The 57,671-nt window shown below is 53.0% G+C and carries 50 protein-coding genes (2 of these 50 cut by a window edge); 34 read left to right on the top strand and 16 right to left on the bottom strand.

The window, feature by feature from the left end; genetic code table 11:
• Positions 1–722, top strand: partial view of a serine hydrolase domain-containing protein gene (locus ACMV8I_RS16170; protein WP_498866232.1) — the 3' portion only. It extends 445 nt beyond the left edge of the window; only the last 722 of its 1,167 coding nucleotides appear in the window; the start codon falls outside the window, past its left edge; the stop codon is at positions 720–722.
• A gap of 80 nt (positions 723–802) precedes the next feature.
• Here the strand turns inward: ACMV8I_RS16170 and olsF are convergent, their stop codons facing one another.
• Positions 803–2,503: a bifunctional ornithine lipid synthase OlsF gene (olsF, locus tag ACMV8I_RS16165; protein WP_498866231.1), complete on the bottom strand. Its 1,701-nt coding sequence runs from the start codon at positions 2,501–2,503 to the stop codon at positions 803–805.
• 505 nt (positions 2,504–3,008) lie between these two features.
• Here olsF and ACMV8I_RS16160 point away from each other — a divergent pair.
• Positions 3,009–4,265, top strand: a complete 1,257-nt coding sequence (locus tag ACMV8I_RS16160; RefSeq protein ID WP_498866230.1) for a GGDEF domain-containing protein — start codon at positions 3,009–3,011, stop codon at positions 4,263–4,265.
• Positions 4,266–4,381: 116 nt separating this feature from the next.
• Here the strand turns inward: ACMV8I_RS16160 and ACMV8I_RS16155 are convergent, their stop codons facing one another.
• The gene (locus ACMV8I_RS16155) at positions 4,382–4,885 is read right to left on the bottom strand and encodes a GNAT family N-acetyltransferase (RefSeq protein WP_498866229.1); all 504 of its coding nucleotides are present in this window, start codon (positions 4,883–4,885) and stop codon (positions 4,382–4,384) included.
• Between the two features lie 491 nt (positions 4,886–5,376).
• Here ACMV8I_RS16155 and ACMV8I_RS16150 point away from each other — a divergent pair, with 491 nt between their 5' ends.
• The 7 genes from ACMV8I_RS16150 to ACMV8I_RS16120 all read left to right on the top strand — a co-directional run bounded on the left by ACMV8I_RS16150 (position 5,377) and on the right by ACMV8I_RS16120 (position 12,671).
• Positions 5,377–6,072 (top strand): pirin family protein, encoded by a 696-nt coding sequence (locus ACMV8I_RS16150; RefSeq protein WP_498866228.1) that lies wholly within the window; start codon positions 5,377–5,379, stop codon positions 6,070–6,072.
• A gap of 272 nt (positions 6,073–6,344) precedes the next feature.
• Positions 6,345–6,668, top strand: a complete 324-nt coding sequence (locus tag ACMV8I_RS16145) for a PTS sugar transporter subunit IIB (RefSeq protein WP_498866227.1) — start codon at positions 6,345–6,347, stop codon at positions 6,666–6,668.
• A complete protein-coding gene (locus ACMV8I_RS16140; RefSeq protein WP_498866226.1) occupies positions 6,665–7,990 on the top strand; it encodes a PTS sugar transporter subunit IIC in 1,326 nt (441 codons plus the stop codon). Before ACMV8I_RS16145 ends, ACMV8I_RS16140 begins: the two co-directional genes overlap by 4 nt.
• A gap of 18 nt (positions 7,991–8,008) precedes the next feature.
• The gene (locus ACMV8I_RS16135) at positions 8,009–9,391 is read left to right on the top strand and encodes a glycoside hydrolase family 1 protein (protein WP_498866225.1); all 1,383 of its coding nucleotides are present in this window, start codon (positions 8,009–8,011) and stop codon (positions 9,389–9,391) included.
• 21 nt (positions 9,392–9,412) lie between these two features.
• Positions 9,413–10,333: a LacI family DNA-binding transcriptional regulator gene (locus ACMV8I_RS16130; RefSeq protein WP_498866224.1), complete on the top strand. Its 921-nt coding sequence runs from the start codon at positions 9,413–9,415 to the stop codon at positions 10,331–10,333.
• Between the two features lie 80 nt (positions 10,334–10,413).
• Positions 10,414–11,409 carry a gluconate operon transcriptional repressor GntR gene (gene gntR, locus ACMV8I_RS16125; RefSeq protein WP_498866223.1) on the top strand — a complete coding sequence of 332 codons (996 nt, stop codon included), beginning with the start codon at positions 10,414–10,416 and terminating at the stop codon, positions 11,407–11,409.
• Between the two features lie 542 nt (positions 11,410–11,951).
• A complete protein-coding gene (locus tag ACMV8I_RS16120; RefSeq protein ID WP_498866222.1) occupies positions 11,952–12,671 on the top strand; it encodes a GNAT family N-acetyltransferase in 720 nt (239 codons plus the stop codon).
• A gap of 115 nt (positions 12,672–12,786) precedes the next feature.
• Here the strand turns inward: ACMV8I_RS16120 and ACMV8I_RS16115 are convergent, their stop codons facing one another.
• The gene (locus tag ACMV8I_RS16115; protein WP_498866221.1) at positions 12,787–13,302 is read right to left on the bottom strand and encodes a gluconokinase; all 516 of its coding nucleotides are present in this window, start codon (positions 13,300–13,302) and stop codon (positions 12,787–12,789) included.
• A 245-nt stretch (positions 13,303–13,547) separates the two neighbouring features.
• Here ACMV8I_RS16115 and gntT point away from each other — a divergent pair, with 245 nt between their 5' ends.
• On the top strand, positions 13,548–14,864 hold the full coding sequence (gene gntT / locus ACMV8I_RS16110) for a gluconate transporter (protein WP_498866220.1): 1,317 nt from the start codon (positions 13,548–13,550) through the stop codon (positions 14,862–14,864).
• Positions 14,865–14,942: 78 nt separating this feature from the next.
• On the opposite strand, the gene ACMV8I_RS16105 is transcribed toward gntT, so the two are convergent.
• On the bottom strand, positions 14,943–15,536 hold the full coding sequence (locus ACMV8I_RS16105; RefSeq protein WP_497233374.1) for a YhgN family NAAT transporter: 594 nt from the start codon (positions 15,534–15,536) through the stop codon (positions 14,943–14,945).
• A gap of 205 nt (positions 15,537–15,741) precedes the next feature.
• On the opposite strand from ACMV8I_RS16105, the gene asd reads away from it, so the two are divergent.
• The 6 genes from asd to glgP all read left to right on the top strand — a co-directional run bounded on the left by asd (position 15,742) and on the right by glgP (position 26,825).
• The gene (asd, locus tag ACMV8I_RS16100; protein WP_498866219.1) at positions 15,742–16,845 is read left to right on the top strand and encodes an aspartate-semialdehyde dehydrogenase; all 1,104 of its coding nucleotides are present in this window, start codon (positions 15,742–15,744) and stop codon (positions 16,843–16,845) included.
• A 413-nt stretch (positions 16,846–17,258) separates the two neighbouring features.
• Entirely contained in the window at positions 17,259–19,445 is a 2,187-nt protein-coding gene (glgB, locus tag ACMV8I_RS16095; protein ID WP_498866218.1) for a 1,4-alpha-glucan branching protein GlgB, read from the top strand.
• On the top strand, positions 19,442–21,448 hold the full coding sequence (gene glgX / locus ACMV8I_RS16090) for a glycogen debranching protein GlgX (protein ID WP_498866217.1): 2,007 nt from the start codon (positions 19,442–19,444) through the stop codon (positions 21,446–21,448). The genes glgB and glgX overlap by 4 nt, the downstream gene beginning before the upstream one ends.
• A 51-nt stretch (positions 21,449–21,499) precedes the next feature.
• Positions 21,500–22,777, top strand: coding sequence for a glucose-1-phosphate adenylyltransferase (gene glgC / locus ACMV8I_RS16085; protein ID WP_498866216.1), 1,278 nt, complete (start codon positions 21,500–21,502; stop codon positions 22,775–22,777).
• A gap of 123 nt (positions 22,778–22,900) precedes the next feature.
• Positions 22,901–24,337, top strand: coding sequence for a glycogen synthase GlgA (gene glgA, locus ACMV8I_RS16080; RefSeq protein WP_498866215.1), 1,437 nt, complete (start codon positions 22,901–22,903; stop codon positions 24,335–24,337).
• 40 nt (positions 24,338–24,377) lie between these two features.
• Positions 24,378–26,825, top strand: a complete 2,448-nt coding sequence (gene glgP, locus ACMV8I_RS16075) for a glycogen phosphorylase (protein ID WP_498866214.1) — start codon at positions 24,378–24,380, stop codon at positions 26,823–26,825.
• A gap of 264 nt (positions 26,826–27,089) precedes the next feature.
• Here glgP and glpD read toward each other — a convergent pair whose 3' ends face one another.
• From glpD to ulaG, 7 genes are all read right to left on the bottom strand, one after another.
• On the bottom strand, positions 27,090–28,601 hold the full coding sequence (gene glpD / locus ACMV8I_RS16070; protein WP_498866213.1) for a glycerol-3-phosphate dehydrogenase: 1,512 nt from the start codon (positions 28,599–28,601) through the stop codon (positions 27,090–27,092).
• Between the two features lie 277 nt (positions 28,602–28,878).
• On the bottom strand, positions 28,879–29,637 hold the full coding sequence (locus tag ACMV8I_RS16065; RefSeq protein ID WP_498866212.1) for a DeoR/GlpR family transcriptional regulator: 759 nt from the start codon (positions 29,635–29,637) through the stop codon (positions 28,879–28,881).
• A gap of 9 nt (positions 29,638–29,646) precedes the next feature.
• On the bottom strand, positions 29,647–30,483 hold the full coding sequence (gene glpG, locus ACMV8I_RS16060) for a rhomboid family intramembrane serine protease GlpG (protein WP_498866211.1): 837 nt from the start codon (positions 30,481–30,483) through the stop codon (positions 29,647–29,649).
• Positions 30,484–30,803: 320 nt separating this feature from the next.
• On the bottom strand, positions 30,804–31,994 hold the full coding sequence (locus tag ACMV8I_RS16055; protein ID WP_498866210.1) for a trans-sulfuration enzyme family protein: 1,191 nt from the start codon (positions 31,992–31,994) through the stop codon (positions 30,804–30,806).
• Between the two features lie 161 nt (positions 31,995–32,155).
• Positions 32,156–32,476 (bottom strand): thiosulfate sulfurtransferase GlpE, encoded by a 321-nt coding sequence (gene glpE, locus ACMV8I_RS16050; RefSeq protein WP_498866209.1) that lies wholly within the window; start codon positions 32,474–32,476, stop codon positions 32,156–32,158.
• 96 nt (positions 32,477–32,572) lie between these two features.
• On the bottom strand, positions 32,573–33,328 hold the full coding sequence (gene ulaR, locus ACMV8I_RS16045; protein WP_498866208.1) for an HTH-type transcriptional regulator UlaR: 756 nt from the start codon (positions 33,326–33,328) through the stop codon (positions 32,573–32,575).
• A gap of 116 nt (positions 33,329–33,444) precedes the next feature.
• On the bottom strand, positions 33,445–34,509 hold the full coding sequence (ulaG, locus tag ACMV8I_RS16040) for an L-ascorbate 6-phosphate lactonase (protein ID WP_498866207.1): 1,065 nt from the start codon (positions 34,507–34,509) through the stop codon (positions 33,445–33,447).
• 408 nt (positions 34,510–34,917) lie between these two features.
• Between ulaG and ulaA the strand changes: the two genes are divergently transcribed.
• From ulaA to malQ, 8 genes are all read left to right on the top strand, one after another.
• A complete protein-coding gene (gene ulaA / locus ACMV8I_RS16035) occupies positions 34,918–36,321 on the top strand; it encodes a PTS ascorbate transporter subunit IIC (RefSeq protein WP_498866206.1) in 1,404 nt (467 codons plus the stop codon).
• A 14-nt stretch (positions 36,322–36,335) separates the two neighbouring features.
• Complete coding sequence (gene ulaB / locus ACMV8I_RS16030) at positions 36,336–36,644, top strand: PTS ascorbate transporter subunit IIB (protein WP_498866205.1); 309 nt, start codon at positions 36,336–36,338, stop codon at positions 36,642–36,644.
• Between the two features lie 10 nt (positions 36,645–36,654).
• Positions 36,655–37,125: a PTS ascorbate transporter subunit IIA gene (gene ulaC / locus ACMV8I_RS16025; protein WP_498866204.1), complete on the top strand. Its 471-nt coding sequence runs from the start codon at positions 36,655–36,657 to the stop codon at positions 37,123–37,125.
• 16 nt (positions 37,126–37,141) lie between these two features.
• Positions 37,142–37,798 (top strand): 3-keto-L-gulonate-6-phosphate decarboxylase UlaD, encoded by a 657-nt coding sequence (locus ACMV8I_RS16020; RefSeq protein WP_188474181.1) that lies wholly within the window; start codon positions 37,142–37,144, stop codon positions 37,796–37,798.
• 10 nt (positions 37,799–37,808) lie between these two features.
• Positions 37,809–38,672, top strand: a complete 864-nt coding sequence (locus ACMV8I_RS16015) for an L-ribulose-5-phosphate 3-epimerase (RefSeq protein WP_498866203.1) — start codon at positions 37,809–37,811, stop codon at positions 38,670–38,672.
• Positions 38,666–39,355: an L-ribulose-5-phosphate 4-epimerase gene (locus ACMV8I_RS16010; protein WP_498866202.1), complete on the top strand. Its 690-nt coding sequence runs from the start codon at positions 38,666–38,668 to the stop codon at positions 39,353–39,355. Before ACMV8I_RS16015 ends, ACMV8I_RS16010 begins: the two co-directional genes overlap by 7 nt.
• A 170-nt stretch (positions 39,356–39,525) precedes the next feature.
• Positions 39,526–41,946: a maltodextrin phosphorylase gene (gene malP / locus ACMV8I_RS16005; protein ID WP_498866201.1), complete on the top strand. Its 2,421-nt coding sequence runs from the start codon at positions 39,526–39,528 to the stop codon at positions 41,944–41,946.
• A gap of 8 nt (positions 41,947–41,954) precedes the next feature.
• Positions 41,955–44,030, top strand: coding sequence for a 4-alpha-glucanotransferase (gene malQ, locus ACMV8I_RS16000; RefSeq protein ID WP_498866200.1), 2,076 nt, complete (start codon positions 41,955–41,957; stop codon positions 44,028–44,030).
• A 900-nt stretch (positions 44,031–44,930) separates the two neighbouring features.
• Here malQ and nfuA read toward each other — a convergent pair.
• The gene (gene nfuA, locus ACMV8I_RS15995) at positions 44,931–45,506 is read right to left on the bottom strand and encodes a Fe-S biogenesis protein NfuA (RefSeq protein ID WP_498866199.1); all 576 of its coding nucleotides are present in this window, start codon (positions 45,504–45,506) and stop codon (positions 44,931–44,933) included.
• Between the two features lie 103 nt (positions 45,507–45,609).
• A complete protein-coding gene (gene gntX / locus ACMV8I_RS15990) occupies positions 45,610–46,302 on the bottom strand; it encodes a DNA utilization protein GntX (RefSeq protein WP_498866198.1) in 693 nt (230 codons plus the stop codon).
• A 45-nt stretch (positions 46,303–46,347) separates the two neighbouring features.
• Here gntX and bioH point away from each other — a divergent pair, with 45 nt between their 5' ends.
• From bioH to mdcH, 10 genes are all read left to right on the top strand, one after another.
• Entirely contained in the window at positions 46,348–47,118 is a 771-nt protein-coding gene (gene bioH / locus ACMV8I_RS15985; protein ID WP_498866197.1) for a pimeloyl-ACP methyl ester esterase BioH, read from the top strand.
• Between the two features lie 229 nt (positions 47,119–47,347).
• A complete protein-coding gene (locus ACMV8I_RS15980; RefSeq protein ID WP_498866196.1) occupies positions 47,348–47,614 on the top strand; it encodes a YdgH/BhsA/McbA-like domain containing protein in 267 nt (88 codons plus the stop codon).
• A 332-nt stretch (positions 47,615–47,946) separates the two neighbouring features.
• Complete coding sequence (mdcA, locus tag ACMV8I_RS15975) at positions 47,947–49,608, top strand: malonate decarboxylase subunit alpha (protein WP_498866195.1); 1,662 nt, start codon at positions 47,947–47,949, stop codon at positions 49,606–49,608.
• A gap of 5 nt (positions 49,609–49,613) precedes the next feature.
• The gene (locus ACMV8I_RS15970; RefSeq protein ID WP_498866253.1) at positions 49,614–50,471 is read left to right on the top strand and encodes a triphosphoribosyl-dephospho-CoA synthase; all 858 of its coding nucleotides are present in this window, start codon (positions 49,614–49,616) and stop codon (positions 50,469–50,471) included.
• Positions 50,472–50,513: 42 nt separating this feature from the next.
• Positions 50,514–50,816 (top strand): malonate decarboxylase subunit delta, encoded by a 303-nt coding sequence (locus ACMV8I_RS15965; protein ID WP_498866194.1) that lies wholly within the window; start codon positions 50,514–50,516, stop codon positions 50,814–50,816.
• On the top strand, positions 50,806–51,642 hold the full coding sequence (locus ACMV8I_RS15960; RefSeq protein WP_498866193.1) for a biotin-independent malonate decarboxylase subunit beta: 837 nt from the start codon (positions 50,806–50,808) through the stop codon (positions 51,640–51,642). The genes ACMV8I_RS15965 and ACMV8I_RS15960 overlap by 11 nt, the downstream gene beginning before the upstream one ends.
• Positions 51,639–52,454: a biotin-independent malonate decarboxylase subunit gamma gene (mdcE, locus tag ACMV8I_RS15955; protein ID WP_498866192.1), complete on the top strand. Its 816-nt coding sequence runs from the start codon at positions 51,639–51,641 to the stop codon at positions 52,452–52,454. Before ACMV8I_RS15960 ends, mdcE begins: the two co-directional genes overlap by 4 nt.
• 153 nt (positions 52,455–52,607) lie before the next feature.
• The gene (locus tag ACMV8I_RS15950) at positions 52,608–53,570 is read left to right on the top strand and encodes an AEC family transporter (RefSeq protein WP_498866191.1); all 963 of its coding nucleotides are present in this window, start codon (positions 52,608–52,610) and stop codon (positions 53,568–53,570) included.
• Positions 53,571–53,589: 19 nt separating this feature from the next.
• Positions 53,590–54,213 carry a malonate decarboxylase holo-ACP synthase gene (locus tag ACMV8I_RS15945; protein WP_498866190.1) on the top strand — a complete coding sequence of 208 codons (624 nt, stop codon included), beginning with the start codon at positions 53,590–53,592 and terminating at the stop codon, positions 54,211–54,213.
• A gap of 8 nt (positions 54,214–54,221) precedes the next feature.
• On the top strand, positions 54,222–55,160 hold the full coding sequence (gene mdcH, locus ACMV8I_RS15940) for a malonate decarboxylase subunit epsilon (RefSeq protein WP_498866189.1): 939 nt from the start codon (positions 54,222–54,224) through the stop codon (positions 55,158–55,160).
• Here the strand turns inward: mdcH and ACMV8I_RS15935 are convergent.
• The 3 genes in view from ACMV8I_RS15935 to feoB are tightly spaced (at most 36 nt apart) and all read right to left on the bottom strand, a layout consistent with a single transcriptional unit that may run on beyond the window.
• Positions 55,157–56,083 carry a LysR family transcriptional regulator gene (locus ACMV8I_RS15935; protein ID WP_498866188.1) on the bottom strand — a complete coding sequence of 309 codons (927 nt, stop codon included), beginning with the start codon at positions 56,081–56,083 and terminating at the stop codon, positions 55,157–55,159. The two genes, mdcH and ACMV8I_RS15935, sit on opposite strands and share 4 nt — an antisense overlap.
• Positions 56,084–56,119: 36 nt before the next feature.
• Complete coding sequence (locus ACMV8I_RS15930) at positions 56,120–56,359, bottom strand: FeoC-like transcriptional regulator (RefSeq protein ID WP_498866187.1); 240 nt, start codon at positions 56,357–56,359, stop codon at positions 56,120–56,122.
• A gap of 8 nt (positions 56,360–56,367) precedes the next feature.
• Positions 56,368–57,671, bottom strand: partial view of a Fe(2+) transporter permease subunit FeoB gene (feoB, locus tag ACMV8I_RS15925; RefSeq protein ID WP_498866186.1) — the 3' portion only. 1,015 nt of this gene lie beyond the right edge of the window; 1,304 of the gene's 2,319 nt are visible here — the last part of the coding sequence; its start codon lies beyond the right edge, outside the window — the gene reads right to left on this strand; the stop codon is at positions 56,368–56,370.

Here is a 57,671-nt window from a genome sequence, read left to right as displayed (position 1 = left end):
TGAATAAAGACATGTTGCAGAGCTTTCTCAAGTATTTGTATACCGGCGACAATTTCTATAATGTGCTGGACAGCGATTCTGTAGTGAATGATTTGTCCTCATTCCAAAGGCCGCAAAAACGGGTGCCTCTGTATTCTAATCTGGGCTATGCTCTTTTGGGTTATATCCTCAAGTTGAAAACGGGAGAAGACATCCAGCAGTTGTCTTATGACTTTATATTCAACTCGTTGAAAATGGGCAGTACCAGCTTTCATGGTCCAACGTTAAAAGCCTATCCTTATCGCGCGATTGGCCATGCGGGCGATCAGCCGAAGTTTATCCGTCGTGGGGATGTGGTTCCCGACTGGTATTTCACCAACAATATGGTCGCAGCCGCTAACCTGTATAGCAACGTTGATGATTTGATGAAATATCTGCGCGCTCATATTTCTGACTCACAAAGCAGCGATCTTAATTCGGCAATACGAGTCTCTGAAGAAATTTATTTCCAGAGAAAGATCGAAGCGGCTAATATCGCATGGGTTACAGACTATAAAGATAATCAAACCATAACTTATCAGGTTGGGTATATCGGCGGTTATTCCAGTTATATTGGTTTCGATAAAAAGCATAAAAATGCGGTTGTTGTATTGCAGAATTCATTCAACTGGAGCAACTATATCGGCCATGATTTGCTGCTGAAAATGGCCATGGCGGACGATTACCGCGGAACCTGCAATTAAAAAAGCTCAGCATGCTGAGCCTTTTCGGATAGATAGCGACGTTCAGGTTATCAGAACGCGCGGAGAAGCGCGGAAAGTCATCACTGGTGCACGCCAATATAGCGCTCAAACTTTGCCGCTTTTAACTGGTGAAGATCAACCAGTACCAGCCCGTCGATGCAATGATTGAACGCCGGATCGGAGCCGAAATCAATAAACTGTACGCCGCCGGTTTCGCAAAGTTCTGAATATTGTTTATAAAGTGGCGGAATGCTGCATCCTAAATTGCTTAATAGTCGCTTCAGGCGCTGCAAATCCTGCAGGTAATCATCACCGGAAAACTGTGCCAGCACGTCCGGCAGTGATGCCGGATAAGGGGTTCGGGATGTCGCAAGCGGCAGCGTGGGGGCGAAATAGATCCGGTAAAATGCGATCAGCAGGTCACGGGCGACCAGGGGTAAGCCACCTGAGATTGACACCGGCCCGAATAAATAGCGGGTTTGTGGATATTTCGCCAGATACGCGCCGATGCCTAACCACAGATAATCGAGCCCGCGTTTGCCCCAATAAGCGGGTTGAATAAAGCTGCGCCCCAGCTCAATACCCTGTGCCAGAATAGGGTCCATCTGATTTCCGTAATTGAACAAACTCTGGCTGTAAATACTCTCTAAACCTTTCTGATTAACGAGCCCTGCGGTAGGAATAAAACGGTATGCACCGACGATCTCTAAACCCTGCGGGTCCCATAACACCAGATGATAATACTCATCGTCGTAGCTATCTAGATCGCGGCGGCGTCCGCTGCCTTCCCCCACGGCGCGGAAGGCGATTTCGCGCAGGCGGCCAAGCTCGCGCAGCACGGGTACATAATCCTCACCATTGCGCCGGTACAAATAGATCAGTTTGCCGTCCGGCGTCTGGCCCAGTTTCTCGCTGCTTTCCAGCGCACGTTTCAGCACCGCGCGATCTTCGGCGCGGGCAATGGCCGACTCCGACTGAAATAATCCCTCTTTGCCCTGCCCAAGACGGTACACGTGGCGACGAAAACGTTCGGCCAGATCGTTGGCGTGGGTATGACCATCATGCCAACTGGCGTAAGGAACTCGCGCGCCAATCTGTAATTTCAGGCAGTTGCCGCGTTGGCGAAACATCTCGCGTACCAGTAATAGTGAGGAGAGTGGGCGGTAAATCAGCGAGCTTAGATAAAACAGTGCGCTGTTGGCACCGCTGATATGTACCGGCACAATCGGCGCACGGACTTTGGCTGCCATGCGGATAAATCCGGTATGCCAGCGACCATCGCGCACGCCTTTTGACGTCAGGCGTGACACTTCGCCAGCCGGAAAGACAATCAGCACGCCCTGGTTTTCCAGATGTTCCTGCATTGCCGACACCTGCGATCGCTGGGTGCGGCTGCCCATGTTGTCCACCGGAATCATCAGGCTGTTGAGCGACTCCACCCGCGATAACAGGCGGTTCGCGACTACTTTGACATCGGGGCGTACCGATGCGATGGCGTGCAGCAGCGCCAGCCCGTCCAGTGTACCAATAGGGTGGTTGGCTATTACGACTACCGGGCCATAACTGGGGATTTGTTCGAGGTCGCGCTCGGCCAGTTCGCAGCGAATATCGAAATATTCCAGCACCTGCTCTACCATGTCCATGCCTTTGAGATGGCGGTTTTGGTCCGCCAACTGATGAAATTCTTTTTCATGAAATAGGGTTTTTAACAGGTTGCGCTGCCAGGGAGGGGTAATACGCTGTGGGTCTAAATCCTGAAGTACGGTATCCATGCTGAACATAGGATGTCCTCCGGTTAAGTTACTCAGAACATAAGCAGCGCACATGACAGAGAAATTACAGGGAAATGACAGAACGTGGAAATAATCAGGATGCAATTTCCCACACCTTGTATTCACTTATAGATGAATAGGCTAATGCTTGATTTTATTACTGACGCGCGGGCGGTTCAGCTAAACTCGATTTGTTCGATAAAATGCTTAGTAATTTATAATTAAAGGCACTTTTCTTTTTACTTGATTAAATTTTATTAAATTGATGGCTGTGATAAAAAATTTAACTCTTCATTGAGTTAAGGAACTGATTAAGTATCAAATTTATTCATAACGTGAATTCCTAATAAGCCTCAAAAAATAGAGTTTTGCGAAATTGAGTCTGGTTTTTACCACGTTGATACACCTGAGTTGGCCTGGTAAGCCTTTCAGGCCTGTTTGGCGCAGAAAATTGGTTAATTAGCGTGAAATCGCTGTATGGTGTTTTTATGCTAAACAATGTTCTGGAGCGCCTATGCTGCAACTTCACCTCGACGCGTTGAATATTTTGAGCACTCCGGTTTGGGTTGTTTCGCCAAAGAACCAGCAAATCATTTTTGCCAATACGGCTGCAGAAAAACTGGCGGTCCACGGTCAGTTAGCGCAACTGCGGAATGGGAAGTTTTCAGCGCATGCCCAACTATCATTGGAGTCCTATTTACCTGCCCTACTTAAAGATGAGCAAATCGTCGAAATTTGGACCGTTGAACGGGAAGGCAACGTCTTCCCGCTGAGCTGCCATCTCTCGCTGATGCATTTCGACAAGCAGGAAACGACGATTATTTTCGAAGGGATTAATGCCTTCGGCATAGCGCTTCCGGTAGCCAGTCCGTGCCAGAACACGGGGTCTGCCATGCCGAATTGCCACGATGAGCGTGGTTTTTATGAGCGTCTGTTTCATACCAATACCGCACCAATACTGCTTATCGACCCGGCGGCAGAAGGGCGGATCGTATATGCCAATCTGGCCGCTTCGCATTTTTATGGCTACTCGCGCGAAGAGATGTGCCTTAAACATACCTGGGAAATCAATGTTATGGGCCGTGATGTCCTGCCAATCATGTATGAGATTGCCCGGCTTCCCGGCGGACACAAACCCCTTAATTTTATTCATAAACTGGCTGACGGTAATCTCCGTCACGTACAGACTTATGCTGGTCCGGTGGTACTGGACGGTGTTCGGTTGATGCTGTGCATCATTCATGACATTACCGAACAGAAGCGTCTGGAGCAGGAGTTGGAACATGCTGCCCTGCGAGATGCGCTGACGGGACTCGGCAACCGTCGTCAGTTTTTGCAACTGGTTGAGCGGACGTATGCTAAGAACCAATATTTTGCGCAAGATTTCAGCCTGATGCTGGTAGATGCCGATCACTTCAAAGCGATTAACGATCAGCATGGCCACCACAAGGGTGACGAAGCGCTGATCTCGCTCGCAAGAGCGCTTGAGGCCGGTATTCGCGACAGCGATACGGTGTTTCGCTGGGGGGGGGAGGAGTTCGTTATCTTGCTACCGCTGACCAACCTGCAAGGGGCATTGCACGTGGCGGAATCACTGCGTGCTAGCGTTCAGCAACTTTCTCTGCCTAATCAGCCACAATTGACGGTGAGTATCGGTGTCGCACAACATCAGGTTAATGAGGACTCCGCCAGCCTGTTCAAACGCATGGATGACGCTCTGTACCGCGCAAAAACATCGGGACGTAATAAGGTGGTCGCGGGAGAGTGCTAATACTGGACCCATGCGGCGGCGATATCGGCCTTACCAGAATTCAGCATTCAGTGAACGAGGTATAAACATTGATGTGGTTGCCGCGTCCTGCCAGGCACGGCATAACTGACATGGCGTTAAGTCATTTCCGCCTTTATTCTCCCCATGGAGTGAACATCCACAAACTTGCCATCGCGTACCGCGAAGCATGGGCTGGTGCCTTCGATTTCAAAACCGAATTTCCGGTACAGCGCCAGCGCGGCGGTATTATCGGTGAAAACGGTGAGTTCGATGCGGCGGATGTTCAGCCAGTTGTCGCAGAGGTCGGTGATGGCGTTGAGTAACTGGCTGCCAACGCCGCGGCCTTGATAGTGACAATCTACGCCCATGCCGAAAGTGGCGACGTGGCGGCGGCGCAGCGAGGCATCGACCTGCAACGTGATTTGCCCGGCGATGTGTTCCCCGTCGCAGGCTACCAGGCTAAAGGTTCCTGGCACCGTTTCACTCAGACGTTTTTCCCAGGTGGTTGAGGGCGAGAAGGGCAGGTGTAGGGTGTCGGTGTAGAGCGGAGTCTGAACGTAAAGTTGATGTAGCTGTGCGGCATCTCCGATTTCAGAGTGACGGATGATAATCTCGCTCATAATGACTCCCTCTCTTGTTATTGTGGTTATTATTGGAATAACCTCTTAATTTATCTGTCTTTTCGTCAGAGTCAAATGATCTGTTGGCGCAAAATAATTCTTTACAAGTGCGAATGATAATGATTATTATTGCCATGTGTTCCGGGGATGGCCACACACCATGGTCAAACGGGTCCCCATGAATGCACGACATTGCTCACATTGCTTCCAGTTTTACTTAGCCAGCCTAGAGCTGGCTTTTTTTTGCCCGTCATACTTCGAACCACAAATGCGTTGGCTACGCGCGTTCACCCGAATCACTTACTTGCCGCCTTCCTGTGCCTCGAATTATTTAGTGCAAATCTGTTTCTCTCTCCTCAAAATCTCCAACAAATCCTTTGAATTTAGCTAGCTGCGATTGTTCATTTTTTTTGAATAGAGGAGTGAGATTTTTACGCTTTCTTATTCTCAGCCGTTGACTAGACTAGAGAAAACATTGAGGAGAGTTGAACATGATCTACTTACGCAAAGCACAAGAACGCGGTCACGCCAACCATGGCTGGCTCGACAGCTGGCACACTTTTTCTTTCGCCGATTACCATGATGCAAACTTTATGGGTTTCTCCGCACTGCGGGTTATCAATGAAGATTTCATCGACGCGGGGCAGGGTTTTGGTAAGCATCCGCACAAAGACATGGAAATTCTGACCTATGTGCTGGAAGGCACCGTGGAACACCAGGACAGCATGGGTAACAAAGAGCAGATTCATGCGGGTGAATTCCAGATTATGAGCGCCGGTACCGGCGTTACACACTCCGAGTACAACGGCAATAAAGACAAGAAATTGCATCTGTATCAGATCTGGATCATTCCTGAAACTAAAGGCATCGAGCCGCGTTACGAGCAACGCCTGTTCGACGAGCCGCAGGGCCGTCAACTGGTGTTGTCACCTGATGCTCGCGATGGCTCGCTGAAAGTGTTCCAGGATATGGAGCTGTCACGCTGGGCCATGAAGAAAGATGAGCAGTCTGTTTATCAGATTCAGCCTGAGCGCCGCGTGTGGGTCCAGGTGGTAAAAGGCACGGTATCCATCAACGGTCAGAAAGCGGGCCTAAGTGATGCTCTGGCCATTTGGGATGAAGCAACCTTGTCGGTGCATGCCGATGAAGACAGTGAAATCTTGCTGTTTAATCTGCCGCCGGTCTGATCGCTTTAACATGCTGCTGTATAACGATGGGCAACGCAGGTTGCCCATTTTTTTGCTCGACTTCCTGCCGCATAGTCTTTCCCCGTGCAATTTGCCGAAATTTCACCCCGTTCCGTGATGGTATTCACAGCCTTGTTCACGCCAGTGTTCAATTTTTGAACGTGATCCCATTCTCTATTTTAAAGGGTGGAAACCGGTTTCCAAAATGACTCCAATGGTGGTGGCATCTCATTAACTGGGCAGCCCCTTAACCATCACTGGAGTGAAGCACTATGAAAAAAATCATGCTTTGTTGTGCGGCGGGAATGTCGACCAGTATGCTGGTCCGCAAGATGAACGACGTGGCGCAGGCGCGCGGCGACGAAGTAGAGATTGCTGCTTTCGGGGCCAGCGAGTTCGAAGAGAAATTTCGCGACTATCAGGTTGTGTTGCTCGGCCCGCAGATCCGCTACATGCAAGCGGATTTATCAGCCAAAGCGGCTGAATTCAATATTCCGGTCGTCACCATTGACATGATGGATTACGGCATGCAGCGCGGTGAGAAAGTACTGGATCACGCCCTGGCGCTGATTGAACAGGAAGGAAGCCGCGTATGAGCGCTTATCAGTCGATGGTTAACGTCATCGAAAAACACATCACGCCCCTGGCCGGCGCCGTCGGCCAGCAGCGGCATGTGATTGCTATCCGCGACGGTTTTATTGCCGCGCTGCCGTTTATGATCATCGGCTCTTTTATGCTGGTGTTTATCTTTCCCCCTTTCTCGCCAGATACCACGAACGGTTTTGCCCGTGGCTGGCTGAATCTCTCCCTGAAATACCGCGAGGAACTGATGCTGCCGTGGTATCTCAGCATGGGCGTTATGACATTTTTTATCTCGGTGGGCATCGGTGCCAGCCTCGGCAAACACTACAAGCTTGACCCAATCATGGCCGGTTTACTGGCTTTTATGGGTTTTCTGCTGGTGGCCGCGCCTTATCATGATAAGCACATTTCGACGCAGTTCTTCTCCGGGGAGGGGATTTTCACCGCTATTCTCACCTCGATTTATACCACCGAGATGTACGCCTTCCTCAAGCGTCATAACATCACCATCCGCCTGCCGAAAGAGGTGCCGACCGGTGTGGCGCGATCGTTTGAAATTCTGATCCCGGTGATCGTGATCGTTGCCACGCTGCATCCGCTGAATCTGTTTATTCAGGCTAGCACCGGCATGATCATCCCTGAAGCCATCATGCAACTGCTCGCTCCGTTGGTGTCTGCGTCCGACTCTCTGCCTGCGATTCTGATCTCGGTGTTTATCTGCCAGGTGCTGTGGTTCGCCGGTATTCATGGTGCGCTGATTGTTACCGGCATCATGAATCCATTCTGGATGACTAATCTGGCGCTGAACCAGGTTGCGTTATCCACCGGCGCGCCGCTGCCACATATCTATCTGCAAGGCTTCTGGGATCACTACCTGTTGATTGGCGGCGTCGGCTCGACGTTGCCGCTGGCCTTTTTACTGCTGCGCAGCAAAGCGATTCACCTGCGAACCATCGGTAGAATGGGGGGGGTGCCAAGCTTCTTCAACATCAACGAACCGATTCTGTTCGGTGCGCCGATTATCATGAACCCGGTATTTTTTCTGCCGTTTATTTTTGTGCCGATGTTAAACGCCGTCTTTGCGTATACCGCCACCAAACTGGGTTGGGTTGCGCAGGTCGTGTCGCTGACGCCGTGGACCACGCCAGCGCCCATCGGAGCGTCATGGGCCGCCAACTGGGCGTTTAGCCCGGTGATCATGTGCTTGTTCTGCATGGTGTTATCGGCGGTCATGTACTACCCATTCCTGAAAGCTTACGAGCGCACGTTGCTGCAACAGGAAGCAGAAAAAGCCACCCCATTAACGGCGGATAATACCGCGCCAGCCAGCAGCTAGCGGACAGCGAGAATGACAATGAAATATTCATTTCCTAAAGAATTCTGGTGGGGCAGTGCCAGTTCTGCGCCGCAAACTGAGGGTGAAAGCCTTAGTTTTGGCAAAAGCCCCACAGTGTGGGATCACTGGTTCGAACAGCAGCCGAACCGTTTTCACGCTGAGGTAGGGCCGCAAGAGACCTCGACGTTTTACAAGAACTGGCGCGAGGATATCGCGCTGCTGAAGCAGCTAAACCACAATACTTTCCGCACCTCGATTTCATGGTCACGTTTAATTCCCCACGGGCGTGGTGAAGTGAATCAGGACGCGGTAACTTTCTACAATCAGGTGATTGATGAAATGCTGGCGCAGGGCGTGCAGCCGTTCATCAACCTGTTCCACTTTGATATGCCGATGGCGATGCAGGAGATCGGTGGTTGGGAAAATCGCGATGTGGTTCATGCCTATGAAAAATACGCCGATGTCTGCTTTAAATTGTTCGGCGACCGCGTCAAGCACTGGTTCACCTTCAACGAACCGGTGGTGCCGGTGGAAGGCGGTTATCTGTATGACTTCCACTACCCGAACGTGGTGGATTTCAGCCGCGCCGCGACGGTTGCTTATCACACTATGCTGGCGCATTCGCTGGCGGTGAAAGCCTACCGTGTGCGGCAGTTGGGCGGTGAAATTGGCATTATTCTCAACCTTACGCCCTCTTATCCACGCTCGCAAAATCCGGCTGATCTCAAAGCTGCCAACATTGCTGACCTGATGTTTAACCGCAGTTTCCTTGACCCAGCCTTGCGTGGCGAATATCCGCCGGAGCTGGTGGAACTGTTACGGGAATATGGCCAACTTCCGGACTGCCAACCGGGTGATGCCGAATTATTGCGGCAGGGCGTGGTGGATTTACTCGGCATCAACTATTACCAGCCACGCCGCATTCAGTGCCGCGACAGCATGGTCAATCCTGACAGTCCGTTTATGCCAGAGTGGTTTTTCACCCACTACGAGATGCCGGGCCGCAAGATGAACCCGCACCGTGGTTGGGAAATCTATGAAAAAGGTGTCTACGACATCCTGACTAATTTGCGCGAAAACTACGGCAATCCGCGTTGTTTTATTTCCGAAAATGGCATGGGCGTGGAAAACGAACTGCGTTTCGAACAGCAAGGCCGGATTGATGATGATTACCGCATCGACTTCGTGCGTGAACATCTCAAATGGTTACACCGCGCATTGCAGGAAGGCAGCGGCTGTCTCGGGTATCATATGTGGACGTTTATCGATTGCTGGTCGTGGATGAACGCTTACAAAAACCGTTACGGCTTTGTGCAGCTGGATCTGGCGACGCAAAAGCGCACGGTGAAAAAGAGCGGTGAGTGGTTTGCGGATGTGGCCTCAGAACAAGGCTTCAATTAACCGGTTATCTAAAGGGATTGTATGGCAAACATCAATGACGTATCGCGGCTGGCGCAGGTGTCGAAAGCGACCGTGTCGCGGGTGCTCAGCGGCAGCCGCGGCGTAAAAGAGGAGAGCCGCCTGGCCGTCATGCGGGCGGTGGAAGTGCTGAACTACAAGCCCAACGTCATTGCCCAGTCGCTGTCGAATCAGTCTACCGGCTGCATTGGCGTTGTCTGCGCGTCCGAGAATATCAACCAGACCACCGTGTATCTTCACGCGTTGGAAAAACAGTTACGGCTCAACCAGAAACATCTGTTGCTGCGCTTTGCCAGCGACGCGGCGAGCGTCGCGCATTCGCTCAATGAAATCGGCAATGGTTTATGTGATGCAGTGATTGTGATTGGCGCGCGTTTTGCGCTACCGCCTTTGCCGCACAGTGCGGTAACCATTGATTGTCTTGAGAGTCATACCGGGCGCAGTATTCAGTTTGATCACGGCTTCGCCGCCGAGACCGCCAGCCAGTATTTGATCAATCAAGGGCGGCGTAAAATCGCGCTGATCAATCTGTACGATGGCGACTCTGCTGAGCAGATTTTGCAGGGCTATCATCAGGCGCTTGAGCACCATCTGCTGCCATACAACCGCCAGTTGGTGTTCAGCGGGGAAAACGCGCTGCAACGGCTGCTCAATCAGAATGTCAGCTTCAACGCGCTGCTGGTGCCGGACGACACACTGGTTCAGGAGGCCCTGCGACTACTGCCGCAGTTTGGCCGTCAGGTTCCGACTGACGTGATGGTATTCAGCCTCGACAGTTCGTTGCCACAGGGCGCGTCTGCGGTTCCGGCCATTGCCTATCCGCTGGAAAAACTGGCGCAGCGCGCCATTGCCCTGCTGACTGCGCCGCTCTCTGTCAGTCCTGGCGGGGAGCCGATACGCGGAACATTGGTGACGCCGTTCTGATTACGGCAAGGTAGCGTTATCCGTCAGAGCGAATTTTTGCTAAAATTAGCCTCATGCTTACTTAACTCAGTTCATTGAAAATGAAGAAAAAAAGGCCAGCGCTTCAGGACGTTGCGGATAAAGTGGGTGTGACTAAAATGACGGTCAGCCGCTATTTGCGCAATCCTGAACAGGTTTCTGCCGCGTTGCAGGAGAAAATCTCCGCTGCACTCGATGAACTGGGCTATATCCCCAACCGTGCCCCTGAAATTCTTTCCAATGCCAAAAGCCGCGCCATCGGCGTGCTGCTGCCCTCACTGACCAACCAGGTGTTTGCCGAAGTCTTGCGCGGTATCGAAAGCGTAACCGATATTCACGGCTATCAGACCATGCTGGCGCACTACGGCTACAGCCCTGAGCGCGAAGAACAGCGGCTAACGTCGCTGCTGTCCTACAATATCGACGGCCTTATTTTGTCCGAGCGAAGCCATACCGCGCGCACCCTAAAGATGATTGAAGTGGCGGGAATTCCGGTGGTCGAGATGATGGACTGCGTGTCGCCGTGTGTCGATCTGGCGGTTGGCTTCAATAACTTCGAGGCTGCAAGGCAGATGACTCAGCAAATTATTGCCCGTGGTCACCGTCACGTGGTCTATTTCGGCGCACGTCAGGATGAGCGAACGCTGATTAAACAGCAGGGTTATGAACAGGCGATGCGAGAATCCGGACTTCAACCTTACAGCGTGATGACCAGCCGTTCGTCGAGCTATTCGGCGGGTGCCGAGTTACTTAAACAGGCACAGAGGGACTGGCCGCAGATCGACAGCATTTTCAGTACCAACGATGACCTGGCGGCGGGCGCATTTTTTGAGTGTCAGCGGCAGGGGTTACATATTCCGTCGCAGATGGCGATCGCGGGTTTCCACGGCCATAACATGGGGCAGGCGATGGAGCCACAGCTTGCCAGTGTCTTAACGCCGCGCGAAAGGATGGGGCAAATCACCGCCGAACGGCTGTTGGCAAGGCTGCGTGGCGAAGCCGTGACACCAAGAATGGTGGATGTCGGATTTACCATTTCGGCGGGGGGAAGTATCTGAGCCTGTCTGAACGATACTTGTGGGGGAGTGCCGCAGGATAGAAACCGCTGTTATGGACCAACGTACGATAAATGTACGTTTGCGAATTTATTAGCATGAGTTGCTGTAGCTACCTGGGCTGGCCAAAGTTAAATTATTCCTTCGTCTAAGGTGAAATAACTCAAGAAAAAAATCCCAATGCCGATAAAAACAATATTGAGATATTAACGTATTTTCCTCAGCGTTTGTCGCGAGCAGAAAACATTTCTACCTATCTTAATTAACATCAGTTACCGGTTTTTTTAAACGCACCTTAATTTCAGCATGGCCAATATTTGAGTTGAAATATAAAAAATATTCTGAATATGTTCATAGCAGTATGGGTTGTTTATTAAAAACGTGATAACGGTAACGTCACCAGAGTATCAAGGTTGATATTTCACAAGTGGCATGCTGAATATAAATGACTACATAAAAAATGTTAGAGAGTACACATAAGGACTAATATCGTTCGTAAATTCTATAACTAACTGTTTTTAAACACGATAGATTAGGTGTGACTTATGACGACAGAATTAAACCTTTACGGGCAGGCTCTGGGAAAGGAATTACCTGATTGGCAATCACGGGGTGTATTCAAAAAAATCCCCCTCAAAGGCAAGTATTGTGTTCTTGAACCTATTGATATTAAACATAGTCGGGATTTATTTGACGCATGGCATAGTATCGATGACGAACGTGACTGGACCTATTTTCACATCAAAAGGCCTATTACTATCAGGCAATCCGATCATTATATCGCTTCGCTGGCTACCAGCGTGGATCCACTTTTCTATGCAGTTATCAACCATTCCACGGGTAAAGCTGTTGGTTCTGTCGCATTGCAACGTATTGATCCCGAAAACGGGACCATAGAGATTGGTTGGATTAACTGGACCCCGTTAATGAAACGTACCTTATGTAGCACGGAGGCAATCTTTCTTCTGCTGTCATATATTTTCGATACTTTGCAATACAGACGATGTGCGTGGAAATGTGACAGCTTGCATGAATCAGCGATTAGCTCTGCAGAGAGGCTGGGTTTTCAATACGAAGGCACATTCAGACAAATGCAGGTGTCTAAAGGGCGTAATCGTGATGTTCGCTGGTATTCAATTACCGATAGTGAGTGGCCATTAATTCGTAGAGCCATGCATCTTTGGATGAGTCCGGCTAATTTGGACGAACAAGGTAAACAAATACAAAAGTTAGCCGAACTGATGCCTGCGAAATCAGTAAAATAATTGCACTGGGATAGTCGTCATTGATCCTCTTTCACCACCGCGCTGAAGATGGCATCTTCAGCGATAGTGCTCATCTGCCGATGATTATCCGGCCCCAGTTGTTGGCTTGTAAAGACTACTGATTATGCTTATTCAACGCAGCCACACACCGATCCACTACACCTTCAAACTTGTGATCGATATTCACACGCAGTACGTCGGGTTCATCTTCGCCGGGCTCTTCCAGCGCATCGAACTGGCTCTTTAGCAGCTCAGTCGGCATGAAGTGGCCGACGCGGGCTTTCATGCGCTCGGAAATTACGTCAATGCTGCCTTTCAGATAGATGAATACCACCCCCTGATTATCATCACGCAGCGCATCGCGATAGCGGCGTTTCAGCGCTGAACAGACGATCACTCCGCTTTCATTTTTATGGTACAGGCTGTAAGCGGCGTCATTCAGACGTTTAAGCCATGGCGCGCGATCATCATCATTCAACGGCTGTCCGCTGGCCATTTTCTGGATATTCGTACGGGGATGGAGGTCATCGCCATCAATAAATTTTGCGTTAATCTCCCGGGCTAATGCCGCGCCGACGGTGGACTTACCGCTGCCTGAAACACCCATCAGAATGATGCTTTGTCCTGCCATAAGTTGATCTCTATCCCAAAATGAAAATTTTGACTGCGAAGTGAGTCCTAATATTAGCATGTTACCGGTATCATGATACCGGTAACAAATGGAGATGTGACTAATATCACAAAGGAGTGCACTGCTGATTTAGCGGTCGCGGCCTGAACTCGTTGCACGGTTAACTCCTACAACTTATTGAAAATCAAAAATAATGCACCCGTGTTTGAACACCGACACGGGATAAAGCATAAAGGGGAAAAGATATGCCATTAGTCATTGTAGCCGTAGGTGTCGCGCTGCTCCTGTTGCTTATGATCCGATTCAAACTGAACGGGTTCATTGCCCTGATCCTGGTCGCGCTGGCGGTCGGTATCATGCAAGGCATGCCGGTGGATAAAGTGATCACCTCGATTAAAAACGGGGTTGGCGGCACGCTGGGCAGTCTGGCGTTGATCATGGGCTTCGGTGCCATGCTGGGTAAAATGCTGGCTGATTGCGGTGGTGCGCAACGTATCGCGACTACGCTTATCAAGAAGTTCGGCAAAGAGCACATTCAATGGGCCGTTGTTCTGACGGGTTTTATCGTCGGTTTTGCGCTGTTCTATGAAGTCGGCTTCGTGCTGATGCTGCCCCTGGTTTTCACCATTGCTGCTGCGGCGCGTCTGCCGTTGTTGTACGTCGGCGTGCCCATGGCGGCTGCGTTATCGGTAACCCACGGTTTCTTGCCACCGCACCCTGGCCCAACGGCGATTGCCACGATTTTCCATGCGGATATGGGTAAAACCCTGTTGTATGGTTCGCTGCTGGCTGTGCCGACGGTTATCCTTGCCGGTCCCGTCTTTGCCAGCTTCCTGAAAGGCATTGATAAGCCGGTTCCTGAAGGCCTGTTCAACCCGAAAACTTTTACCGAAGAAGAAATGCCAAGTTTTGGCGTCAGCGTGGCAACGTCTCTGGTACCGGTTATCCTGATGGCGTTCCGTGCAGTTTGCGAGATGATCCTGCCAAAAGGCCACGTGGTCCTGCCTTATGCTGAGTTCTTCGGTGACCCGGTCATGGCAACGCTGATTGCTGTGCTGATCGCTATCTTCACCTTCGGTCTGAACCGTGGCCGTACCATGACAGAAGTGATGGATACCGTGACGGACTCGATCAAAATCATCGCGATGATGCTGCTTATCATTGGTGGTGGCGGTGCCTTCAAACAGGTGCTGGTGGACAGCGGTATCGAACCTTACATCGCTAATATCATGAACGGCAGCAACCTGTCGCCAATCCTGCTGGCGTGGTCCATTGCGGCGGTTCTGCGTATTGCGCTGGGTTCTGCCACGGTTGCGGCTATTACAGCGGGCGGGATTGTCGCTCCGCTGATTGCCTCAAGCGGTGCCAGTCCTGAGCTGATGGTGATCGCCGTCGGGTCTGGTAGCGTGATTTTCTCCCACGTTAATGACCCGGGTTTCTGGCTGTTCAAGGAGTACTTCAACCTGACTATTGTTGAAACCTTCAAATCCTGGTCAATCCTGGAAACCATCATTTCCCTGTGCGGTCTCGGCGGCTGTCTGCTGTTGTCGATGGTGGTGTAACGCAAGTTGTCTGAATCGAAGCCAACAAAAACGGCGGACCTTTGGGGCCGCCGTTTTTGTTGGTGCAAACCCTGACAACTAAATCTTCAGATATGCCCGGATGCCGTCCAGGAACATCTGCGTCGAGAGCATAACCAGAATCAGGCCCATCAGACGTTCCAGCGCGCTGACGCCTTTGTCGCCGAGCAGGCGCAGGAATAGGTTCGACAGCAGCAGGATACCCATCGACAGACCCCAGGCGATAAATAGTGCGAGGGTTAAATGGCTGAGTTGGTTGGGGTATTGATGTGATAACAACATCAGCGTGGCCAGAATCGACGGGCCAGCCACCAGCGGGATCGCCATCGGGACCAGGAAGGGTTCTTCACCGGCTGAAAGGCCCGTGCTGCTTTTCTCCTCTGACGGGAAAATCATTTTGATGGCGATCAGGAACAGGATAATACCGCCTGAAATCGACACCGTTTCGGTGCGTAGATTGAGGAATGAGAGGATCTTCTCACCCGCAAACAGGAAAATTAGCATCAGGAGCAGCGCGATCAGCATCTCGCGGATCAGCACTACGCGGCGTCGTTTCGGATCCAAATGTTTTAACACCGACATAAAGATCGGCAGATTGCCGAGTGGATCCATAATCAAAAACAGCAAGATGGTTGCTGAAATCATTTCAGTCATGACTACCTCAAAGACGGAGTTCGGCTTGCTTAAAAGCGCCTGTTATAAGCCGGGCTGCTAAAAAAGCCCGTACTATCGATTAAATTCACTTGCCACTTCTACACCATTTTGTAAGGTGGTAGACCAGCGCGTTGACAGGGTCGTCAACGCTAAAAATCACAAACACACTTTACGCAGCTATCACCTTCAGGGCAGGACAGTAATTATGAAAAACGTAGGTTTCGTTGGTTGGCGCGGAATGGTCGGTTCTGTACTCATGCAACGCATGATTGAAGAACGCGATTTTGACGCCATCCGCCCGGTATTTTTCTCCACCTCGCAACACGGTCAGGCGGCACCGGCATTTACCGGACAGCATGGCACATTGCAGGACGCTTATGACCTCGACGCACTGAGTGCGCTGGACATTATCATCACCTGTCAGGGCGGCGATTATACCAATGAAATCTACCCAAAGCTGCGTCAAATCGGTTGGACAGGTTACTGGATCGACGCAGCATCCTCTCTGAGAATGCATGATGACGCGATCATTGTTCTGGATCCGGTCAACAGCGCAGTGATTCATCAGGGTATCGACAAAGGCATCAAAACCTTTGCCGGCGGTAACTGTACCGTTAGTCTCATGCTGATGTCGCTGGGTGGTTTGTTTGCCAATGACTTGATCGAGTGGGCTTCAGTGGCCACCTACCAGGCCGCCTCCGGCGGCGGTGCGCGTCATATGCGCGAGCTGCTGACCCAAATGGGTATGCTGCACAACAGTGTGGCAAAAGAGTTGCAGGATCCGGCTTCGGCTATTCTTGAAATTGAACGTAAAGTCACCGCGATGACCCGCAGTGGCACGCTGCCGACCGACAACTTTGGCGTTCCGCTGGCCGGTGGTCTTATCCCGTGGATTGACAAGCAACTCGATAACGGCCAGACCAAAGAAGAGTGGAAAGGTCAGGCTGAAACGAACAAAATTTTGGGCACTTCCAGCGTGATCCCGGTTGATGGCCTGTGCGTGCGCATCGGTGCGCTGCGCTGCCACAGCCAGGCGTTTACCCTGAAGTTGAAAAAAGACGTGTCGATTCCTGAAATCGAACAGATGCTGGCGACCCACAACGACTGGGTGCGCGTCATCCCGAATGACCGTGAGCTGTCGATGCGTGAACTGACTCCGGCCGCCGTCACCGGCACCATGAACACGCCAGTTGGCCGTCTGCGTAAACTGAATATGGGTCCACAATATCTTTCTGCGTTTACCGTCGGTGACCAGCTGTTGTGGGGGGCGGCAGAGCCACTTCGTCGTATGCTGCGCATCCTGCTGTAGAGGTTGTCGTTGTAAGCCGAAAACGGCCTTTTCAGGTGGTTACTATTTGAGCGGGACACCAGCACGGTGTCCCGTTTTTGCTTCATCCATCAATCACTTCACCCGGTTTGAATCTCTTCGCCAGCGCTTTTGGCTGAATTTGATTTTATAAAAAAATCCTCGCTTTTTGGCCTCGTTTTTTTTGACCTTTGTCTATGCTTATTAGAGGGTCAAAGCGTTTTTGAGAAGCACAAACCCGCACTTATTTAGAAACTGTGAGCGTGAGCGCTGACAGGCATGTTTAAGCAAAAAAAAATGGCACTCTCGTCACAAGATGAGCACCACTTCAGGTTCAGACTGAACAGAGAGTTACCATTGACCATCTGAATGATTTTATTGGACTTATTGATTTAATTAATCATAGGACGAAATGCATGTCAGTACATCCCGATCAGCACGTTATTAACCAACTTATTTCCGGCCATTATGCTGATCCGTTTTCGCTATTGGGAATGCATTCTGTGCCTGCGGGTATCGAGGTGCGTGCACTCTTACCGGATGCCGATCAGGTCTGGGTGATTGATGCCGATAAAGACACAAAAGTGACTGAATTGCGACGCCATGACGATCGCGGCTTCTTTATCGGGATAATACCCCGGCGAAAAAATCCCTTCCGCTACCGCCTTGAAGTTCGTTGGGGCGAAAATACCCAGCTGATTGATGATCCCTACCGCTTCGGGACGCTTCTGCAAGAGCTGGATATCTGGTTGCTGGCCGAAGGTACCCATTTGCGGCCTTACGAGAAACTCGGCGCTCATCTGCAGGTGCTGGACAACGTTGAAGGGGTGAGTTTTGCTCTCTGGGCGCCGAATGCGACGCGTATTTCTGTGGTCGGCGAATTCAACTTTTGGGATGGCCGACGCCACCCGATGCGTCAGCGTCGAGAAAATGGCATCTGGGAGCTATTTATCCCGGCAGTGCTCGAAGGCCAACTCTACAAATATGAAGTGATCGACTGTGATGGCAATGTCTCGTTGCGCGCAGACCCCTATGCGTTTGAAGCGCAAATGCGCCCGGAAACGGCCTCGCTGGTGAGCCACCTGCCAGAGAAAGTTCCCTTTTCCGCAGAGCGTAAAAAAGCCAACGCGCTGAACCAGCCTGTATCGGTTTATGAAGTACATCTGGGCTCCTGGCGCCGCCATACTGATGACAATTTCTGGTTAAGCTACGGTGAATTGGCTGAGCAACTGGTTTCCTATGCCAAATGGATGGGCTTCACCCACATCGAACTGATGCCAATCAACGAACATCCGTTTGACGGCAGCTGGGGTTACCAGCCACTCGGCATGTACGCGCCGACGCGGCGTTATGGGACGCCGCAGGAGTTCAAGGCTTTCGTTGACGCCGCCCACGATGCGGGTCTGAATGTGATACTCGATTGGGTGCCAGGCCATTTCCCGAGCGACGCCCACGGCCTGGCGCAGTTCGATGGCACCGCGCTCTATGAGTACGCCGACCCTCGTGAAGGCTACCATCAGGACTGGAACACGTTGATTTACAACTATGGCCGCCACGAAGTGCGTAACTATCTGGCTGGCAATGGTTTCTATTGGATTGAACGCTACGGTATTGACGGCCTGCGGGTCGACGCCGTGGCTTCGATGATTTACCGCGATTACAGCCGCAAGGCAGGCGAGTGGATCCCCAACTATTACGGTGGCCGTGAAAACCTGGAAGCCATCTCTTTTCTACGCTACACCAATCAAACCATTGGCCGTGAACTCGACGGCGCCGTGACGCTGGCCGAAGAGTCCACTGACTATCCGGGCGTCACGATGCCGCCGGATGCAAACGGGCTGGGGTTCCATTACAAATGGAATTTGGGCTGGATGCATGACTCACTCAATTACATGCAACTTGATCCTGTTCATCGCAAATATCACCACAATCTCATGACCTTCGGCGTGCTTTACGCCTACAGCGAGAACTTCATGCTGCCGCTTTCCCACGATGAAGTGGTGCACGGTAAAGGCTCACTGCTCGACAGAATGCCTGGCGACGTCTGGCAGAAATTTGCCAACCTGCGTGCCTATTACGGTTTTATGTGGGCGCATCCGGGCAAAAAGCTGCTGTTTATGGGGTGTGAATTTGCGCAAGGCCGCGAATGGGATTTCAACAACAGCCTCGACTGGCACCTGCTGGATGACCAGAACGGCTGGCACAGTGGCGTTCAGCATCTGGTTCGGGATCTCAATCATGTTTACCGCCAGCAAACGCCGCTTTACGAATTGGATTTTAACCCGCGTGGCTTTGAATGGCTGGTGGTCGATGATCACGAAAATTCGGTGTTTGCCTTCGCACGCCGTGACGACAACGGCGACGAAATCATCGTGGTCAGCAACTTCACGCCGGTGCCACGTTACGACTATCGCATTGGCGTAGCGCGCCCAGGGCGTTACCACGAAATCCTCAATACGGATTCGCACTTCTATCGCGGTGGCAATATCGGCAACAGTGGCGACGTTTACAGCCAGCCAACTGGCCATCACCAGCGTGAGCACTCCATCAGCCTGACCATTCCACCCCTGGCGACCGTGTATCTGCGGCGGGAGGAGCGATGAAAAAACTCGAACCTGGCCAACCAGCACCCTATGGCGCGCAATTACAGGCAGACGGCGTCAACTTTTGTCTGTTTTCAGCCCATGCAGAAAAAATCGAACTGTGTCTGTTTGATGCATCCGGCAGCGAGCAGCGTCTGACGCTTCCGGGCCGCACCGGTAATTTTTGGCACGGTTTTCTGCCCGGAGCTAAAGCGGGTCAGCACTATGGTTATCGGGTCTACGGGCCTTTTGAGCCGAAAAACGGGCTGCGTTTTAACCCTAAAAAATTGCTAATCGATCCCAGTGCTCGCGCGCTGGAGGGCCAACTACGCGACAACGCCAGGCTTAGTGGTGGCATTGAGGCGCCTGACGAAAAAGACAGCGCGGTGGCCGCGCCGAAGTCGGTGGTGGTCGATGACACGTTTGATTGGGGCGATGATGCGCCACCCGCCACGCCGTGGGGTGAGACGATCATCTATGAAGCCCATGTACGCGGGCTGACGCGTCAACATCCGCACATTCCAGCGGCGCTGCGCGGTACTTATGCCGGGCTGGCGCATCCGGTCATGCTGGAACACTTGCAGCATTTGGGTGTCACGGCAATCGAGTTACTGCCGGTGCAACATCACGCTGACGAACCGCGCCTGCAACGCCTTGGATTGAGCAATTACTGGGGCTATAACGTGCTGGCGCCTTGCGCGGTTGAGCCAAGCTATGCCAGTAGCCAGAAAGGGGTTTCAGCGCTTAATGAGTTTAAAGCGGCGGTGAAAGGGCTACATCAGGCTGGGATTGAAGTGATTCTCGATGTGGTGTTCAACCACAGCGCTGAGCTGGATGTCGACGGGCCTTTCATCTCGTTTCGCGGCCTGGATAATCCCAGCTGGTACTGGCTGCGCGAAGACGGCAGCGACGACAACGTCACTGGTTGCGGCAATGCGCTGCGGTTGGTGGACGATGAAACGGTTGCCTGGACGCTCGACTGCCTGCGTTACTGGGTGCGTGAATGTCACGTTGACGGCTTCCGTTTTGATCTTGCTACCATACTCGGCAGAACGCCGACGTTCAATCCAGATTCACCACTTTTCGCTGCTATTCGGGCTGACAGCCTTTTGTCGGGCGTCAAGCTGATTGCTGAACCCTGGGACATTGGTCAGGGTGGTTATCAGCTCAGCAACTTCCCGCCGCCGTTCGCTGAGTGGAGCGATGTGTGGCGCGATGATATGCGTAAATTCTGGTTGCACGGCGATGTGCCGCTCGGGCAGTTTGCCAGGCGCTTTGCCGCCTCAGCCGATCTCTTCGACCACCATGATCGCGGCCCTCACGCCAGCATCAATATGCTTACCGCGCACGACGGTTTTACCCTGCGTGATGTGGTCAGTTTCAACGACAAACACAATCAGGCCAACGGTGAAGAGAACCACGACGGGCACAATGAAAACTACAGTCAAAACCATGGTGAAGAGGGACTGAATGCCTCTGAATCGGTGCTGCGTCAGCGACGTCTCAGCCAGCGTGCGCTGCTGGCGACGTTATTATTGTCCCAGGGAACGCCGATGTTATTGGCCGGTGACGAACATGGCAACAGCCAACAGGGCAACAATAATGCCTACTGTCAGGATAATGCTCTGACCTGGCTCGACTGGAAAAATGCTGACGATAGCCTGACGGCTTATGTGGCTGCCCTGGTGGCGTTGCGTAAAAACATCCCTGCACTGACGCAGGATAAGTGGTGGCGCAGCCAAGGGAATGACGTCGAGTGGTTAGATGCTCAGGGTCAACCGATGGAGGCCGCAGCCTGGGAGCACGGGCCGCAGCAGTGGCTGCAAATCCGCCTGTCAGGCAGCTGGTTACTGGTGCTGAATGCCTCGCTCGGTGATGTCGATATGCAATTACCTGAGGGACGCTGGCAGCCTGTTGCCCCGTTTAATTCGGTTCTGTTTGGAGAGGAACCTCAGTGTGCCAGGGACGGTTCTACCTGGCGTGCCGCAGCAAAAACCCTCTGCGTGCTCCATTGCCATGAATAACAAAACAGCACGCAGGCAGGAAAATCAGCACAGTTATGCAAGGAGTCAGCCATGAGCACAACAGAGAACAGAGATCCGGTAATGCTGGCAAGGCAGTTACCCCTGAAGTCCGTCGCGCTGATCCTGGCCGGGGGGCGGGGCTCACGTCTTAAGGATTTAACCGCTACCCGCGCCAAGCCTGCGGTTCATTTTGGAGGGAAGTTCCGCATCATCGATTTCGCGCTGTCGAATTGTCTCAATTCAGGCATTCGTCGCATCGGCGTTATTACTCAATATCAGTCACATACGTTGGTTCAACATATTCAGCGTGGCTGGTCATTTTTTAATGAAGAGATGAATGAGTTTGTGGATTTACTGCCCGCTCAGCAGCGCCACAGTACCGAGCATTGGTACAAAGGTACCGCCGATGCCGTTTATCAGAATTTGGATATCATCCGTCGCTATGAGGCTGAGTACGTGGTGATCCTCGCCGGGGATCACATCTACAAGATGGATTACTCGCGCATGCTGGTGGATCACGTGCAAAAGGGCGGTGAATGCACCGTCGCTTGTCTGGCCGTGCCGCTGGCGGAAGCCAGTGAATTTGGCGTCATGGATGTCGGGGAAAATTATCAAATCAACGGCTTCCTGGAGAAACCGCAGAACCCGCCTTGCATTCCCGGACAGCCAGATATGGCGCTGGCGAGTATGGGGGTCTACATTTTTAATGCTGATTACCTGTTCCGCCTGCTTGAAGAGGATATGTCCAAGGAGGGGTCCAGCCACGATTTCGGCAAGGATCTTTTGCCGAAAATTACCGCAGAGGGCGTAGCCTGGGCGCATCCTTTCAGCATGTCTTGCGTGACGCAAAACACTGAGTTACCGCCGTATTGGCGTGATGTCGGGACGCTCGATGCGTACTGGAAGGCCAATCTGGATCTGGCATCTGTGACGCCTGAACTGGATATGTACGATCGTTCGTGGCCGATCCGCACCCACATGGAACCGCTGCCTCCGGCCAAGTTTGTGCAGGATCGCTCCGGTAGCCACGGCATGACCATGAACTCTTTGGTTGCCGGTGGCTGCATCGTTTCGGGTTCGGTGGTGGTAAACGCCGTGCTATTCCCTCGCGTGAGGGTGAACTCATTTTGCAATATTGATTCGACCATACTGCTGCCGGACGTCAACGTTGGCCGTTCATGTCGCTTACGTAACTGTGTTATCGACCGTGCCTGTCATATTCCCGAAGGCATGGTGATTGGCGAAAACGCAGATGAAGACAGTAGACGTTTTTATCGCTCAGAGGGCGGCGTTGTTTTAGTCACCCGCACCATGCTGGCGAAATTGTAAAAACGTATTAGTTCCAGAGATCCGGGATGGTGCAACAGGGAGTTTGTTGACGTCTGCCCCGATAATGTTTGCTCATCTCCCCGGTAATAACCCCGTGGTGGTGATGATAATTCAGGAGCGCGAATGCAGGTTTTACATGTTTGTTCAGAGCTGTTTCCCCTATTAAAAACCGGGGGACTTGCTGACGTCGCGGGTGCGCTTCCCGCCGCTCAAATAGCGGGGGGGACAGACGTACGCGTGCTGATCCCGGCCTTCCCCGATATTAAACGGGGCATCGGAGAGACGCAGATCGTGGGCCACCTTGATACCTTTGCCGGACATGTGACGCTACGCTACGGCGTGTTTCAGGGCGTGGGTATCTACATCATAGATGTGCCGGGACTGTATGACCGTCCCGGCAGTCCGTATCACGATCAGTCTGCTTACGCTTATCCCGATAATCATTTGCGTTTCGCCCTGCTGAGTTGGATGGCAGCTGAACTGGCCAATGGTTTCGACGGAATGTGGAAACCCGATATTCTTCACTCGCACGATTGGCACGCGGGGCTGACGTCGGCTTATGTGCGCTCGCGGCATATTCCGGTCAAAACCGTGTTCACCGTGCATAACCTGGCATTTCAGGGGTTGTTCGACGGCTACCATTTGCAGCACTTGCAGATCCCGTTCGAGTTTTTCCAGATGCACGGCCTGGAATTCTACGGTCAGATATCGTATCTGAAAGCCGGGTTGTTCTATTCGGACCACATCACCACCGTCAGTCCAACCTATGCCAAAGAGATCACGCGCCCTGAGTTCGGTTATGGCATGGAATCTTTGCTGCTCGAACGTGAGCAGGAAGGCCGACTGTCGGGCATTCTTAACGGCGTGGATGATGCCATCTGGCAGCCGCGTGATGACGTATTGCTGTCGGCTCGCTATGATGCTGATGACCTGCGTTCTAAGATGATCAACAAAGCCTATTTGCAACGTGCAATGGGACTGGACGTCGATGACTCGCGGTTGGTGTTCGCCGTAGTGAGCCGCCTGACCAATCAGAAAGGGCTGGATCTGGTGCTGGAAGCGCTGCCGGACTTGCTTGAGCGTGGCGGCCAGCTGGCGCTGCTCGGTGCAGGTGACGCGGTATTGCAACAAGCGTTTCTGGCCGCTGCCGCAGATAACCCAGGTCAGGTGGGGGTGCAGCTTGGCTATCACGAGTCATTCTCGCACCGCATTATCGGCGGTGCTGACGTCATCATGGTGCCAAGCCGCTTCGAGCCCTGCGGCCTGACACAGCTTTATGGTTTGAAATACGGCACTTTGCCACTGGTGCGCCGCACCGGCGGGCTGGCGGATACGGTGGTGGACTGCGCGCTGGAAAATCTGTCCGACGGTACCGCCAGCGGATTTGTTTTCGAAGAGGCGAACGGCACGTCTTTGGGCAGCGCCATCCGCCGGGCGTTTGTGCTGTGGAGCAGGCCAAAACATTGGCGCCACGTTCAGCATCACGCCATGGGTATCGACTTCGGTTGGCAGGTAGCGGCTCAGGCCTATCTGTCACTTTATCAACGCTTGCTGTCATGAAGATTGAGAAGCGACATTACTTGATTGGGAACTCAACGCTATGACTTCACCGTTTAACTACACTTCGCCGACCGTCAGTGTTGAAGCGCTGAAACACTCGATTGCCTACAAGCTGATGTTTATCGTCGGGAAAGATCCCTCGATTGCTACTCAGCATGACTGGCTAAACGCCACGCTGTTTGCCGTGCGTGACCGTATGGTGGAACGCTGGTTACGCTCCAACCGGGCGCAAACCTCGCAAGATGTGCGGCAGGTTTACTATTTATCCATGGAGTTTCTGATTGGACGCACGCTGTCGAACTCGCTGCTGTCGATGGGCATTTACGATGACATCAAACAGGCACTTGATGAGATGGGCTTTGACCTTGAGGAGCTGATCGGCGAAGAGAACGATCCAGGCCTCGGCAACGGCGGGCTGGGGCGTCTGGCGGCCTGTTTCCTCGACTCGCTGGCTACGCTGGCGCTGCCAGGGCGTGGTTACGGTATCCGTTACGAATACGGCATGTTCTCGCAAAGCATTGTTAACGGTCAGCAGATGGAAGCGCCGGATTACTGGCTGGAATATGGCAACCCGTGGGAGTTCCAGCGGCATAACACCCGCTATAAAGTGCGTTTCGGTGGGCGTCTGCAACACGAAGGAGCCAAAACCCGCTGGCTGGAAACTGAAGAAGTTATCGCCTGTGCCTATGATCAGATCATCCCCGGTTTTGATACTGATGCCACCAACACGCTGCGGTTATGGGGCGCACAGGCCAGTAACGAAATTAACCTCGGCAAATTCAATCAGGGTGACTATTTTGCGGCGGTAGAAGATAAAAACCATTCGGAGAACGTCTCGCGGGTGCTTTATCCGGATGACTCGACTTACTCGGGCCGCGAGCTGCGGCTGCGTCAGGAGTATTTCCTGGTTTCTGCCACCGTGCAGGATATTCTTACCCGCCATTATGTCACCCACCATACCTATGAAAATCTGGCCGATAAGATTGCCATTCACCTCAACGATACCCATCCGGTGCTTTCTATTCCTGAGCTAATGCGGTTACTGATCGACGAGCATAAATTCAGCTGGGATAACGCCTGGGAGACGGTCAGTAAAGTCTTCTCCTACACCAACCATACGTTGATGAGCGAAGCGTTGGAGACCTGGCCGGTGGATATGATCGGCAAGATCTTGCCGCGCCATCTGGAGATCATCTTCCAGATTAACGATCACTTCCTCAAAGAGGTTGAGGTGAAAGTGCCCGGCGACAGTGGCATTTTGTCACGCGTATCGATTATCGATGAAGAGCATGGCCGTAAGGTGCGCATGGCATGGCTGGCGGTGATTGCCAGCCATAAAGTCAATGGCGTGTCGGCACTGCATTCCGAACTCATGGTGCAATCGCTGTTTGCTGATTTTGCCACAGTCTATCCGGACCGTTTCTGCAACAAAACTAACGGCGTGACGCCGCGTCGCTGGCTGGGTCTGGCGAACAAACCGCTGTCGAAGGTGCTGGATGAGGCCATTGGTCATCACTGGCGTACTGACCTGAGCCAACTGGGTGAGTTGAAACAGAATATCGACTACCCGAGTTTCCTCGAGGCGCTGCGCAAGGCAAAGTTTGAGAACAAAAAGCGTCTGGCGATTTATATCGCGCAGAAACTGGATGTGGTAGTGGATCCTAAAAGTCTGTTTGACGTGCAGATCAAGCGAATCCACGAGTACAAACGCCAACTGATGAACGTGCTGCATGTGATCACTCGCTACAACCGCATTATTGAAGACCCAGAAGCTGGCTGGGTGCCGCGTACGGTGATTTTCGCAGGTAAAGCCGCCTCGGCCTATTACGCGGCCAAGCAGATTATTCGCCTGATCAACGATGTTGCTGCCGTTATCAACGAAGATCCGCGCGTACGCGATAAACTCAAAGTGGTGTTTATTCCAAACTATAGCGTCAGTCTGGCACAGATGATCATCCCGGCCGCCGATCTCTCCGAACAGATTTCACTGGCCGGAACTGAAGCTTCGGGCACCAGTAATATGAAGTTCGCTCTTAATGGCGCGCTGACTATTGGTACGCTGGACGGCGCCAACGTCGAAATGCTCGAACACGTTGGTGAGGAAAACATCTTCATTTTTGGCAATACTACGCCGCAAGTGGAGCAGTTACGCCGTGACGGCTATAACCCACGTACTTATTATGAGCAGGATGCTGAGCTACATCAGGTGCTGACTCAGATCGCCACCGGCGTTTTCAGCCCCGGCGAGCCTAAGCGCTACAGTAATATGTTCGACACGCTGGTTAACCTCGGTGACCACTACCAGGTGCTGGCGGATTACCGCAGTTATGTCGATACTCAGGATAAAGTGGACGAACTCTACAAACATCCGGAAGAGTGGACCCGGCGCACTCTGCATAATATCGCCAACATGGGATATTTCTCATCTGACCGTACCATTCAGGAGTACGCTGACGAGATTTGGAATATTAAGCCGATCAAGTTGTAACCGAAACGTAGATATGACAAAGGCATCCGGTTGGATGCCTTTGTTGTTTTATACACGTCATCTTTCAAATTGCAGGTGTGTTGGCTGCTCTCGTTCACCCGAATCACTTACTTGAGTAAGCTCATCGGGATTATGAGTCTCTGAAACAGAGACTCATCCTGCGGACCAGCGCTAGCGCTGTTCAACACCGGTCCTGACCGGTTTGTCTCTTGCTTGCCGTCTTCCTGCACCTTGAAAGCTATAGGGTATAGTGTGGGTGATAAATCAAGACGCCAGCGACAGCGTTTTCTTCTGCTGCTTGTGAGCGGCCAGCCATTCAGTCACGCGCTGTTGCTGAGCTTTGTCCAGCCACATGCCGAGCTTGGTGCGACGCCAGATAGCGTCGTCCAATTCGATAACCCACTCTTTTTCTACCAGATAACGCAGTTCGGCTTCATAGAACCCGTGACCGAAATCTTCGCCCAGCGACTCCAGGCTGGTGGCATCAGCGATAAACAACTCGGTCTGGCTGCCGTACGTGTGGGTATAGCGACGAGCCAGCGCCTCAGGCAGCCATTTGAAGCGGTTGCGCAGATTGGCCGCGTAAGTATCGCGATCACCCCCCAGTTTCCCGCCCGGCAGCACGGCGTTTTTAGTCCAGGCCGGCCCCGCTTTCGGATAGTACTTAGTCAGTTTTTCCAGGGCATGTTCGGCCAGCTTACGGTAGGTCGTCAGTTTGCCGCCAAACACTGACAGCAGCGGGGCCTGACCATTCTGGTCATGAACATCCAGGGTATAATCGCGGGTGACCGCCTGCGGAGAATCAGACTCATCATCACACAGCGGACGCACGCCGGAGTAACTCCAGACGATATCCTCCGTGGTCAGCTGCTTCTTAAAGTGATCGTTATACACCTTCAGCAGATAGCGGGTCTCTTTCTCATCAATCTTCACATCTTTTGGATCGCCGTTATATTCCACGTCGGTGGTGCCTATGATGGAGAATTCATCCAACCATGGGATCACAAACACAATACGGTGGTCTTCGTTTTGCAGAATATAGGACTGCGGCTGATGGTGGGCGCGCGGTACCACAATATGGCTACCTTTGATCAGACGAATGCCGTAAGGGGATTTTAGCTTCAGGCCGTCGTCGAAGAATTGTTTGACCCACGGGCCGGTGGCGTTCACCAGACCTTTGGCGCGCCAGGTGAAGGTTTTGCCAGAATCAATATCTTCGGCTTCTACCATCCACATCCCTTCTTCGCGCCATGCACGCTTCACGCGGGTGCGGGTACGCACTTCGCCGCCGCGCTTTTCCACTTCCTGAGCGTTGAGCACCACTAAACGCGCGTCATCTACCCAGCAGTCGGAATATTCGAAACCTTTGGTCAGCTCAGGTTTCAACACGGAGTCCGGACCAAATTTTAGCCCTTTACTGGAAGGCAGGCTGGTGCGTTTACCCAGATGGTCATACATAAACAGGCCGATGCGGATCATCCAGGCCGGGCGCAGGTGCGGTTGATGTGGCAGACGGAAACGCATTGGGAATGCGATATGTGGTGCCAGGCGCAGCAGGACTTCGCGTTCAGCCAGCGCTTCACTGACCAGGCGGAATTCGTAGTGTTCGAGGTAGCGCAAGCCACCGTGAATCAGTTTTGAACTGGCTGAGGAAGTCGCGCACGCCAAGTCTTGCGCTTCCAGCAGCAGAACGGACAGCCCACGGCCAGCCGCATCCGCAGCGATGCCGGTACCATTAATACCGCCACCGATTACGATCAAGTCTTTGGTTTCCACGTCATCTTCCTCCAGATGTTCGAAATAGCTCTTTAATGTTCGTTTTCGCTCACGATTGTAATCGACAATCGTCAAACAAGCCAAGCGTTAACCAAATAAAAACAATTATGCGTGACGAAGGTAACATTTTTGTGTCGATTTCGAGCAAATCGGCAAGAAGGAAACGAAACCGAACGCGACTACGTGCGGGGTTTTCCAAAATTGTTCGTTTAGGACGGGGCGTTTTGGTGAGGGAAAAGCAGGAGCGTCAGCGCGGCGCTCCAAAAAGGCAGATAAATCAGCAGAGTTCGAGCTGGACGTCATACTTGTCGATGATCTGCTTGACGCTGTCAGGCGGCTGTTTGTCGGTAAACAGATAGTGGATCAGATCCATTTTTCCGAGGTTAACCATTGCGTTACGGCCAAATTTGGAGTGGTCGGTTACCAGCATCACGCAGCGGGAGTTTTCGATAATCGCGCGTTTGGTGCGCGCTTCGTGATAATCGAATTCGAGCAGCGAGCCGTCCATATCAATGCCGCTGATGCCGAGAATACCGTAATCGAGGCGGAACTGAGAGATGAAATCGAGCGTTGCCTCACCCATGATGCCGCCATCGCGGGCGCGGACTTCGCCGCCGGCGAGGAACAGACGAAAATCGTCTTTGGCGCTCAGCAGCGTAGCGACGTTCAGGTTGTTGGTGACGATGCGCAGATCTTTATGATTGAGCAGCGCGTGCGCCACGGCTTCCGGCGTGGTGCCGATGTCGATAAACAGCGTCGACCCGTCGGGGATCTGGCTGGCGACGCGTTCAGCGATACGTGCTTTCGCTTCCGACCACATCACTTTACGGTCATTATATGCCGCATTCACCGAGCTTGATGGCAGCGCTGCGCCGCCGTGGTGACGATGAATTTTGTTCTGTTCGGCCAAATCATTCAGATCACGACGAATAGTTTGCGGGCTGACGGCGAAATGTTCCACCAACTCTTCTGTGCTGACATACCCCTGTTGGCGTACCAGGTCAATGATGGCGTCATGGCGTTGTGTTTGTTTCACCGAAATCCCCTAATTCTGTTTTTTATGTGACGTTCGGGTATCAACAAAGGCCATGAGCAGGCCGAGTACCAAACCGAAAACGTGGGCGGCATTAGCAATGGCAAGCCCCATCACGTTGAAATAACCCAGCACCAGCCAGGCAATCGAAAATACCATGAGTCCGCGAGGCAGAGAAATACCGCGTTCAGGTTTTAACTCGCCGGTCAGCCAGACATAGCCCATTAGCGCATATACCACGCCGGATAAACCGCCGAACCAGATACCGCTGAATAATGACTGTCCCCAGCCGCTGATCAATGCTGACACAATGGTGAGAGTAAACAGTTTGCCGGTGCCGAGACGTTTTTCCACCGGGCCACCCAGATACCACCACCACAATAAGTTAAACAGAATATGCAACAGCGAGAAGTGCAGCAAGGCGGGAGAGAACCAGCGCCAGATTTCGGCGTATTGGCTGCTGTCCATCGGCCAGGCCAGCACGCGCATGATGCTTTCATCACCGTAAATTTGTTGCAGAATATAGACCGCGATACACAGGAACATCATACCCATGGTCAGCGGCCCGGCCTGGCTGCGTATGCGCTGCCAGTAAGAGTAGTGCTGATAACTCAGATTGGCGTCAGTACTGCCAGTTTGCCAACTTGCCGCCTGATAGCGCGGGTGCAGCGGATCTTCCAAAAACAGCACCGCCTGCTGCTCTACTTCAGGCAAGCGGGCCTCATCGTCCAGCCACAGCTGCACTTCCTGACTCTCTTTTATGACCCGTAGTTTTATCCCCTGTGTCGCCATGTAATCGACAAAGGCCAGGGCCAGGCGGGGGTTGTTCAGGCTAAGAATACGTACCATAGCGTTAAGCGGTTTCCCTAATGGATTGATTTGTTGCCGTCATTTTAGGGCAATACCTTATCTGCCAGCGTGTGGGAAGTCGATTATAACGTCAGTCATTAAAAAGGCGGGGAATTTACGAAGGCTATGCAGCCATCTGCGAAGAAAAAATTAACGCGGGTGTGAGAGGGATCGGGATCTGATGAAACCCTGTGAGGTGTTCAGGCAGGAGTGATGGAACGCAGATCGCAATTATTCTGGCGGATATTGCGCGAATATCGCCAGAATAATTACACATTAGGGTGCGGGGAGTGTGACTTTGCACGCTAATTCAAACGCCATTAAAGCCCTTCCAGCGCCTGTTGAATATCGTCCACCAGATCTTCCACGTCTTCAATACCGATGCTGATACGCACCAGACCGTCGGTGATCCCGCTTTGACGGCGCACTTCGGCTGAGACTGCGCTGTGCGTGGTGGTCGCCGGATGGCAGGCCAGCGAGTCGGTGTCGCCTACAGATACCGCCTGCGTGATGATGGTCAGTTTATCCAGGAACGTCCGCGCCGCGTCGCGGCCACCGCGCAGTTCAATTGCCATAATGCCGCCGAACAGTTTCATCTGGCGTGCGGCAGTCTCATGGCCCGGATGGCTTTTCAGCCCCGGATAAAACACCTGCGATACTGCGGGATGTGCGTCCAGCACTTGTGCAATATGCGCGGCGCTGAGCGAACTGGCTTCAACACGCAGTGGCAGGGTTTTCAGGCCACGGGTCAGCAGCGCTGCTTCGAACGGACTTAAGCAACCGCCAAACTGTTTCAGGCTCAGGGTGCGGATCGGGTCAATCAACGTTTTACTACCGACTATCACGCCGCCGGTCGCATCACCGTGGCCGCTGATGTATTTGGTGGCAGAATGCAGAGAAATATCAATGCCCAGATCCAGCGGGCGAGTCAGATAAGGCGTGGCGAAGGTGTTGTCTACCACGCTGACTGCACCGACCTGCTTCGCAATGCGAGCGACTTCGGCGATATCTGCAATGCCTAACACCGGGTTAGCCGGGGTTTCGACAAACACCATTTTGGTCTGCGGTGTCAGCGCGGCCTGCAGATCTTTCGTGTCTGCCACAAACACCGGTTTGATGCCGTAACGTGGCAGTAAATTGCGGATCACACCTTCGGTACCGCCGTACAGCGTGCCGACATGAATAATCTCATCGCCCGGAGAGAGCAGTGCAAACAGCACGGCGCTGATGGCCGCCATGCCGCTGGCACAGGCCACGGCGCTTTCTCCGCCTTCCAGTGCTGCCATCTTTTGCTCGACAACGGCGACGGTCGGGTTGGCAAAACGGCTGTAGGAATAACCCGGTTCTTCGCCGCTAAAACGCCGCGCGCCGCTGTCGAAATCATCGTAGGAAAAAGCCGAGGTGGCCGTGATCGGCGTGGCGATAGCGCCAGTTAGCTTATCAGGTTGCTGACCTGCATGAACCGCCAGTGTGCGCATGCCCAGCGGGCGGGGATTTTCCAGGTGTTTCATCGTTATATCCTATAAATATTAGAGATAAATTATACCAATACTTAAAAGGTGTAGCTGATTCAGCTTAAGAACATTTAATGCCCAGGCCAAACCAACGGTTATAACCAGAAGAGAATGTTGGCTGGGTCTGGGTTCAAAATGGGGAGGGGAAGCGCCTGAAATCAGGCTTCGATATCCTGAGGAAACGTTTTTGACCAGGCTTCGAAGCCGCCGTCAACGCTGTAGACCGACTCAAAACCTTGCCCGATCAGAAACTGCGCTGCGCCCCGGCTGCTGATGCCGTGATAGCACATGACCAGAACCGGCGTTTTGGCATCGGCGTTTTGCATAAAAGCCGCCATGCTTTCATTACTCAGATGAAATGCGCCGGGTGCATGGGCTGCACCAAAGCTTTGTGGGTCGCGGATATCGACCATCACCGCATCGCCTGATTTCAGGCGGGTATGCGCGAGTTCTACGCTGATTGCTTCGAATTGTTCCATTTGGCAGGGCCTCATTAATCATTACTTGACCCCATTCTACCGAATTATTTAGCCACCAAGACCCGACAAACCGCAGGGATAAGCCAAAATAAGCGATCAGACCAAAATCACCTTAACGCCTTTAGCGTGCAACTGATCGAGGATAGAGGCATCTGCATCTTGTCCGGTGATGAGCACATCGATTTGTTCGGTACGGCTGAACAGCATACCGGCCCGCTGGCCGACTTTGCTGCTATCTACCAACACCGCCAGTTTACCGACGTAGTTAAGCATCTTCTGCTCGGCCATCGCGGTGAGCATATCCGTTTTATACAGGCCGTCGCTGGTCAGCCCAGCGCCGCTGGTGAACATCCAGTGACCGGCATACAGACTGGCGTCGCCATCCTGTGGGGCCAGCGTGATTGACTGACTTTTATTGTACTGACCGCCCATGATCACCACGCTGTCGTGTTCCTGCTCAATCAGATAATTGGCCAGCGGAAGATAGTTGGTGATCACCTGAATCTCTCTGCCACACATTTCGCGGCCCAGCAAGAATGCGGTGGAGCCGCAGTTGATCACCACGCTTTCACCGGGTTGGCAGAGCTTCGCAGCGGCCTGGGCGATGCGCATTTTCTCATTGAGATTTTGCGTCTGGTGGATATTGAGCGGTGTCCAGTTCTGACGCGGCGAGGTTACTGCTTCAGCGCCGTTGCGCACTTTACGCAGCTTACCCAGTTGATTGAGTTTGGTGATATCACGGCGGGCTGTAGCGGGCGAAATATCAAAACTGTCGATCACATCTGAGACAGAGATCTGACCCTGGCGTTGTAAAAGCTCAAGGATCGCATTATGGCGTTGTGGTTCTGTCATGGTGACTCCGCGGAAAGGGATACCGCGTGATTATAGATGAGCAGTTGAATCATTCAATCGTCATTTTCTGGGAATGTGCGGGGGACAACGATCCCCGCCATTCTTTTACTCATCGACTAAAGGAATGATTTGAAAGGTAAATCAGTTTCCGTGGTGAAACAGTCATCGAAACCGCGTGGGTAGTGGTATTCGAAATTATCTTTGTCATCCGGGTAGGTAAATTTGCCACCAACCTGCCAGATAAAAGGCTTGAAGCCATATTTCAGGCGGTCTTTCTTCATTTCCCACAGCACGCGGATCTCCTGCGGGTCGGCCTGGAAGTTTGACCAGATATCATGGTGGAACGGAATAACTACCTGAGTTTTCAATGACTCGGCCATGCGCAGCATATCCACACTGGTCATTTTGTCCGTCACGCCGCGCGGGTTTTCACCATAAGAGCCAAGCGCCACGTCGACTTTATACTCATTGCCATGTTTGGCGTAGTAGTTGGAATAATGAGAGTCGCCGCTGTGGTAGAGATTGCCGCCCGGTGTTTTAAACAGATAGTTCACGGCGCGCTGGTCCATCATGTCTGGCAGCACGCCCGCCGCTTTTTGGTCCGCAGGCAGGGTGATAAGCACTGTGCGATCGAAAGAGTCCAACGCGTGAATTTCCACGTCTTTAATTCGTACCACTTTGCCCGGCGTCATCACGATGCAGCGTTCAGCCGGCACGCCCCAGCTCATCCATAAGTCCACGCAGGTCTGCGGTCCGATAAACGGCACGTTTGCGGCACAGTTTTGCATCACTGCCGCAGCCACGTTGACGTCGATGTGATCGTTATGATCGTGAGTCGACAGTACGGCGTCGATCTCCCTGATCGCAAACGGATCCAGTACAAACGGTGTGGTACGCAGGTTCGGCTGTAGCTTCTTCACACCAGCCATGCGTTGCATCTGGTGGCCGGCTTTCATCAGCGGGCTGCTGTGATTCTGCTTGCCGACGCCGCACCACAAATCGACGCAAATGTTCGCGCCGCCTTCAGATTTCAGCCAGATCCCGGTACAGCCCAGCCACCACATGGCAAAGGTGCCTGGCGCGACCTTTTCCTGCTCAATTTCTTCATTTAACCAGGTTCCCCATTCCGGGAAAGTACTCAGGATCCAGGACTCGCGGCTGATCGTTTCTACTTTGCTCATGGTGTTCCCTTATCGTCATAACGGTGTTAGTGAAATATCACGATTAATCATTTTGTGATTACTTATGATTTGTTTGAGGTAAAGTTATCATCGAAATATCGTCATGACAATGACTTTACAAGAAGATTTGTTGATGAGACAGACGTGGGATCCTGATGAGGATTTGAATGAGGTGATCGTTTTAAAAACAAATTAAATTATTTAATGAGCTGAAATATAACTAAAAATAGAGTTTTATGCGTTCAGGTGATGATTTCCATGATAACGATAACTTGCGAGACTGCTCACAAATAATCATTGTGAATCTTTACCTGATTCGATGTGAGCATTAGGGTGCATCTGTCCCTCACTTTTCAGCGCAGTGTGTTCAGCGCCAAAAAGATTAAACAAGGTCAGACGGAGAGTCTTATGGAATTCCTCTATACCCTTTTTACCGTATTTTTTAATCAGGTAATGACCAACGCGCCGCTGCTGCTGGGTATTGTGACCATGCTCGGTTACATCCTGCTCAGAAAGAGCGCGACAGTGATTATCAAAGGCACCATCAAAACCATTATCGGCTTTATGTTATTGCAGGCGGGTTCCGGCATTCTGACTGGCACCTTTAAACCGGTGGTTGCCAAGCTGTCAGAAGTGTATGGCATCAACGGCGCAATTTCTGACACCTACGCTTCAATGATGGCGACGGTAGAACGCATGGGCGACGCCTACAGCTGGGTTGGTTACGCGGTGCTGATCGCCCTCGGGCTGAACATTCTGATGGTGGTGTTTCGCCGCATTACCGGCATCCGCACCATCATGCTCACCGGCCACATCATGTTCCAGCAGGCCGGTCTGATTGCGGTCTTCTTCTTCATCATGGGTTACCCGATGTGGACCACCATCTGGTGTACGGCGATTCTGGTCTCGCTGTACTGGGGCATTACCTCCAACATGATGTACAAACCCACGCAGTCCGTGACCGAAAACAGCGGTTTCTCCATCGGTCACCAACAGCAGTTTGCTTCGTGGGTTGCCTATAAAATCGCGCCGTATTTGGGTAAAAAAGAAGAGAGCGTGGAAGACCTCAAGTTGCCGGGTTGGCTGAATATTTTCCACGACAACATCGTGTCTACCGCCATCGTGATGACCGTATTCTTCGGCATCATTCTCTGCTCGTTTGGCCTGGATACGCTGCAAAAAATGGCCGGTAAAACCCACTGGACGATCTACATCCTGCAAACCGGTCTGATGTTTGCGGTGGCGATTTTCATCATCATTCAGGGCGTGCGCATGTTTGTCGCCGAACTGACCGAAGCCTTTAACGGCATTTCCCAACGCTTGATTCCCGGAGCCGTTCTGGCGATCGACTGCGCAGCGATTTACAGCTTCGCGCCGAATGCCGTGGTCTGGGGCTTCATGTGGGGCACCATCGGTCAGCTGATTGCCGTGGCCATCCTGTTCGGCATCGGTTCTTCCATCATGATCATCCCCGGCTTTATTCCAATGTTCTTCTCCAACGCCACCATCGGCGTGTTTGCCAACCACTTCGGCGGCTGGCGCGCGGCGCTGAAAATCTGTCTGGTGATGGGCATGATCGAAATCTTCGGCTGCGTCTGGGCCATCAAACTCACCGGCCTGAGTGCCTGGATGGGGATGGCCGACTGGTCGATTCTCGCGCCGCCAATGATGCAGGGCTTCTTCAGCATCGGCATGGCCTTTATGGGCGTGATTGCGGTGATTGCACTGATGTACATGTTCTACGCGGGCCGTACGTTGCGCGCCGAAGAGGACGCTGAAAAACAAGCACTTAATCAATCCACTTCTCACTAATCAACGAGGTTCCCATGACAGTACGAATTCTGGCGGTATGCGGTTGCGGGCAAGGCAGTTCGATGATCATGAAGATGAAGATCGGCCAGTTCCTGACCCAGGAAGGAGTGGACCACTCCATGAACAGTTGCGCGGTGGGCGAGTATAAATCTGAACTAAGCGGCGCAGACATTATTGTCGCCGCGACTCACGTGGCGAGCGAGATCACCGTCAGCGGCAACAAATACGTGGTGGGCGTGCGCAATATGCTTTCCGCCGCCGACTTTGGTCCGAAAGTGATGGAAGTGATTAACGCGCACTTCTCAAAAGACCTAAAGAAATAAGGACCCCTCTATGAAACTGCGTGACTCTTTGGCTGAAAATCAGTCGATCCGCCTGAATGTTGAAGCTGAAAACTGGCAGGATGCGGTGAAAATAGGCGTCGATTTACTGGTGGATGCAGGGGTGGTGGAATCACGCTACTACCAGGCGATTCTGGACGGCGTCGAGCGTTTTGGTCCCTATTTTGTTATTGCGCCCGGCCTGGCGATGCCGCATGGCCGCCCGGAGGAAGGAGTACTGAAAACAGGTTTTGCGTTGGTGACCCTGAAAAAACCGCTGGTCTTCAACCATGAAGATAACGACCCGGTGGATATCTTGATCACCCTCGCGGCGGTTGATGCTAACGCTCATCAGGAAGTCGGCATTATGCAGGTGGTGAATCTGTTTGAAGACGAAGAGAACTTTGACCGGCTGCGTGCCTGTACCACGCCTCAACAGGTGCTGGATTTGATTGATCAGACTTCCGCGGCCGCTGCTCATTAACCATAAGGAATACACTATGTCTCACTCATTACCGATGTTGCAGGTCGCACTGGATAACCAGTCGATGGATGATGCCTATAAAACCACGCGTCTGATCGCCAACGAAGTCGACATTATCGAAGTCGGTACCATCTTGTGCGTTGCTGAAGGGGTGCGTGCAGTACGTGACCTCAAAGCGCTGTACCCGGAAAAAATCGTGCTGGCTGATGCCAAAATCGCCGATGCTGGCAAGATTCTGTCGCGTATGTGCTTTGAAGCCAATGCTGACTGGGTAACCGTCATTTGCTGCGCTGACATCAATACCACCAAAGGCGCGTTGGAAGTCGCGAAAGAATTCAACGGCGATGTACAGATTGAACTCACCGGTTACTGGACCTGGGAACAGGCTCAAGAGTGGCGCGATGCCGGTATTCAACAGGTGGTTTACCACCGCAGTCGCGACGCACAGGCGGCGGGCGTAGCCTGGAGCGATGCCGATATCACCGCCATCAAACGTTTGTCCGACATGGGCTTCAAAGTGACCGTGACCGGCGGGCTGGCGCTGGACGATTTGCCACTGTTTAAAGGCATTCCGATCCATGTCTTTATCGCCGGTCGCAGCATCCGCGATGCCAAAGATCCGGTCGATGCAGCCCGTCAGTTCAAAAAATCAATCAGCCAACTCTGGGGCTAAGGAACGCGCAATGATGCATAAAGCCGTGCCACTCGGTATCTATGAAAAGGCATTACCTGCGGGTGAAGACTGGTTTGAACGCCTGAGCCTAGCGAAAGAGCTGGGTTTTGATTTCGTCGAAATGTCGGTTGATGAAAGCGACCACCGGCTGGCGCGGCTTGACTGGAGTCGCGAACAGCGGATGGCGGTGGTTGATGCCGTCGCCCGAACCGGGATGCGCATTCCATCGATGTGCCTGAGCGCGCATCGGCGTTTTCCACTGGGCTCGGAAGATGACAAAACCCGCACGCAGGGGTTGGAAATCATGCGTAAAGCCATCGTGCTGGCGCAGGACCTCGGTATCCGGGTTATTCAACTGGCGGGCTACGACGTCTATTATCAGGATGCCAACCACCATACTCGCGAACGTTTTCGTGACGGCCTGCAAGAGTCCGTCGAGATGGCCAGCCGTGCGCAGGTGACACTGGCGATGGAGATCATGGATTATCCGCTGATGAACTCCATCAGCAAGGCATTGGGTTATGCCCATTACCTGAATAATCCGTGGTTCCAGCTTTATCCTGATATTGGCAATCTGTCTGCCTGGGACAATGACGTGCAGATGGAACTGGCCAGCGGCGCAGGGCATATTGTCGCCGTACACATTAAAGATACCCAGCCAGGCGTGTTCAAGAATGTACCTTTTGGCAGCGGCGTGGTGGAATTTGAGCGTTGTTTCAGCACGTTACTTAACAGTGGATACTGCGGGCCTTACCTGATTGAAATGTGGAGCGAAACCGCCGCCGATCCGCTGAAAGAAGTACGCGAAGCCCGCGCCTGGGTGATCGACAAGATGCAGAAAGCGGGGCTGAACATGGAGGAAGCCTTATGCTAGAACAACTCAAACAGCGTGTATTCGACGCCAACATGGCGCTTCCTGCACGCGGATTAGTGACCTTCACCTGGGGTAACGTGAGCAGCATCGATCGTAAAACCGGTTTGGTGGTGATCAAACCCAGCGGTGTTGAATATGACGTAATGACTCCTGATGACATGGTGGTGGTTAACGCACTGGGGGAGGTGTTGGAGGGGCATTTCAAACCTTCGTCCGACACGGCAACCCATCTTGAACTTTATGCGCAATTCCCCGAGCTGGGCGGGATCGTGCATACCCATTCGACCTACGCGACTTCATGGGCACAGGCAGGTGTGCCCATTCCGGCGCTGGGTACAACCCATGCGGATTACTTCGCAGGGGCCATTCCCTGCACGCGTCCGTTAAGCCGTGAAGAAGTGGCCGGTCAGTATGAAATGGAAACCGGTAAAGTTATCGCCGAAACGCTGGGCGAAACCGAGCCGCTTCATATGCCAGGCATTTTGGTTTCTCAGCACGGCCCATTCTGCTGGGGGGAATCACCGGAACAGGCGGTGCATAACGCGGTCGTACTGGAAGTGGTGGCAAAAATGGCGTGGATCACCGGTACGCTGAACCGCCAGATGTCACCCATGGGCGGTTATTTGCTCAACAAGCATTTTACCCGCAAGCATGGACCAGATGCCTATTACGGGCAAAAGTAGACCCGACACCATTAATATTTATCGACAAATTCCTGAGCTCATCATGTCAACGTGGTGAGCTTTTTTGCGTTATAGGCGTTATACCTATAAGTGATCACAGATCACGCATTTCGCATTTATGCTGAACAGACTTCTTCTCCCGGAATGAACCAAAAGGAAAGAGCTGCCTTATGACCAAGCCCACTCTTAAGCAGGATGTTTTTTTAGCAGCACTGACCCGTCAGTGGCAAGCCTTCGGACTGACTTCAGCCAGAGACATGACGCTGCATCAGTGGTGGCATGCCGTAAGCGCCGCCGTAGCTGAACAGCTTCCCCCACAAGATGACAGCGTTCCTGCCAGCAAAAAGCGGCAAAAAAACCTGCGGCATGTGAACTACATCTCAATGGAGTTTCTGGTTGGACGTCTCACCGGTAACAATCTGATTAATCTTGGCTGGTACGACACGGTGGCCAAGGCGCTTGAGCCCTTTGAAATTAACCTGAGCGACCTGCTGGAAGAGGAAGTTGATCCGGCGCTGGGTAACGGTGGCTTGGGCCGTCTGGCTGCTTGTTACCTTGACGCGATGGCGTCGGTCGGTCAGCCGGGAATTGGCTACGGTTTGAATTATCAGTATGGTCTGTTCCGCCAACGCTTTGTTGATGGGCACCAGAAAGAGTCACCGGACGACTGGCATCGTAGTGAATATCCGTGGTTCCGCCACAACAGTTCGCTGGCAGTGAGTGTCGGGATCGGTGGGAAAGTGGTGAAGAACGACAATGGCTCACTGCGTTGGGAGCCGGAATTCACCCTGCGCGGCGAAGCCTGGGATCTGCCTGTGCTGGGTTACCGCAACGGCATTACCCAGCCTTTGCGCCTGTGGGAAGCTACTCATCCGCATCCGTTTGATCTCAAAAAATTTAACGACGGCGAATTTCTTAAAGCCGAGCAACGGGGCGTGGACGCCGCCAAACTCACCAAAGTGCTCTATCCCAATGACAACCATCAGGCAGGTAAGCGTCTGCGCCTGATGCAGCAATATTTCCAGTGCGCCTGTTCGGTGGCTGACATATTGCGACGCCACCACTTTCTCGGGCGGAAAATTGCTGAACTACCGGACTACGAAGTTATTCAGCTTAACGATACCCATCCGACTATCGCCATACCTGAAATGCTGCGCGTGTTGATCGATGAACATCAGATGAGCTGGGACGATGCGTGGCACATTACCAGCCGCACATTTGCCTACACTAACCACACGCTGATGCCGGAAGCGCTGGAAACCTGGGACGAACGTCTGGTGCGCAGCCTGCTGCCGCGCCACTTCCAGATAATCAAACAGATCAACGCCAACTTTAAAAAGCAGGTCAGCAAAGCGTGGCCGGGTGATGAAGCAGTTTGGGCCAAACTCGCGGTGCATCACGACAAACAGGTACGCATGGCTAATCTGTGCGTGGTGGCGGGTTTTGCGGTGAACGGCGTCGCGGCACTGCATTCTGACTTAGTCGTGAAAGACCTGTTCCCCGAGTATTATCAGCTTTGGCCAGAAAAGTTCCACAACGTCACTAACGGCATTACACCGCGTCGCTGGTTGAAGCAGTGTAACCCGGCATTGTCTGCACTGATTGATGAGCGCCTGCACACTGACAGCTGGGTAACCGATCTCGACCTGCTAAAAGGGCTGGAAAGCGGCGTCAAAGACAAAAAATTCTGCAAACGTTTCCGCAAAATAAAACATGAAAATAAAGTCAGGCTGGCGGAGTTTGTTTGGCATCGCATGGGGATTAAGCTCAACCCTGACGCTATTTTCGACGTGCAGATCAAACGTCTGCACGAATACAAACGCCAGCACCTCAACCTGCTGCATATTTTGTCACTGTACCGGCAAATTCGCGATAACCCTACATTGGACATTGTGCCGCGCGTGTTCTTGTTCGGGGCCAAAGCCGCGCCGGGTTACTACCTCGCGAAAAACATCATTTATGCGATCAATCAGGTGGCGGATAAGATCAATAACGATCCGATCGTCGGCGATCGTCTGAAAGTGGTATTTATCCCCGATTACAGCGTGTCCGTAGCGGAAATAATGATCCCAGCGGCCGACGTTTCCGAGCAGATTTCTACTGCCGGAAAAGAGGCTTCGGGAACCGGTAACATGAAGCTGGCGCTGAACGGTGCGTTGACCATCGGTACGCTGGATGGTGCGAACGTTGAGATTGCTGAACAGGTCGGTGAAGAGAATATCTTTATCTTTGGTCTCGACGTTGATGAAGCCAAAACGCTGCAAAAGAGAGGCTACAAACCGCAAAGCGTGGTGAAAAAGGATAAGCATTTGAAAGCGATTCTGGATGAACTGGCCAGCGGGTTTTTCAGCCACGGCGACCCGCACGCTTTCGACCTGATGCTCAACAGCTTCAAAGAGGGCGGCGACCCGTATCTGGTGCTGGCCGACTTCGCTGCGTATTGCGGAGCGCAGAAAAAGGTCGATGCGCTGTACCGCGATGCCGATGAATGGACGCGCCGGACGATTTTGAACACTGCCCGCGTGGGGATGTTCAGCGCAGATCGTTCTATCAGCGATTACCAGCAGCGTATCTGGCAGGCCAAACGTTAGGAGCAAGCATGGAGGGTAAGCAACTCGAACAGGCAGCACAGCAGGCAGGTATTTTAGACAGTTTTATCAATATGCGGGACGAAGTGCAGTCGGTTTCCGATGACACTAAACAGGCGCTGTTAGCGGCGATGGGCCGCGATGAGGTCAGCCATGAAGAGGCCTTGCCGCTTCCTTTCGTACGGGTGTTTTACCAAGGGACGGCAGGTGTTGTTGCACCGGAGGGCGGTCACGTTTTCCGCTGGCAGCTGACGCAGGAAAATGGCGATCTGTCAGAGGGGAAGCTGGCGGCAGGCACCACATTGAGACTGCCCGCTGATTTGCCGGTGGGCTATCACCATCTGACGCTGCACTGGGGCGAAAAGCAGTGTGGATGTCGCATCATTGTTGCGCCGCGCCGCTGTTATGAACCGCCTCAATTGCTGGCAGGGGAAAAGCTGTGGGGTGCGACCGTGCAGCTTTATACCCTGCGGTCTGAGCACAACTGGGGTATTGGTGATTTCAGCGATCTCAAACAAATGGTGGAAGAGGTCGGCAAACGCGGCGGGGCTTATGTGGGTCTTAACCCGATTCACGCTTTGTATCCGGCTAATCCGCTGAGTGCCAGCCCGTACAGCCCATCCTCACGCCGCTGGTTGAACATCACCTATATCGACGTGAATCAGGTAGAAGAGTTCGCACAAAGTGAAGAGGCTCAGCACTGGTGGCAGTTACCGCATACTCGCGATGCGCTGCATCAGGTGCGAAGTGTGGAATACGTGGATCACCCACAGGTGATGAGGCTGAAGCTTGATGGGCTGAAGCTGGCGTGGAAAACATTTTGTGGTATTCCGGATGCCAGCCAGCGCAAGCGCGATTTTCGCCGTTTTTTGCATCTTGGGGGCAATAGCCTGTATCAGCAGGGCGTGTTCGATGCGCTGCATGTCCACCTGCGTGATTTGGATTTAGGTCTTTGGGGCTGGCCGGTCTGGCCGGAGCCGTACCGCGATATTCATAGCCCAGATGTGGCCGAATTTTGCGAACGTTATGCTGATGAAATCGAATTCTATTTGTGGTTGCAGTGGCTGGCGGACAGGCAGTTTTCCGACTGCTATCAGGCCAGCGTTGCACTCGGCATGCCGCTGGGACTTTATCGTGATCTGGCGGTCGGCGTGGCCGAAGGCGGCGCTGAAACCTGGTCTGACCCTGCGCTTTATTGTCTGAAGGCCACCATCGGCGCACCGCCGGATATTCTCGGGCCGCAGGGGCAGAACTGGGGACTACCGCCCATCGATCCCCATGTCATGAAAGAGCGCGCCTATCAGCCGTTTATCGATTTGCTGCGGGCGAACATGGCAGAGTGCGGCGCGCTGCGCATTGACCATGTGATGGGGCTGATGCGTTTGTGGTGGATACCGGCGCATGAGCATGCGGGCAAGGGCGCATATGTGCGTTATCCGTTGGGGGATCTGCTCGGCGTTCTGGCGCTGGAAAGCCAGCGTCATCAGTGCATGGTGATTGGCGAAGACCTCGGTACTGTGCCAAAAGAGATTGTCGCCAGCTTGCATGACAGCGGTGTTTACTCCTATAAAGTGCTCTATTTTGAGCGGGAGAAAAACGGTGACTACCGTGCCCCGCAGGACTATGTAGTGCAGGCGATGGCTACCGTCACGACGCACGATTTACCGACACTGCGCGGTTATTGGGAAGGTGGGGATTTGACTCTGGGGGAAACTCTTGGCATTTACTCTGAGCCAGCCGTACTGGCTGCGCTCAATGATGAGCGTAAAGCCAGCAAACAGGCTCTGCTTGACGCATTGCACCGCTATGGATGCGTCGCAAGTAAGGTCGGGCATCACGCCGATAAAATGACCATGACGCCGGCCCTGAACCAGGGTTTGCAACGCTATCTGGCTGACAGCGCGAGTGCCTTGCTTGGTCTGCAACCGGAGGACTGGCTGGACATGGTGACGCCGGTAAATGTCCCCGGCACCAATACAGAATACCCAAACTGGCAGCGTAAACTGACGCAAACGCTGGAGGACATGTTTGCCGACCCGCACATTAATTCTTTGCTCAGGGATTTAGATCGCAGAAGAAAAGCATGAATCACAAGTGAATGGTTCTAATGGTAAATACAGGGAACAGATAGCTATAGAATGATAAAAGCCCTGACGGTACTCGTCAGGGCTTTTAAGGTACTGCTAACTTCAGATTTGACATTAATATACTTCGTAACTTCGTACTGCTATTTGGTACTACTTTAAATGCACAAGTTTTTACAGATAATATCGGGTACTAAACTAACTAAAACCCCCTATTTTACCGGTTTAAAACTACCTGATAGCTTTATATAGACACAAAGTCAAGTCAGGCCAGATTAGTTCAATCTCGTACATCTCCCCGTCGCGATATATACTCTTTGATGCGTTGCTTTACTTTCTTCGCGATATACAAACTATTGGAACTCATACTGTCGCGAACTTAAAAAATTTAAAACAAAGCCTTACATCATCGCGTTTTGTACTGATATACTTACTTCTACTTCTACTTCTACTTCTACTTCTACTTCTACTTCTACTTCTACTTCTACTTCTACTTCTACTTCTACTTCTACTTCTACTTCATATAAGTAAAATTTATCTTTTACTTAAATCGAATTACTAATACTCATCTTACTAACTATATCTAATCTAACAACTCTATTTAAACTAACAGCGATATGTATATTTCGTCGCTGCTGAGTACTAATTTACGGATTTTTTATAACCTGTCAACACTGTTTTTAATAACATGTTTATATTTTCAGTGTTCCTGTCTGTGTTCTTTATAAGAACAATCTGTTTGACGTAACTAATCGATGGGTGCAGGAAATTCCGCATTCCCCATAGCATCCCAGACACAAACGGCTTCTGGTTTATATCCTTAGGCAATCGACAGCACGTTTACTATAAAAAAAGCACCCGGTTAACTGGGTGCTTCTTGCATTCTGGCCGATCAACGGTTGATCAGTAGAACGAGTGTTCGCCGCGCTGGTGCTCGGTGAGATCGCGAACGCCTTTCAGTTCTGGAAAGTTTTTCAGCAGGTCTTTTTCGATGCCATCTTTCAGCGTGACATCGATCATTGAACAGCCGTTACAACCGCCGCCGAACTGCAAGATGGCGATGCCATCATCGGTGATTTCCATCAATGATACACGGCCGCCGTGGCTGGCGAGCTGCGGGTTAATTTGCGATTGGAGCTGATACTCAACGCGCTCCATCAGGGGTGCATCGTCGGCCACTTTACGCATTTTGGCATTCGGGGCTTTCAGTGTCAGCTGGGAACCGAGCTGGTCGGTCACAAAGTCGATTTCAGCGTCAGCCAAATAAGGCTTGCTGAGTTCATCGATAAAAGCAGACAGCTTCTCGAATTTGAGTTCGGTATCTGTTGCTTCCACAGCATCCGGTGGGCAGTAGGAGACACCGCATTCAGCGGTCGGCGTACCTGGGTTAATCACGAATACGCGGATCTGGGTGCCTTCTTCCTGGTTTGCCAGCAGTTTGGCAAAGTGCTCTTGGGCAGCATCGGTAATAAGGATCATAGTATTGGCTCAATAGTTGACTATTTCAGTTGGTTATAATACGCCCTTTGCTTTTCTTCGTCATCCTTCACATGGCCGTTGTGTTAGCAGCATGTGCTCACCACTACAAAGTTCGACAGACACACCAAATCTGTAGAGACGCAACGCCCTGATTGTGAAGTATTTTACCGATTTCACGTAATGTGCTGCCAGTGGTGACCACGTCATCAATGAGGGCAACGTGTTTTCCACAGAAGTTCTCTTCACACAGGAATGCTTTACGCAAATTCATTTTCCGCGCTGCCTCTGATAACCGCTGCTGCGGCGGTGTGTAACGAATGCGCCGCAGGGCGTGTGGGCGGTACTGACAGCCCAGCCAGCGAGCCAGCGGTTGGGCCAGCAGTTCACTTTGATTATATCCGCGTGAGAAATAGCGCCGCCGGTGTAACGGTACGCTGAGCACAATATCCGGGCGCACCACGTCACCGGTGCGAAAACGAGCAAGCCATCTCAGCAGCAGCAGGCGCGCCAGCGTAACCGCCAGCTCCGGCTGGCGGGAGAATTTGAGCCGCATGACCAGCCCGCTCAGTGGCGGCAGATAATCAGTAGTAGAAATCATAGTGTCCCACGGAGGCGGCTTGTGCAGGCAGCGGCCGCAGTCGAATTTTTGGCTGGCGCTGGGTAACCCGCAACGCCGGCAGCACGGCAGCAGTGGCGTCAGATCCCTGACACACAGGCTGCAAATACCGTGGTTGGCGAGATGTAACGGCTGTTGGCATAGCCAGCAAAGGCTACGAATTGTTATCCTTAACGGCATCTATTACCACTTCCTTAATGTGTAAAATCTAACGGACATTACCTTATGAACAGGCTCTACTGGCAGACCTTTGGCAAAGGCGATCGCAATCTTGTGCTGCTTCATGGATGGGGGCTGAATGCTGAGGTGTGGCGTTACATTGCCGCTCGACTTGCGCCGCATTTTCGTCTGCATCTGGTAGACCTCCCGGGTTATGGGCGTAGCCAGGGGTTTGGGCCGATGAGCCTCGGGGAAATGGCCGATATTGTGCTGGTTGCCGCGCCGGAAAAAGCGGCGTGGCTGGGTTGGTCGCTCGGCGGGCTGGTCGCCAGCCAGATTGCGCTTGATGCCCCACAGCGTGTAGAGAAGCTGATCACCGTGGCCTCTTCACCTTGTTTTGCGGCGCAAGATGATTGGCCCGGTATCCGCCCTGAAGTGTTGCAAGCTTTTGAGCATCAGCTCAGCGAAGATTTTCAGCGCACGGTCGAGCGTTTTCTGGCGCTACAAACCCTCGGCAGCGACAGCGCTCGTCAGGATGCCCGCATGTTGAAAGCGGTGGTACTTGATCAGCCGATGCCGTCAGTGGCGGTGCTAAATGGCGGTCTGGAGATCCTGCGGCGGGTCGATTTACGTCAGGCTATGTGTCAGTTGCCAGTCCCTATGCTGCGCATTTATGGCGCGCTGGATGGTTTGGTACCCCGCAAGGTCGCGATTTTACTTGATGCGCTATGGCCGAACTCTACCTCTCGGGTCATTGAAAAAGCCGCGCATGCACCGTTTGTCTCACATCCGGAAGCATTCTGTTCAGCTGTTGAGAAATTCATGATTTCAAAATGAAATTAAATGTAAGTATTTTTTTCAAATTTATTGATAATTTACAATTGTGACTAATACTTAAACTGATAATGGCGGTGAAATGGCTGACGTAAGGGTTGATGGCAGACTATTTGCGTCGCTGGGGAGTCTACTGACGTTTAACCATGATAGTCATGCCGCGCAGATGCGCATTCATCGTTTATATTTTGGCTGTTTTTGAAAAATACTCATCAAATTTAGAGGTAATTTCATGAAATTAAATACAATTATTGTTGCGGCAGTTCTCGGTGGGGTTTTCTCAATCAATGCAATGGCTGCTGAATTGATCACCAAAGAAGTTGCGCAAGAGAAAGGCTACACCAGCTTGGGCATGGTTAATGTTTCTGGTGAGGCGGCGCCGTCGGATGCAAAAGAAGCCCTGTCCAAACTGGCTGATGAGAAAGGCGGTAAGTACTATGTCATCATCGCCGGTCGTGAACATGCGAAATTCAGCGCGACGGCTGAAGTCTTCAAATAACATCTTTTCTACCTGTCATCTTTCAATTCGAATGATGGCGGGTAGGTTAAAGGGTTTTAAAAGATGCCTGATGGCGTCTTTTTTTATGCCATTTTTGTGCACTTCATCGTCTAATTATTCCCTATCCTGCTGTTTTAAATAATTTCAATCTAATCGTTACTCTTAGGGTAACGATTGTTCACTGCGCTTGATTGATGAAGTCACTCCCCCTTCCTACACTTAATAGGCTAATTATTCATGGCATCTATGATGTACCGCCACTTGTCTGAGCCCGCCGCTGTCTTAGTGATAGCCGCCCGCTGCTCAGCAAGCTAACCCAGGGAGGTTCAGGCATGACCCAGCATCCGCAGTCCACCAGAGCTTGGGACACCCGCCGCAGCGAGAAACAACGGCGGATAGAGAGTGTCCGGGCCGTGGCTCAGGGCAAAGTGTTACCCACCGACCAGATTATCTCGATCCTCGAAACCTTGATTGCCCCCGGCGATCGCGTCGTGATGGAAGGGAATAACCAGAAACAGGCCGATTTTCTCTCCCGGTCGCTGGCCAAAGCTAACCCGGAAAAACTTCACGATTTACATATGATCATGCCGAGCGTTAGTCGCGCTGAGCATCTTGATCTTTTCGAACGCGGTATCGCCCGCAAACTCGATTTTGCCTTCTCCGGCCCGCAGAGCCTGCGTATCGCGCAGTTGCTGGAAGATGGGCAGATGGAGATCGGCGCTATTCACACCTATGTCGAGCTTTATGCGCGTCTTTATGTGGATTTAGTGCCTAACATTGCACTGATTGCCGGTTTCAAAGCTGACCGTAAAGGTAACCTTTATACCGGCGCCAGCACTGAAGATACACCCGCATTGGTGGAAGCTGCCGCTTTCAAAAATGGCATTGTCATCGCTCAGGTCAATGAGCTGGTCGAAGAGGGCTGCGACCTGCCGCGCGTAGACATTCCCGGTGACTGGATCGACTTTGTGGTGGTTGCCGACCGTCCGTTCTTTATCGAACCGTTGTTCACCCGTGACCCACGTTTGATCAAGCCGGTGCACGTTCTGATGGCAATGATGGCTATCAAAGGTATTTACGCCAAACACAACGTGCAGTCGCTTAACCATGGCATCGGTTTCAACACTGCAGCCATTGAACTGCTGCTGCCAACTTACGGCGAACAGCTCGGCCTGCGTGGCAAAATCTGTAAACACTGGACGCTGAACCCGCATCCAACCTTGATCCCGGCTATCGAAAGCGGCTGGGTCGATACCGTGCACTGTTTCGGTGGTGAATTGGGGATGGAAGAGTATATCCGCGCCCGCCCTGACGTATTTTTCACCGGCTCCGACGGCTCGATGCGTTCCAACCGCGCCTTGTGCCAGATGGCCGGTCAGTATGCAGTAGACATGTTTATCGGTTCGACTTTACAGATCGATGGCCTGGCGAACTCCTCAACGGTGACCCGTGGCCGTCTGGCTGGTTTTGGCGGTGCGCCGAATATGGGCCACGACCCGCACGGCCGCCGTCATGCGACACCTGCATGGCTCGATATGATTGAAGAGCCGGATCCGCTGGCGCGCGGTAAAAAGCTGGTGGTACAGATGGTTGAAACCTATCAGTCCGGTGGTAAGCCAAGTTTCGTTGAGAAACTTGAAGCGGTGGATGTCGGTAAAGAGTCCGGTATGCCGCTGGCGCCGGTGATGATTTACGGCGACGACGTGACCCACGTGCTGACCGAAGAAGGCATCGCCTATCTGCACCGGGCTCGCTCGCTGGAAGAGCGCCGCGCTATGGTGGCCGCCGTGGCCGGTATTACCGATATTGGGTTGGGCGTTGACGCTAAACGCGTTGCCGAGCTGCGCCGTCAGGAGCTGGTGGTCTTCCCGGAAGATATGGGTATTCGTCGTACCGATGCCACCCGTTCATTGCTGGCCGCAGGCAGCGTCAGCGACCTTGTTGACTGGTCTGGTGGTTTGTATAACCCACCAGCAAAGTTCCGGAGCTGGTAATGACAATGCCGCACATTTTATCGGTCAGTGGCCGGATCGCCGCTGAACAGGTGGCTATACGGCTGGCTCAGCAGGCGACGCTGGCGCTGATCGATGAAGCGCGGCTCAGTCCAAAGCCGGGCCTGGTGGACAGCCGGGGTTCCGGTGCGCATCAGGATCTGACGCTCGCGCTGATGGAGCGTTCTGCTCATAGCCTGACCTCCACCTTTTATGCTCTGGCGCTGCACAGTTTTCAGCGCCCGGTGGATATCGCGCTGCGTCAGGACGTGGGGCGTCTGGGACGCGAAGGGGAAGCCCGCATGATGCAGGCAACCGACGGAGTGAATACTCACCGGGGCGCTATCTGGGCGATGGGGCTGCTGGTCAGCGCCGCCGCTATGCAGCCTGAAACAGACAGCCCACAGGCCATTGCCCGGCGGGCGGCAAAACTGGCGGCACTGTCCGACGCGTTCAGTCCGAAAATTTTTAGCAAAGGTGCCCACGTCGTTCAGCGCTATCAGGTGCCAGGTGCGCGGGCAGAGGCGCAGGGTGGTTTTCCTCACATCCTTGACCTCGCGCTGCCTCAGTTGCGTGACAGCCGTGAGAGAGGAGCAACAGAAAGCCAGTCGCAGCTAAATGCCCTGTTGGCCGTGATGACCTCACTGGCGGATACCTGCGTGCTGTCGCGTGGCGGCATGCCCGCTTTGCAGGCGATGCACGCCGGTTCCCGCGCGGTGTTGAATGCCGGGGGCACACAATCTATTGCCGGGCGCGCGCACCTTCAGGCGCTGGAAAAACGCATGTTGAGCGACAACGTCTCACCCGGCGGCGCGGCGGATTTGCTGGCTGCGACCCTGTTTCTCGATCGCGTCTCACTGGCGTGATCGTCCTGATTATTAACATCATGATTTTTATAAAGAGGTGTTATGGAACGTTTTGAATTTACTTACCCGGCGCAAACATTGCTGACTGGTCGTGCGCAGGCTGGCGTGGTCGGATCCGGCGATTTAGAAGCGCTGTATGAACCGAAAAGCGGCGATAAGCTGCATGTCATCGTCACGACCTCCGTCGATGGTAGCCACACCCTGTGGCAACGCTTTTTTGACCGTCTGAGCCAACTGCGTGAATTACCCGCAGGCCAGCTCGACGTCAATGACTTCGGCGCGACGCCGGGTGTGGCACGTCTGCGCATTGAACAGGTGTTTGAGGAGGCCGGTCATGTCAACTGATCAAAGTTTTATCGAATTGAACGCCCGCCAGCGCGCGCGCAATTTACTCGATACGGGTAGCTTTCGTGAACTGCTGGGGCCGTTTGAACGCATCATGTCACCTTGGTTGGAACCGCAGGGCATTGTGCCGCAGGCCGATGACGGCATGGTGGTTGCTAAAGGCACCATTGACGGTCAGCCCGCGGTGGTGGTTGCCATCGAAGGAGCATTCCAGGGCGGCAGTATGGGCGAAGTGTCCGGTGCAAAAATGGCAGCTGCTTTAGAGCTGGCCGCAGAGGATAACCGTAACGGCATCGCCACTCAGGCGGTACTGCTACTGGAAACCGGCGGGGTACGCCTGCAGGAGGCCAACCTCGGTCTTGCCGCTATCGCCGATATTCATGCCGCGATTGTTGATTTACGCCGTTATACGCCGGTGATCGGGGTAGTTGCCGGTACCGTGGGCTGCTTTGGCGGGATGTCGATTGCCGCCGCGCTGTGCAGCTATCTCATCGTGACCCGTGAAGCCCGTCTTGGTCTGAATGGCCCGCAGGTTATTGAACAGGAAGCCGGTATCGATGAATACGACTCCCGCGACCGGCCGTTTATCTGGAGCATGACGGGTGGCGAAGTGCGTTACCGCAGCGGTTTTGTCGACGCACTGGTGAAAGACTCATTAGCCGAAGTGAAAAGCCAGATGCTGGCATTTATTGCCAAAGGCCTTCCTGCCCAGCATCGTTCGGACAAATTTGACTATTACCTGCCAAAACTCAGCAGTTTTGACACCACCCAACAGGCCAGCCGTGAAGTGACTGAAGCCCTGTTTACTCGGGAGGATCGCGCATGAGCACTGTAGAAAGCAACACCGTCAGCCGTGGTGGTTACTGGTTCGATGAACTGACTAAAGACGCCACGCCGGTCACCGGTCTTTGCCCTTCCGTGAAAGCGGCCGATGGAAAAATCAACGATCAGGACGTGCGTTTTATCGCGGTGGTTCCTGACAAAAATAATCATTATGCGCGCGCCGCAGGCGGTGAAGTCGGTCTGCTGGAAGGCTGGACGCTGGCGAAAGTCGTCAACGACGTGATTGCCGCCGATGTCGGTGCCAGCACCAAGCGCGCCATCGTGGCGGTGATTGATGTGCCAAGTCAGGCGTATGGCCGCCGCGAAGAAGCGTTCGGTATTCATCAGGCGCTGGCCGGTGCCGCGGGTGCTTATGCGCAAGCGCGCCTGGCCGGGCATCCGGTTATCGGGCTGATTGTGGGTAAAGCGATGTCCGGGGCTTTTCTGGCCCACGGTTATCAGGCCAACAAGCTTATCGCCTTCAATAATCCAGAGGTTATGATCCACGCGATGGGTAAAGAGTCAGCGGCACGTATTACGCTGCGCTCGGTCCAGGCGCTGGAGAAACTGGCCGCCACTATTCCGCCGATGGCCTACGACATCGAAAATTACGCCACCCTTGGTCTGCTGGCGCAGCTGATGGATATCGGCAATCCCGATCGCCCGACGCCTGACGATATCGCCAGCGTACAGTCGGCGCTGTGGAGCAATATTCAGGATGCCCGTCAAGCGGGTGTCGGTCTTAACAATCGTTTAGGTGCTGACAATCGGGCCAGTTCGCAATTAGTTCGCGAACGGATGCGCCAGCAGTGGTAGTTCGTTAACGTTTCAGTCTTTCAGCCGGTAAAGGCACCTGCAAACAGCGGAATGCGGCACAGAATCTACCGTGCTGCATCCGACTGGGATTTATAAAAAACATCGTAACCGGCGGACTGGGTAATTCATTTTTTTTACCTCAGGTACATCGCTATGACTTATGTGATTTTGCACGCGCTCGCCCCAATTTTCGTGATTATGATCCTCGGTTTTTTTGCCGGGAAAGCGAAAATGGTGGATAACCAAAACGTCTCGTTATTGAATATTTTCGTGATGGATTTTGCTTTACCCGCTGCGTTGTTTGCAGCAACAGTACAAACGCCGTGGGCGGGTATTGTCGAACAGACACCGCTGATTCTGGTTCTGGTTCTGGCTATGTGGGTAACCTATGCGGCGATCTACTTTATCTGTACCAAAGTATTTAATAAGTCGCCGCAGGATGCTGCCGTCCTGACGTTGACTGTCGCTTTGCCAAACTATGCGGCGCTGGGTTTGCCGATTTTGAGCAGCGTGTTGGGTGATGCATCCTCGACGTCGCTGTCTGTGGCTGTGTCTATTGCCTGTGGTTCTGTGCTGATGACGCCGTTCTGCCTGTTAATTTTGGAACGTGAAAAAGCACGTATCAGCGGAGAAAATCAAGGCTCCTCTTTGGCGCTATTGCCGGTGTTGATGTGGCGTTCGGTGAAAAAACCGATTGTCTGGGGGCCATTGTTGGGTGTGGTGCTGTCTGCGATTGGCATTAAAATGCCGGAAATCGTACTGGCATCCATTAAGCCTCTTGGCCTGTCGGCGACCGCTTCTGCACTGTTCCTGACCGGTGTGATCCTGTCAGCCCGTAAACTGAAAATTAACGGTCCGGTGCTGTTGTCATGCGTGGCGAAAAACCTGATCCAGCCGTTTATTGCCTGGGGCCTGGTGCTGGCCTTTGGTCTGAGTGGCCAGATGGCAGTGACGGCAATTCTGATGATTGCCCTGTCAGCCGGTTTCTTCGGTATCGTGTTCGGTAATCGTTTCGGCGTGCAGTCACCGGATGCAGAGGCGTCGCTGTTGATCAGTTCAGTGTTGTGTATCATTACGTTACCGCTGTTTATAACACTGACCTCTTCACTGCACTGATGATTAAGGAACTGTAACGATGAGTCTGCCGCGTGCCCATGACCTGATTTGGATTGCCGACCGTGCGTCGTTGGAAAATGACCAAGGTTTACCCGACTGGGTAAGCAACTGGCGGCCGCATTTGCCGCTGGTGGTGCGTCGTGACCGGCGGGACGATGGTGCCATTCCGGTCGGGATACGCGGTATGACCAAAATTCAACGCGCCGCCGCCTGGGTAAAGCCGGAAGATGTGCTGCGTGTGTTGACGCCAGAATCGCTGGTGGCCGATCCTGTGACTCTGCTGCATTCGCGTTTTATCTCTCTGCAACCCCTACAGGCGCTGATCACCCTCGCCAGCCTGAAGTTGCCGTGGCATTGGGGCGTAACCGGTAGCTGCGCTTATGCGTTGGCCAGTGATATACCCGTGATGCATGCAGAGAGCGATCTCGACTTAATCATCCGCTGTGACCAACCGGTGGACTCCATTGAGTTTTCCGCTTTCCATACCCGTCTTGAAGCGTTGCCATGCCGCGTTGATGTGCAAATCAACACGCCGCAGGGTGGTTTTGCGCTGACGGAATGGCTTCGCGGGGGTGGAATTATGCTGAAAACTGACGCAGGTCCGGTGCTGGTCACCGATCCGTGGAGCCAGCCTGCAGTTTAAGGAACGTTATGAACATCCTGTTTACCTTTCCCGGCCAGGGACCTCAAGTGCCGGATATGCTGCACCGCTTGCCGGAGAACTCTCTCACTCAAGATCTGTTAACTCAGGCCAGCAGTGTACTGGGTTCAGATAGCTTAGGGCTTGATACTGCCGATGCGCTGCGCTCGACCCGCGCGGTGCAGCTGTGCCTGTTGATTGCTGGTGTCGTCTGGGCAAAGCAGCTGCAAGCCGAAGGTGTCGAACCCGATTTTTGCAGCGGTCTGTCAATTGGCGCGTTTCCGGCGGCTGTGATGGCGGGTGCCCTGCGCTTTGACGATGCCGTGCGCTTGGTGGCATTGCGCGGACAGCTGATGCAACAGGCTTATCCGCAGGGGTATGGCCTGTCGGCCATCACCGGGTTAAGTCAGGATCAAGTTTCCACCTTGTTACAGCAGGTGAACAGCCCATCGACACCGGTATATCTGGCCAACATCAATGCGGAAGACCAACTGGTGATTGCCGGCAGCGACAGCGCCATGCAGCAGGTGCTGAGTTTAGCGAAAGTGAAAGGCGCACAGAAAACCCACCGGCTGGCGGTTAGCGTGCCCTCTCATTGCGCACTGCTGGACGAACCCGCCGCTAAACTGGTCAAAGCATTCGAATCGGTCAGCTTGCAACGCCCGACCTGCGGCTATCTCAGCGGCACCACTGGCCGGGTTTACTGGCAGCCTGAAAAAATTGCAGACGATCTGGCGATGAACATGGCACGCACCGTCAACTGGCGCGATGCTATGGTAGCGGCATATCAGCGGGATGTGCGTTTGGCCATTGAAATGCCGCCGGGCAGCGTACTCACTGGCCTGACGCGGCGTGCCATGGATCAGGGCGAAGCGCTGTCGCTGTGCCAGTCCGGCATACCGATGACAAGAACGTTGGCAGTACGGTTACGGGAAAGGACAGGATCTTAAGGCGTCGTTACAGATTTTCCTAATGCATACATCCGGCATTCAGCGGCCAGCGCCAGCAGGTTGGGGTCATGCTCACGGCGGTGTGGGTAAACCAGCGCAATGGTCTGGCGCATCTGGTAAGGTTCGGCCAGCGGTATTAGTCGCACGGTATTTTCGTACACTCCCTTCATGCGGCCCGGAATTAACGTATAGCCGACGCCCGCCTGCACCAGACTCAGCATCGAGAAAATATCGTTCACCCGGGTAACAATTTCCGGGTCAAATCCCGCGACCTGAAAGGCTTCCTGAAAGCCATGATAGGTGGCAAAGCCGTCAGCCAGTGCCACAAACTTCTGCTGCCTGAAATCGCGTAAATCGGCGATACCCTCTGCGGCCAGTGCAGAACTGGCTGGTGCGGCGAGAAAAATATCATCCTGAAACAGTGGGATCTGATCATAACGCTGAGTATCGACAGGCGAGTCGCTGGTCGAGATCAGCACGGCGTCCAACTGCCCCTCTTCCATTCTGTCGAGCAAATGACTGTTTGATCCCATGACCAGCTCAAGCTCGAGTTCCGGGCGGCGCAGTTTGAGACCCATGATGAGGCGCGGAATGGTTTGCAGCGTCAGCGAATACAGAGTGCCGAGCTTGAGCCTTTTTTGCCCGAATCCGGCAGCAAGACGTGTGGCTTCAATACCGTGTTCCATCTGCTCAATCACCTGAGTCGCGTGTTCCAGCAGCGCACGGGCCGCGGGAAGCGGCAGCAGATTACGGCCTTTGTGAATAAACAACGGGCAGCGCAAGCCCTCTTCCAGCGAATGCAGCGCGCGGTGCACACTGACGCTGCTCAGGCCCAGATATTCGGCGGTACGCGAGATGTTGAGCTTTTCCATGTAGGCGAGAAAAATTTCCAGCTTACGGAAGGTGATTTCACTGTCTATCACTTGGATGACTCCGGCACTGCGATGGGAAAGTTGGATTCACAGCTTAACCAAGCGATAGCTAACCGTCAGGCATTTTTTACCCTCAGTGCAGTTTTTACAACTGCCGGAGAGGCTGCTGTCGTCGGCTTCAACTGGCTCCGCTTTACGCATGGCGACCAGCCTTTCGAGCATTGCCTGCACCAGCGGCTGTGGTGAATTGAGCTGCAGGCTGAGCTGGCGGGCATCTGCCCGGCCAGCCAGCGCCAGGCTGTCGCGTACCTGAATCAGACTGGTCATTGTGCCTCCTAATGGCAATCGCTGCCGGTAGCGGGTTCACAGCAGGCCGCTGCTTTGCGCGGTTGCAGATGAACGCTGACACGGCTGCGGGCTTTGCGCAAAGCGATCAACACCAGGGCGTTGAAGATGAGCACGATAAGGATGGTCGTCGCGCTGTGTCCCGGATGATCGCTGAAGGTTGCTGCCTGATAAAACAACGTTGCCAGAGAATAGGCGACGTTCAGTCCCCATAAGATGGAGAAAGTCATCCAGCTGCGGCTGGTTTCGCGGGCAATCGCGCCCATCACTGACACGCAAGGCACGTAAAGCAGTACAAAGATCAGATAGCTGTAAGCCGAAATTGCTGAACCGAATTTGCTGCTCATCACGCCCATTGAGCTGGCACCCATTTCGCCGTCGCCTTTGCTGGCTTCGATGGGGTTAGACAGCACGCTGATGCTAAAGGTGTCTTTCAGACCTTGCCATGTTTCTTTCACAGCGCCGTTAAGTTCACCTGACAGGTTGAAATTCGCGGCATCGAATTCTTCATTGGTGATGCGCTCGGCGGTGTAGAGCGTGTTCAACGTACCGACGACTACCTCTTTCGCCATCGCGCCGGTTACCAGACCTACTGTCGCTTGCCAATTATCGGCATGTACACCCATTGGTGACAGCACCGGCGTCAGCACTTTACTAACCGACGCCAGCGCTGAATCATTGATGTTATTGACCGCTTTGCCACTGAAGGAGAAGCTGTTCAGCGCACCGATGAAAATACTGGCGATCACGATGACTTTACCGGCGCGCAGCACGAAGCCTTTCAGGCGCTGCCAGGTTTGCAACAGCAGGCTTTTCAGATGCGGAACGTGGTATACCGGCAGTTCCATCACAAAGGGTGACGCTTCGCCGCGCATGATGGTGTATTTCAGCAGCAGGCCGGTGAGAATAGCGACCACAATGCCCAGCAGATACAGCGAGAACACGATAGACGCGCCGTCCTGGCCGAAGAAAGCGGCAGAGAAGACGGCAAAAATTGCCAGACGGGCGCCGCAGGACATAAACGGCGCCATCATCACGGTGATCAATCGTTCGCGCGGGGCATCCAGCGTGCGGGCACCCATTATTGACGGCACATTACAGCCAAAACCGACGATCAGCGGCACGAAGGATTTGCCCGGCAGACCGAGTGCCTGCATCAGGCGATCCATTACGAATGCGGCGCGCGCCATATAACCGGAGTCTTCCAGGAACGAGAGGAAGAGATACATCATGCCGATTTGTGGCACCAGCGGCAGCACGGTATTGATACCCCCGCCGACCCCCTGCGCGAGGA

Source organism: Ewingella sp. S1.OA.A_B6 (genome assembly GCF_049889095.1).
GTDB lineage: Bacteria > Pseudomonadota > Gammaproteobacteria > Enterobacterales > Enterobacteriaceae > Ewingella.
This window is presented reverse-complemented; position numbering and strand designations above follow the sequence as displayed.

Coding starts and splice junctions, on each gene's coding strand:
- mdcE (WP_498866192.1), top strand. CDS start 51,639: ATGAGCACTGTAGAAAGCAACACCGTCAGCCGTGGTGGTTACTGGTTC.
- ACMV8I_RS15930 (WP_498866187.1), bottom strand. CDS start 56,359: ATGACCAGTCTGATTCAGGTACGCGACAGCCTGGCGCTGGCTGGCCGG.
- ACMV8I_RS16130 (WP_498866224.1), top strand. CDS start 9,413: ATGGCAAACATCAATGACGTATCGCGGCTGGCGCAGGTGTCGAAAGCG.
- ACMV8I_RS16140 (WP_498866226.1), top strand. CDS start 6,665: ATGAGCGCTTATCAGTCGATGGTTAACGTCATCGAAAAACACATCACG.
- ACMV8I_RS16105 (WP_497233374.1), bottom strand. CDS start 15,536: ATGACTGAAATGATTTCAGCAACCATCTTGCTGTTTTTGATTATGGAT.
- ACMV8I_RS16020 (WP_188474181.1), top strand. CDS start 37,142: ATGTCTCACTCATTACCGATGTTGCAGGTCGCACTGGATAACCAGTCG.
- ulaC (WP_498866204.1), top strand. CDS start 36,655: ATGAAACTGCGTGACTCTTTGGCTGAAAATCAGTCGATCCGCCTGAAT.
- gntR (WP_498866223.1), top strand. CDS start 10,414: ATGAAGAAAAAAAGGCCAGCGCTTCAGGACGTTGCGGATAAAGTGGGT.
- nfuA (WP_498866199.1), bottom strand. CDS start 45,506: ATGATCCTTATTACCGATGCTGCCCAAGAGCACTTTGCCAAACTGCTG.
- glgA (WP_498866215.1), top strand. CDS start 22,901: ATGCAGGTTTTACATGTTTGTTCAGAGCTGTTTCCCCTATTAAAAACC.
- malQ (WP_498866200.1), top strand. CDS start 41,955: ATGGAGGGTAAGCAACTCGAACAGGCAGCACAGCAGGCAGGTATTTTA.
- gntT (WP_498866220.1), top strand. CDS start 13,548: ATGCCATTAGTCATTGTAGCCGTAGGTGTCGCGCTGCTCCTGTTGCTT.
- ACMV8I_RS16160 (WP_498866230.1), top strand. CDS start 3,009: ATGCTGCAACTTCACCTCGACGCGTTGAATATTTTGAGCACTCCGGTT.
- mdcH (WP_498866189.1), top strand. CDS start 54,222: ATGAACATCCTGTTTACCTTTCCCGGCCAGGGACCTCAAGTGCCGGAT.
- ACMV8I_RS16055 (WP_498866210.1), bottom strand. CDS start 31,994: ATGAAACACCTGGAAAATCCCCGCCCGCTGGGCATGCGCACACTGGCG.
- ACMV8I_RS16010 (WP_498866202.1), top strand. CDS start 38,666: ATGCTAGAACAACTCAAACAGCGTGTATTCGACGCCAACATGGCGCTT.
- gntX (WP_498866198.1), bottom strand. CDS start 46,302: ATGCCGTTAAGGATAACAATTCGTAGCCTTTGCTGGCTATGCCAACAG.
- ACMV8I_RS16150 (WP_498866228.1), top strand. CDS start 5,377: ATGATCTACTTACGCAAAGCACAAGAACGCGGTCACGCCAACCATGGC.
- glgB (WP_498866218.1), top strand. CDS start 17,259: ATGTCAGTACATCCCGATCAGCACGTTATTAACCAACTTATTTCCGGC.
- ACMV8I_RS16155 (WP_498866229.1), bottom strand. CDS start 4,885: ATGAGCGAGATTATCATCCGTCACTCTGAAATCGGAGATGCCGCACAG.
- ACMV8I_RS15950 (WP_498866191.1), top strand. CDS start 52,608: ATGACTTATGTGATTTTGCACGCGCTCGCCCCAATTTTCGTGATTATG.
- bioH (WP_498866197.1), top strand. CDS start 46,348: ATGAACAGGCTCTACTGGCAGACCTTTGGCAAAGGCGATCGCAATCTT.
- ACMV8I_RS15945 (WP_498866190.1), top strand. CDS start 53,590: ATGAGTCTGCCGCGTGCCCATGACCTGATTTGGATTGCCGACCGTGCG.
- mdcA (WP_498866195.1), top strand. CDS start 47,947: ATGACCCAGCATCCGCAGTCCACCAGAGCTTGGGACACCCGCCGCAGC.
- glpG (WP_498866211.1), bottom strand. CDS start 30,483: ATGGTACGTATTCTTAGCCTGAACAACCCCCGCCTGGCCCTGGCCTTT.
- ACMV8I_RS16015 (WP_498866203.1), top strand. CDS start 37,809: ATGATGCATAAAGCCGTGCCACTCGGTATCTATGAAAAGGCATTACCT.
- olsF (WP_498866231.1), bottom strand. CDS start 2,503: ATGTTCAGCATGGATACCGTACTTCAGGATTTAGACCCACAGCGTATT.
- asd (WP_498866219.1), top strand. CDS start 15,742: ATGAAAAACGTAGGTTTCGTTGGTTGGCGCGGAATGGTCGGTTCTGTA.
- malP (WP_498866201.1), top strand. CDS start 39,526: ATGACCAAGCCCACTCTTAAGCAGGATGTTTTTTTAGCAGCACTGACC.
- ACMV8I_RS16120 (WP_498866222.1), top strand. CDS start 11,952: ATGACGACAGAATTAAACCTTTACGGGCAGGCTCTGGGAAAGGAATTA.
- ulaA (WP_498866206.1), top strand. CDS start 34,918: ATGGAATTCCTCTATACCCTTTTTACCGTATTTTTTAATCAGGTAATG.
- ACMV8I_RS15980 (WP_498866196.1), top strand. CDS start 47,348: ATGAAATTAAATACAATTATTGTTGCGGCAGTTCTCGGTGGGGTTTTC.
- ulaB (WP_498866205.1), top strand. CDS start 36,336: ATGACAGTACGAATTCTGGCGGTATGCGGTTGCGGGCAAGGCAGTTCG.
- ulaR (WP_498866208.1), bottom strand. CDS start 33,328: ATGACAGAACCACAACGCCATAATGCGATCCTTGAGCTTTTACAACGC.
- glgX (WP_498866217.1), top strand. CDS start 19,442: ATGAAAAAACTCGAACCTGGCCAACCAGCACCCTATGGCGCGCAATTA.
- ACMV8I_RS15970 (WP_498866253.1), top strand. CDS start 49,614: ATGCCGCACATTTTATCGGTCAGTGGCCGGATCGCCGCTGAACAGGTG.
- ACMV8I_RS16145 (WP_498866227.1), top strand. CDS start 6,345: ATGAAAAAAATCATGCTTTGTTGTGCGGCGGGAATGTCGACCAGTATG.
- ACMV8I_RS16115 (WP_498866221.1), bottom strand. CDS start 13,302: ATGGCAGGACAAAGCATCATTCTGATGGGTGTTTCAGGCAGCGGTAAG.
- ACMV8I_RS15960 (WP_498866193.1), top strand. CDS start 50,806: ATGTCAACTGATCAAAGTTTTATCGAATTGAACGCCCGCCAGCGCGCG.
- ACMV8I_RS16135 (WP_498866225.1), top strand. CDS start 8,009: ATGAAATATTCATTTCCTAAAGAATTCTGGTGGGGCAGTGCCAGTTCT.
- glpE (WP_498866209.1), bottom strand. CDS start 32,476: ATGGAACAATTCGAAGCAATCAGCGTAGAACTCGCGCATACCCGCCTG.
- glgC (WP_498866216.1), top strand. CDS start 21,500: ATGAGCACAACAGAGAACAGAGATCCGGTAATGCTGGCAAGGCAGTTA.
- glgP (WP_498866214.1), top strand. CDS start 24,378: ATGACTTCACCGTTTAACTACACTTCGCCGACCGTCAGTGTTGAAGCG.
- ACMV8I_RS15965 (WP_498866194.1), top strand. CDS start 50,514: ATGGAACGTTTTGAATTTACTTACCCGGCGCAAACATTGCTGACTGGT.
- ulaG (WP_498866207.1), bottom strand. CDS start 34,509: ATGAGCAAAGTAGAAACGATCAGCCGCGAGTCCTGGATCCTGAGTACT.